We start from the raw sequence: 46,987 nt of genomic DNA on the forward strand, positions 1-46,987 counted from the left end.
GTTCTTCGGCGAGCAGCCGGGTCAGCGGGTCGCCGCCGATGACTTCCGGCGGCACGATCACCAGGGTGGCGCCGGAGGCGAAGCAGGTGAGGAACTGTTCCTGCGAGGCATCGAAACTGGGTGAGAGAGCGTAAGACACGCGCGCGGCCGCATCGACACCGTAGGTGTCGATGCGGTCGGCGATGAGGTTCGCCAGACCGGTATGAGTGACCTGCACGCCTTTCGGGAGCCCGGTGGAACCGGAGGTGTAGGTCAGATAGGCGAGGTCGGCGGGTCGCAGGGGGCGGATCCGGTCGGCGTCGGTGACCGGATCGGTCGCGTGGGACTCGTATTCCCGCTGGGCGCCGGGATCGTCGAGCACGACCCGGCGTACCTGCTGCGGCAACCGTTCCGTGTGGTCGTCGACCGTGATCGCCACGGAGGCGCCGCTGTCGGTGACCATGTGCTCGATCCGGGCGGGCGGATACTCCGGGTCGATCTGTACGATGGCGGCGCCCGTTTTGGCGACCGCCCAGGCCGCGACCACCGATTCCACCGAGCGCCGCAACAGGATCGCCACCGCGGTCTCCGGTCCGGCCCCCAGCGCGATGAGATGGCGGGCCAGCCGAGAGGACCTGGCGTCCAGTTCGTCGTAGGTCACCGTGCGCCCGGGCGTGGCGATCGCGCTGCCGGAACCGTGGCGGCGGGCGGTGTCGGCCAGGATGTCGGGCAGCAGCCGGGTGCCGGTGCCGTGGGGGCCCCGCACGGGCAGCAGCGCGGCCCGTTCCCGCGCTTCGAGCAGCGGTAGCGCGCTGACCCTGTTCTCGGTTCCGCCGGCGAGGAACTCGTGCAGGAACCTGAGGAAACGCCGGTGGTGCCCGGCGAGTTCGGTGGCGCTGTAAACGTTCGGGTTGCCCTGGAAATCGATATGGGTGCTGTCGCGGCCCGCGCCCGGGTAGATGTTGACGAACAGGTCGGCGGTCGGGCCGGAGGTGAGCACGTGGAGACGGCCGGTCGTCTCTCCCAGCACGATCTCGTTGTCCACCATCATGAGGTTCACGGCCGGGCCGAACGAGGCCGCCTCATCCCTGGCGATTCCCATATCGTGGAAGATGTCTTCCTGGCGGTAGCGTTGCCGGCGCAGCGCGCTGGTCAATTCGCCCTGGGTGGCGTCGATCAGTTCCCCGACAGTGCGGGCGGCGACCTGTACACGCAACGGCACCACATTGGCGACCATGCCGCCCGAACGGCGCAGCACCGCCGAATGCCTGCCCGATACCGGCAGACTCAGCAGCACCTCATCGCTTCCGGTCATCCGGGCCAGGTAGGCGGCGAACGCCGCGACGACGATCGGGGTGACGCTGGTGCCGCGCTCGGTGACCACACTGTCCAGCAGGCGCGCGGTGTCCTCCGGCAGGGAGACACTCACGAGTTCGGGGTGGATGGTGGGTTTGCTGACACGTCCACCCAGGCTGACCACGGGCGGTGCGCCCGCGAGGTGTTCGGTCCAGTACTTGCGGTCGTTGTCGAAGCGCTCCGATCCGCGGTAGGCGAGGTCCTGCTCGATGATGTCGCCCAAGTATTTCGCGGTGGCCGGAGGTGCGTCCGCGCCGTGCACCCACGCGTTGTACAGCTCGGTGATGCGGTGCAGCATCGTCACCGCGGCGAACCCGTCCAGGGCGATATGGTGTGCGCGCTGATACCACAGGTAATGGTTGTCGCCCACCTGGTACACGATGCACTTCATGAGGTAGTCGCCGAGCAGGTCCAGCGGCGCCGAATAGTCCTCGACCATGAGACGGTGCGCGGTCGCGACCGGGTCGGTACGGCGACGCAGGTCCACCACCGAGGCCGGTGATCCGACCGTCTCGTCGACGTACTGGCACGGTTCGCCGTCGACTTCGATCAGGCGGAGGTGCCCGGGGCCGAATTCGCGGTCGGCGGCCTGGCATGCCTCCAGGAGCAGGTCCGGTTGCAGTTCGCCGACGATCTCGACGTATTGGGCCACCGAGATCGGCGACGATCCCGCGAGATGCTGGGCGAACCAGATCCCTCGCTGGGCGGCCGACAGCGGGAGGACATCGCGGCGGGGCGGGCCGGTGAATGTGACGGCACCCGGCCGCGCACCCGAACCGTTACCCGACGCCGAGTGGCCTGTTGTCGTGGACGAGCCGATCTCCGAGGAATCCGATCGGCCCCGGCCGTCTGTGTTGCGCTTGGACTGGGTCACCTGTCCTCCATTTTCCCGGCATCGGGGGAAACCGGCCGAAAAAGCCGGCTCACTGCTCCTGAAATGCGCAGGGGATATCATTGGAACAACAATTTATGTCGTCGAATCGAGACTTTTGCTCATCGGCGATGACGGACGGTGGGCTCGCCGGGCAGCGAATTCGATCCCGAAAGGAGATAAAGCGGGTTGATCTATACCCGGCGGTTATAAAAATCCGGGCTCATCCACCGGTCGGCCGTATCTGCCGCAAATACGCTGGAAGGCACCAGGTACTGCGCCGTTCTTCGGCGGGCCGGACGGCTGTGCCACCGCCACCCGGCGGGGCCGCCGTCCTCGGATTCCGCATTACGTGTGCACGCATCGTTACCGTCCCGTAGTTGGGATACATGCAGGTCACAGATGTGGCTCGGAGTCATGTCGGGGTCGCTGATCAGGAAGCGGACATCGTCGGTAGTCATTGGCTGCACCAAATCGCCTTCGGCCGTGGCTAAGCTTTACGCCTGTTGTCCCGGTCAATTCTCCGCGACCCCGACAATCGGGAGAATCTTTGTTGTGCCGATCGGCCCGCAATTCGGGCAATCGGACCGGCAGTCGTCGGAGTGCATTCTCGATAATCTCGACGACCAGCTTCGGAACGCCATAATAAGCGAGGTCGAGCAACGCCGCAAACGCCGGTCCCAGGAACCTCCGGAAGGCCGCCTTGAAAGGGCATGGAAAGCCGAAACGATACTTGGGCGTGCTAAGCGATTCGGTAGGCCGTTCAGAATCCGGCGGACCGTGCGGACTGCGGCATAGTTCGGCCGGAGATGTCCCCGGTCCGCCGGGTGGGTGTGGCGGGATCGACGGGTGCGTGACCGTGGGGCCGGGCGGGAGAGCGCGAGCGGCAGTCCGGCGGGCCGGGAGGACGGCATGCGCGATCGCCGCACGCCGGGTGGATGGCGGCGGCAGGGCTCAAGCGGTGGGCCGGAGGCTGGACAGCACCCGGATGGCGTCCGACAACGGGATCATGCGCTCCGGCTGTTCACTGGACAGGCCCAGTTCGATGTATTGGCGGATCAGCATCGACGGGGTGAGACAGTGCGCCGCGGCGACCTCGCGTATGCGCTCGCGCATATCCTGCGGGAGTTTGAGCGAGGTGGTGACCATCCCGCGTTCGACCTCGTCGGTGGTCGGCGGAAGCGGCGGCACCTGCGCGGTGTCGTCGAAGGCCAGCCCGTCGAGGAACTGTTCGGCTTCGGCGGCGCTGCGCGGGAAACCGGGGTCGTGTTCGTTATTCATCTCGGGTCGCCTCCCATGCGGTGAATTCGGCGAGCTGACGGTCCCCCATGGGCGCGGCCATGAGGATCTGCCACCGGTCGGGGTGCGAACGCGGTCGCAGGACCACCACCAGTGGCCGCCCGTCCTCGGTACGGCCCCATACGGTGAGCACCGCCAGTCCCTGAGCGGTTGTCGCCGGACGCGACCACCGCCGCGGCGAGTACAGCACCTCCACCACTTCCCAGGCCGCGACCTCGAAGTGCCGAAGGAACGGTTCGCTGGACGCGTGCCATTCGTACTCCACGACTGCCACCATAATACCTCGGTATTACCGCGGTGACGGCGCGATCTCTCCGGGCGGGGCGGCGCACTCCACCTCCGGTGGGCGCTGACCCCGCCCGGGCGGGGTCAGCGCCAGTGGGCGGCGTCGGGTATCCCGGTGACGAAGAGGCTGTAGAAGAACTGGCCGGGGGCGAGTTCGTTCATATCGTGCCAGGCGCCGGCGGGGTCGCGCTGGTAGTAGTCCGCGACCCCGGTTCCGTTGTCAAAGCACACGATTCCGGTGCTGCCGAACGGGCTCCAGTAGACCGCGACCCCGGGCCTCGGCGCCTCCAGCGGGGTGCGGAACAGGTGGTCGCAGTGGCTTATCTCGGGGTTGTAGTAAGTGGGTTGCGCGGCCGCTGCCGCCGCCGGGCCGGCGCAGCCGAAGGCGGCCGTACCGATTGCGGCGATAACCCTGCGGCGGACCGTGGAGCGCATATATCCTCCGGGCGGATCGGCGTCGTTCGTGAAGTCAGGGCATCGTATCCCGGATACCTGGACCGACCCGGGCTTACTGTGTGCGCTCGAATCTTGATTCGAACTAATACTTGATTCATTCAAGAAAAACGGTAAGCTCCGAATCGTGACCACGACCGCGGAGTTCGAAAACATGTTGCGCGAGGCCGCGCTCCGTGTGACCGCGCCGCGTCTGGCAGTGCTGCGGGCGGTGCACGAGAGCCCGCACTCCGATACCGACTCGATCATCGGCCGGGTACGTGGATCCCTGGGGGCGGTGTCGCACCAAGCCGTGTACGACGTACTGCGGGCGCTCACATCCGCCGGTCTGCTGCGCCGTATCCAGCCCACCGGTTCGGTGGCCCGGTACGAGACCCGGGTCGCCGACAACCACCACCATCTCGTGTGCCGGAACTGCGGCGCGATCGCCGACGTCGATTGCGCCACCGGCCCCGCCCCATGCCTGACCGCCGCCGACGACCACGGTTTCACCATCGAGGAAGCCGAGGTCATCTACTGGGGCCTGTGCCCCGACTGTTCCGTATCGCCCAGCCCGAAATGACCCCGTTTCACCGGAAGGAACGCAGTGTCCGACAGCACCACAGGCCAGTGCCCGTTCGCGGCCAAACACCCGACCACGGGTGCCGGCAACCGTGACTGGTGGCCGAACCAGCTCAACCTGAAGATCCTGCGCAAGAACGCGCCCGCCTCGGATCCGATGGAGCCCGACTTCGACTACGCGACGGAGTTCGAAACCCTCGACCTGAACGAGGTCCGCCGCGATATCACCGCGATCCTGACCAACTCGCAGGACTGGTGGCCCGCCGACTTCGGTCACTACGGCCCGCTGATGGTCCGGATGGCCTGGCACAGCGCCGGCACCTACCGCACCAGCGACGGCCGCGGCGGCGGTGGCGGCGGCATGCAGCGTTTCGCACCGCTGAACAGCTGGCCCGACAACGGCAACCTGGACAAGGCCCGCCGGCTGCTGTGGCCGGTCAAGAAGAAGTACGGCAAGAAGCTGTCCTGGGCCGACCTGATGATCTTCGCCGGCAACGTCGCGCTGGAATCCATGGGATTCGAAACCTTCGGCTTCGCCGGCGGCCGCGCCGATCTCTGGGAACCGGACGAAGACGTCTACTGGGGCCCCGAGTCGGTGTGGCTCGAAGACGAGCGCTACACCGGTGACCGCGATCTGGAGAGCCCGCTGGGTGCGGTCCAGATGGGTTTGATCTATGTGAACCCCGAAGGACCGAACGGCAATCCGGACCCGCTGGCCTCGGCCGTGGACATCAAGGAAACGTTCGGCCGGATGGCGATGGACCACGAGGAAACCGTCGCGTTGATCGCCGGCGGCCACACCTTCGGCAAGACCCACGGCGCGGGTGACGCCGCACTGGTCGGCGCCGAACCGGAGGGCGGGCTCATCGAGCAGCAGGGGCTCGGCTGGAAGAGCGCGCACGGCACCGGTAAGGCCGGCGACGCGATCACCAGTGGCCTGGAGGTCACCTGGACCACCAGGCCGACCCAGTGGACCAACGATTTCTTCGAGATCCTGTTCGGTTACGAATGGGAACTCACCCAGAGCCCGGCCGGCGCCAACCAGTGGGTCGCCAAGGATGCCGACGCGATCATCCCGGACGCGCATTCGGATGCCCGCAAGAAGCCGACGATGCTGACCACCGACCTCGCCTTGCGCTTCGACCCCGAGTTCGAGGTCATCTCGCGTCGCTTCCTGGAGAACCCGGACCAGTTCGCGGACGCTTTCGCCCGCGCCTGGTACAAGCTGACCCACCGCGATATGGGCCCGATCAAGCGGTACCTCGGCGCGGAGGTGCCCGCCGAGGTGCTGCTCTGGCAGGACCCGATCCCGGCCGTGGATTTCGAGGTGATCGACGAGGCCGATATCGCCGCGCTCAAGGAGCAGGTGCTGGCCACGGGTCTGACCGTGCCGCAGCTGGTGTCCACGGCGTGGGCGTCGGCGTCGACGTTCCGGTCCAGTGACAAGCGCGGCGGCGCCAACGGCGCCCGCATCCGGCTGGAACCGCAGAAGAGCTGGGATATCAACGAACCCGATCAGCTGGCGACCGTACTGAGCGCACTGGAGAAGATCCAGGAATCGTTCAACGGCGCCCGGACCGGCGGCAAGAAGGTATCGCTGGCCGACCTGATCGTGATCGCCGGCGCCGCCGGTGTGGAGGAAGCCGCGAAGGCGGCGGGCGTGCAGGTCACCGTGCCGGTGGCGCCGGGTCGTAACGACGCGCTGCAGGAGCAGACCGATGTCGATTCCTTCGGTGTGCTCGAACCGCGCGCCGACGGGTTCCGCAACTACATCGGCAAGGGCCACCGGCTGCCGTCGGAGCACCTGCTGATCGACCGCGCGAACCTGCTGAACCTGACCGCGCCGGAGATGACCGTGCTGGTCGGTGGTCTGCGAGTGCTGGGCGCGAACTACAAGCAGTCGCAGCAGGGTGTGTTCACCGGCAACGTCGGGACGCTGACCAACGATTTCTTCGTGAACCTGCTCGATATGGGTATCGAGTGGAAGTCCCTCGACGAATCCCAGGAGACCTTCGAGGCCCGCGATACCGCGAACGGCGAGGTCAAGTGGACCGGCACCCGCTACGACCTGCTGTTCGGCTCGAATTCCGAACTGCGCGCGGTGGCCGAGGTCTACGCGGCCGACGACGCGAAGGAGAAGTTCGTGCGTGACTTCGTCTCCGCCTGGAACAAGGTCATGAACGCGGATCGGTTCGATCTGGCCTGATCCGGCCGGTGTGACCGCACCGCGGTAGCGGATCGCCCGGGAATCTTCGGATCCCGGGCGATCCGTCGTTTTCGGGGTCAGCGCCGCCAGAAGAAATGGTGGACGACCCCGCTGGGGCTGGGGATCTGCTCCAGGTGAAATCGGTCGGTGAGTTCTTCGGGCCGCTCCCAGAGGCGTTCACCGTCGCCGAGTTCGTTCGGCGCCACCGCGATGTGCAGGGTGTCGATGAGGTCGGCGGCGAGGAATTCGCGCACCGTGGCCACCCCGCCGCCGATGCGCACATCGTGGCCGTCGGCGGCGGCCAGTGCTTCCTTCAGAACTTCTTCGCAGCTGGCGTCGCGGAAGTGGAAGGTGGTGTCGGCGAGGGTGAAGGAGGGGCGGGGGTGGTGGGTGAGGACGAAGACGGGGGTGTGGAACGGGGGTTCGTCGCCCCACCAGCCCTGCCAGTCGTGGTTCTCCCAGGGGCCGCGCTGCGGCCCGAACTTGTTGCGGCCCATGATTTCGGCGCCGATGTTGTGGGCGAAATCGCGGGTCAGGTAGTCGTCGAGGCCGCGGGTGCCGCCGGGATCGGTGCGGTTGACCCAGCTGGCGGTGGCGCCGGCCCAGGTGAACATGATGCCCGGGTCGGCATGACCGAACGGGCGGTCCAGGCTCTGGCCGAGGCCGGATCCGTAACCGTCGGCGGAAACGCCGAAGCACTGCACACGGACGAGTTGGGCCATCGTGAGTCCTAACTGGTTGTAGTCTGCAATCGGTTGAGAACTTACCTAGACTGATCTCATGACGCAACCAGTTTCGCCGGAAGTGCTGCCCGTGCCGCCCGGAAAATCCGGCTGCCCGATCAATATGACGATGGAACTGCTCGGCGACCGGTGGAGTCTGATAGTGCTGCGCGACATCATGTTCAGCGGCAACACCCACTTCCGCGAACTGCTCGGCGCGTCCATGGAGGGCATCGCGTCGAATATGCTCGCCGCGCGGCTGGCCAAACTCGTCGACGCCGGCCTGCTCACCCGCGACGACGACCCGACCCATCGCCAGAAGATCGAATACCACCTCACCGAGGCCGCGATCGGACTGGTGCCGGTGATCACCGAACTGGGAGCCTGGGGTGCACGCTGGTTACCGACCACACCGGAACTGGCCGTGCGAGCACAGTTGCTCGCCGAGGGGGGGCAGGCACTGCGGGAGGGGTTCATGGACGAACTTCGCGATATCCACCTGCGGCGGCGACCGGCGCCGGATGGTGGCGTGCTCGCCGACTTGACTGCGGCCTATCTGCGGGTCGCCGAGAATTCAGGGGCGCAGGCAGGTGAAGGCGGCGACGAGGGGGAAGTCGGCGTACGCGGGGGCCGGTCCGCCCGGTCCGACTGACCGCCGGATTCGGTCTCGTCGGCGCGGGCGAGGAATTCGGCGAAGCCGAGATCCGCGACCAGCTGGACACCAATTTCTACGGTGCCGTCTGGGTCTGCCAGGCCGCGCTCCCCCACCTGCGGGCCCGGGGCAGCGGTCATATCGTGCAGATATCCACCGTCGAGGCGGTCGGCAGCCTGCCGCTGTTCGGCATGTACACGCCGGGAAATGGGCGCCGGAAGGATTCAGCGCGGCACCGGCCGACGAGCTCCGCCCCTTCGGTGTCGCCGTCACCATCGCGCAACTGGGCGGGTTCGCCACCGACCGGGCCGGCTCCAGTACACGTTTCGCCACCGCGCACCCCGCCTACGCCGAACTGCGCACCACGATCCTGGGCACCCCCGACTATCCCGATCCGCACGCCGCGCCCACCGGCAGCGGCGCCTGGGCTACAGCCGGGATCCCGAATTCCAGTGGCCCGCATGAACACTCGCTTCGGCAGGAGCCGGGCGCAGTAGCGTGGCAGCATGATCACCGAACTCCCCGCCTTCGCGCGGCAGGCCTGGCGCCTGCTCGAACCGCTGCACGCCGTCACCTACTTCTCACCCGAACCGCTGCAGGCACTGAAAGCCGCAGGATATCGCGGGTTCTGGATGGGTTACTTCGCCGGCCGCGCCGCCCCGCTCGGCGCGGCCGGTCCCGAAGTAGTACACGCGCTGTTCTACAACTTCACCTTCGAGCGCGTGCGCGCCGCCCTGCCCGCCGCATGGGAATTCGCCACCCCGCGCGCGGCACTGACCGCCCGGGAGGACGGCGCGACCGCGGCGCTGCGCCGACAGCTCGGAGACCTCGCCGACAGCCCCGAGGTCGCGACGGCAGCCGAACTGGCAGCGCGGGCGGTGGCCGCGGCGCCGGCGGAAGGGCGGACGCTGTTCGCCGCCAACCGGGCGCTACCCGAACCGCGGGACCCGGTGGCGCGGTTGTGGCACGCGGCGACACTGCTGCGGGAGCATCGCGGCGATGGGCATATCGCCGCACTGGTCGCCGCCGGAATCGACGGACGTGAATCGCATGTGCTGCAGACCCTGGCGAACCGGGTGCCACGCGAGGTCTACACGGTGTCCAGGGATTTCGACGACGCGGAATGGGCCGACCGGCTGGACACCCTGCGCGGCAAAGGACTGGCCGACGACGACGGTCCTACCGAGCGCGGAAGGACGGTGAAGGCCGAGATCGAGGCACGGACCGACGCGGCGGCCGCACCGGCGTACGCGGTCCAGACTTCCGATGACCGCGCGGAACTGCTCCGGGCGCTGCGCCCCCTCACCCGCGCGGTCATGGCGTCCGGGGAGATCCCGGCGGTCACTCCGATCGGATTGGATCTGCGGGACGAATCGCACAACTGAACTATCGGTCGCCGTTCGACAAACGACCCCGGCACGCGCGACGATCACGGGCATGGCAGGGAAGACACACCGTTACGAATGCCGCACCGAGTGGACCGGGGCGGGTGACCGAGGGACGGTCGACTACCGGTCCTACGACCGCGACCACCTATCCCAGGCACCAGGGCGCCCGGACCTGCTCGGATCCGCCGACCCGGCCTTCCGTGGCGACGCGAGCCGCTGGAATCCGGAGCTGCTGTTGCTCGCCTCGCTGAGCCAATGCCATCTGCTGTGGTATCTGCACCTCTGCGCGACCGGCGGGGTCACGGTGCTCGATTACCGGGACGACGCGGTGGGAACCATGGCCGAGGACAGTCACGGCGGCGGCCGTTTCACCGGGGTGGAGTTGCGTCCGGTGGTCACCGTGGCGGCCGCGGAGATGGCCGACCGGGCACGGGAACTGCACCGCGCCGCCCATGCGAAATGCTTCATCGCGGCGTCGGCGAACTTCCCGGTCACTCATTCACCGCGTATCGAGGTCGCCGCCGGCTGATCCGGGGCGGAACGCGTCCAAGGCGTGGGCCAGCTCGTCCATGACCTGCTGCCAGTGTGCCCGCTGCTGTTCACGCTGGGGGCGCTCGACATCCGTTCCTGATGGAAACGTACGCGGGTCCGGTACCCGGCCGCGGGTGTGAGCGTGACCTGCACGGTGGTCGAACAGCAGGTGAGGCGGCTGCGGTCACCGGGACGGTAGCCGCGGATTTCGCCGGTCACCCCGGCGTCGGCGCGGTATTGCGCGCCGGGCGCGGAGGTGGGGTCGGCGCCGGGGCCCAGCCAGCAGGCCGGACCCGCCGCGCCGGTGAGGTGATCCCAGACGATATCCGGCGGCTGGGGCAGTGTCCGGGAGACACCGATCTGCCAGCCCGCGTCCGCGGTGAGTCCGGAGCACCCCGGGCGGCCTCGACGAACTGGTGGCCCGTCTCGAACAGCTCGGCGCGACCCGCGCCCGGGAAGTGGATCAGGGCCCCGCCGGACATTGGTGGGTCATGCTGGATCCCGAAGGCAACGAATTCTGTGTTTCCTGACGCCGCCGGCCGCTACCAGACCAGGGTGAAATCCGGGATACGCACCCGGCCGAAGAAGCGCTTGGCGATATCACTGCCGTCGAAGTTGTAACCGTTCATGATGTCGGCCAGTTCGGTCGCCAGCTCCTGCAACTGCGGGCTCACGCATTCGATACTGTCCTCGATCACCCATCCCCAATCCCGGGGCACATTGTCGATGGTGATGTCGATACACCCGTGGTGCGGCAGATCCACGGTGATCACGATCTGCACCGGCGCGTCACCGAGCGGATCCCGGACCGCCGGTTCACCGAACCGGGTCTGCGGCGCGAACATGATGCGACCCAACGCGATATCGGCACGGATCATCTCGGCCACCGACCGCAGATCGGCATGTTTACCAACCCGATGATGGCGATCACCGTAAGTGCGATCACCGGTCGCCGAATAGCCGGAGCGGTCCAGTATCCGGTCCAGCATGCGTTGCGCGGTCGCGCGCTCATCGGCGCCGGTGTTGGGGTGCTCGATGAGAGCCCGCAGGCGCATGATCCGATGGCTCGCAATGATCGCCATACCGGGAAGAGTATCGAAACCGAGGCCCTTCCGGCGTCTCAGTCGCGGGTGCGTCCCCCGGAACCTCCGGCGCTCGCGATCACCGTCGTCAAATGCTCGTCCGGGGTCGGCGAATCCGCTTCCGGACCGCGCACCGCCACCGGCGAACGGACCGCCGTCCACACCTCCAGCACCCCGAAGACGGTGATACAGCACCCCGCGACCAGCGCCAGCGTCGCGATATCGTCGAACGGCGCGATCGCGACCACCAGACCCGCGGTGAGCGTCACCAGGCCGAACACTTCCTGTTTTCCGGCGCCGGTGATCTCCTCGTCATCCCATACCCCCGCCACCGCGTGTGCGATTCCCCGCACCGCCCACGCCAGCCCCAGCCACATGGCCAGCAGCAGCGTCCAATCGCCCGCCCGGAAGCACAGGGTCGCGGTCACCAGCGATGCCAGCGCCGCCACCAGCAGCAGTACCCGCGGAAACCGGCCCAACCGGCTCCCGAATGCCACCGCGGCCAGGGTCACCGCGCTGCACAGCAGCGAGAACATGAACAGGTTGCCGACCGTGCCCAAGGATTTGTCCGGCCAGATCACCGTGGCCACCCCGATCACCACCGAACAGACCCCCATCGCCAGCACCGTCTGGCGGACACCGCGACCGAACACCAGAGCGGCGTCCGCTTCCTCGTAGGGTGGCATAGCAAAATGATATGGGTCCGGACACTGGATCGCCGCACGGTTGCCGGGAGTGTCCGTTCAGCCCCCTGACGTCGCCGCGGCACAGCGCCGTCGGTAACCCACATCCGACCTCCCCGACATCACCTGCACCGGCCCGCCGACACGTCGATCCGAGGCTAGAGTCGCCCCCAGCCCCACCACGCGACGACCCGTCAGGAGGCCGAGGTGACCGTTCCCGCGCTGGCATGGGCGTGCGCACTCGCACTGATCGCGGGCCTGCTGCTGTTCGACTTCTTCTTCCACGTCCGCACCGCACACACACCGTCGCTGACCGAGGCCGCGGTCTGGTCGGCCGCGTACGTGGGTATCGCCGTCCTGTTCGGGTTCGCGGTGTGGGTGTTCGGCGGTCCGACCATGGGCGTCGAATACTTCGCCGGATACATCACCGAAAAAGCCCTGTCGGTGGACAACCTGTTCGTGTTCCTCATCATCTTGACCACCTTCCGGGTGCCCGGCGCGGCGCAGCAGAAAGTGCTGCTGGTCGGCATCGTGTTCTCGCTGGTGGTCCGCACCGGATTCATCTTCGTCGGCGCCACCCTCATCAACCGTTTCGCCTGGGTTTTCTACGTATTCGGCGCCGCGCTGCTGATCACCGCCGGCAACATGCTGAAACCGGAGAGCGAGGACAGCCATTCCGGGGACACTGTCGTGCTGCGCCTGGCCCGCCGGCTCCTGCACACCACCGATAGCTACGACAGCGACAAACTGGTCACCGTCGTCGACGGCCGGCGCCGGCTCACCCCGATGCTGCTGGCCATGATCGCCATCGGCGGCACCGACGTCTTGTTCGCGCTGGACTCGATCCCCGCCATCTTCGGCCTCACCCAAAACGTTTTCCTCGTCTTCACCGCCACCGCGTTCTCCCTGCTCGGGCTGCGCCAACTGTTCTTCCTGCTCGAAGGGCTGCTGGACCGCCTGATCTACCTCGGCTTCGGCCTGGCCGCCATCCTCGCCTTCATCGGAGTCAAACTCGTCCTGCACGCGCTGCACCAGAACTCTGTGCCGTTCCTCAACCACGGTGAACCGGTACCGGTCACCGAGGTATCCACCGCCGCCTCACTGGGGGTGATCGTCGTCGTACTACTGGTGACCGTGGCGGCCTCCCTGCTCAGCCCGGCCGGACGCGCCCAGACCGCAGTCGCCAACGCCCGCCGGCACGCCACCCGCTACCTCGATCTCGGCTATGAAGCCGATCAGACGCTGCGCGAACGCACCTACGCGAAGATGATCGCCGAAGAGAATACGATCGCCTCGCTGCCGCGTAAATACACTCGGCGGATCCGGGAGGGCGAGGCCGAACTCATCGCGCTGCTCGAACGCGCGCATATCGTCCACGCCGATCGGGTGGCGCGCACGGAAGCCGGTTTGCCGCTGCGCATATGAGGGGGCAGGAAATGGAGGCCGACGTGGGCAGAGCGTTCAACGGGCCATCGCCGTCCTGGTGACGCGGTAACGACCTCGCACTCCCGAAGCTGTCATGAAGAGTCGGTAGGCGCTGGCTGCACTACCGTTCCGGCTCGTGCGTCAGGAGTGGTCGCCCGAGGATGTGATCGGGTCGTGGACGCTGGTCGGCGAGGGCTGGCGCCCGGCTGGGTCAACCTCCGGTGGTTGGGGTGCTGGTTCGGGTAGCGCCTGCGATGGCACGCAGATAGCGGTCGGCCAGTGAGCGAAGCAGCTCGACCAACTCCGGCGGGTCACCGACGGTGAAATCGATACCGTGCATGCCCAGCCGGCCGATGTTGATCGCCAGCGCCTGTGGGGTGTCCGCGCCGGTGTGGAGCACACAGGTCGTGTCGTCGACCGCTTCGATGGTGCCGGCGGCCGGGGGGATACGGGCACTGAGGAATGCGGCGGGTGCGTGCACGGTCACCGATGCGCGGAAGCGCCAGGCCGCGGCGGATACGCCGCGGGTCACCCGATCGGTCACGTCTTCCGGTAGTTCACGGGGAGTGAATCGAGACCCGGTCGGGGTTTTGGGCGTGATGCGATCGACGCGGAAGGTGCGCCAGGCGTGCCGGTCGATGTCGAAGGCGACCAGATACCAGCGTCGTCCCCAGTTGACCAGCCGATAAGGCTCGACCACTCGCCTGCTGTCGCCGCCATCGTGATCGCGGTATTCGAATCGGAGTTGCTGGTGATCTCGGCAGGCGGCCGCAATCATGGTCAGTGTCTCGGCGTCGACGCGCGGGCCGGTGTCGTCTCCTCGAACAGAGACGGTATAGGCCTGCAACGCCTCGACCCTGCGCCGCAACCGATTCGGCAGCACCTGCTCGAGCTTGGCGAGGGCCCGCAGGGAGGTCTCCTCGACGCCGGCGATGCCGCCCCCAGCGGCGGTACGCAGGCCGACGGTGACCGCGACGGCCTCCTCGTCGTCGAGTAGCAGCGGCGGGAGGCTGGTGCCCGCGCCGAGTCGGTAGCCGCCCGCCGACCCTCTTGTCCCGTGCACCGGATAGCCGAGGTGGCGCAGCCGTTCGATGTCGTTGCGCACCGTCCGTGTGCTGACTTCCAGTCGTTCGGCCAGATCTGCGCCGCTCCAGTCGCGTGGGATCTGCAAGAGCGAGAGCAGCCGGAGCAGTCGTGCCGAGGTCTCCAACATTTCTTCAGTCTGCCATTTCTTTAGGAACAAAGTCTTCCTAAAGATCTTCTACCGTTCAGGACATGACATTCGAAACCACCGCGATCACGCCCTTCCACATCGATATCCCCCAGGCGGACCTCGACGATCTCCAGGATCGGCTGGCGCGTGCTCGCTGGGCCGGCGAACTGCCTCTGGAGGCCGAGGGGCAGGTCCAGATCGGGCCGGTGCCGCCGGGTTGGGAGTACGGAGTCCCGCTCGACTATGTGCAGCGGCTGACCGCCTACTGGCGCGATGGATACAATTGGCGCGCTTGGGAATCCAAGCTCAATGCTTATCCGCAGTTCACCACCGAGATCGACGGACAGCTCATCCATTTCCTGCATGTCCGCTCGCCGGAGGCTGATGCCACCCCGCTGATCCTGACCCATGGGTGGCCGAATTCGGTGTTCGAGTTCCTCGACCTGATCGAGCCTCTCACCGATCCGCGCACCCACGGCGCAGACCCGGCCAAGGCATTCCACCTGGTGATTCCCTCTCTGCCCGGCTTCGGCTTCTCCGGGCCCACCCGGGAGAAGGGCTGGAACCGCTACCGCACCGCCGCGGCATGGGCAGAGCTGATGAAACGACTGGGCTACCACCGCTACGGCGCCCATGGCAACGACATCGGTTCGCACGTGTCGCCCGAATTGGGTCGAATCGACCCGGGCCACGTGATCGGAGTGCACGTGACCCAGCTGTTCTCCTTCCCGTCCGGCGACCCGGCCGAGCTGGCCGACCTGACCGAGGAGGAGCGAGGGTACGTGCAGCATCTGAAGTATTTCAACGACAACATGTCCGGCTATGCCCGGCTTCAGGAGAGCGCGCCACAGAACCTCGCGCACGCGCTCGCGGACTCACCCACCGGGCAGCTCGCCTGGACGGCGCAACTGCTGGCCTCGCTCGACGACGATCATGTTCTGACCAACGCAACGCTGTACTGGCTGACCAACACCGCTGCTTCGGCCGCCCGCTTCTACTATGAGGACCACCACGCCCAGCACCCGACCCAACCGACCACCGCTCCCACGGGCCTGGCCGGCTTCGCCTACGATTTCACTCCACTGCGCCGTTTCGCCGAGCGCGATCACAGCAACATCGTGTCCTGGAACGAGTTCGACCGGGGCAGTCACTGGGCGACCCAGGACGCACCCGACCTGTTGATCGCCGACATCCGGCGATTCTTCGGCGAACTGAAGTGATCAGCACCCAATGATCGTCCGTGTTGGTGGCGTCGCCCCGGCGCCACCAACCCCACTGTTCTGTCGAAAGGTTCTGCTGATGACACAAGTACTCAACCGTCGGGCGCTCAATCGCGCCACTCTCGATCGGCAGTTGCTGTTGCGCCGCTCCGAGTTGTCCGTCATCGACGCGGTGGAGCAGTTGGTCGGACTGCAGGCCCAGACCCCGCATACCTGGTACGTCGGGTTGTGGTCACGACTGGCGGGTTTCGTCCCGGAACAGGCCGCCCACCTGCTCACAGACCGCAAGTTGATTCGAATTGCTCTGATGCGCTCGACGATTCACCTGGTCACCCCTGACGACGCACGTGCGCTGCGTCCGCTCATCCAACCTGTATTGGATCGCGACCTCTACCGCAATCACACACACGGCAAGCCCATCGATGGTATCGATATGGCGAAACTGATCGCCGACGGCATCGAGTTACTCACCCCGAAACCGTTGACCAACAAGCAGCTCGGCACGCTACTCGGCCAACGCTGGCCCGACCGCGCGCCCGCCTCGCTGGTCTACGCCATCCGCAACCAGGTGCCCCTGGTGCAGGTGCCACCACGCGGCGTCTGGGGCCGCAGCGGGCCGATTGCTCACACCACCGCCGACGCGTGGCTCGGCACAGACCGAACGATCACCGCTTCGCTCGAGCAAATGATCCTGCGCTACTTGGCCGCCTTCGGCCCCGCCGCCGTCAAAGATATGCAGATGTGGTCGGGCCTCACCAGGCTGCGCGAGATTGTCGACCGAATGCGACCAGGCTTGATGACCTTTCACGATCATCACGGCCAGGAGCTTTTCGACCTACCCGACGCTGGACGCCCGGACCCCGACACCCCCGCGCCGCCGAGGTTTCTGTACGACTTCGACAACGTTTTGCTCTCACACGCGGACCGCACCCGCGTGATCACCGACGAGCACGGCACACAGGGCTACCGCACCCAACGCCCCGCTCCGCAGATCCTGCTGGTCGACGGATTCACCGCGGGCGACTGGACGATCAACCGAAACACCGGATCCGCGACAATCACCATCCGCCCCTATGACCGGCCATTCACCATACACGATGCGGCCGCTGTCACCGAAGAAGCTCACACGCTGCTGGCATTCACCGACCCCGAATCCCAGACCCGTAACGTCATCCTCGACAGACCCCGTCAACGAGTGTGATCGGCGATCGCTATGCCGCACCGATGGGCAGTACCGTCGCCCAGGACGCCGCCAAGGCCCGCGGCCGCAGACGCGGCCGCCGCGCCGAACTCCCCACCCACCAGATCGAGCAGGCCCAACGCCTCTACGACGAGAGCAACCATACCGCCCAGCAGATCGCCGGAACTTTCGACGTCAAGCGCGGCACCCTATACGGCCATCTGAACAAGGAGTCCGTCGGTGCGCGCCCCCCGAGCTTCCAAGCCCAGCATCTCACCGGCCTGAAGCTACTTCACGGCGTGGGCCGGCTTCAGGAACGCGGACCTACTTTGCACTTCATGACAGCTTCGGGAGTCGTGGGCCGTAACGGCACTGTCAGCGCAGTTCCGACAGGACCACACTGCACACGGTGCTGCCGTCGGGCGCGGTCCACGGCACCACCACCTGTCCGGAACGTAAGACCGGCTCCGAGCGGCCCAGCACGCGGTGCACCCGCAGCTGCCCGTCGGCGACGCTGATATCGGTGCCCACTGGATTCTCCGCGGCTGATATCAACGCCGAGCCGGCCGCCGGGAGGTCGGCGGCGGCGACCAGAACGCTCAGCTCCGGGGTATCGCTCTCGGTGCCGTGCTGGGCCCGCGCACCGCCGGCCAGTAACGCCACCATCCGATCGACGGACACCGGGTCCCGGGTGCCGTCGTAGATCCAGCGGGTACCCAGCACGCCGTGCTCGGCGGTACCGAGCAGCGCGTCGGGGTCGGCGTCGAACGCCGCATCCCGATAACTCAGGGGCACGAAGTAGGTGATCGGCGCGGCGCCCCCGGTATCGGTCACCACCAGGAACTCGATACCCACCGCCCCGGCCGGGTCGTCGAGCCGGAACCCGCCGACCCGCTGCAGGTCCTCCGCTCTCCCCGGGCTCGAATACCACGGGCGGCTCGGGAGCCAGCGGCCGAGCAACTCCGATTTCGACGGTGCCATGGTCGTGCGGTGGATGAGAGCCATACCGGAGATTGTGCTACGTCAGACGGCGTCGCCGGTGGATACCGGCACGGCCGGCGGCCGGGTGGCGCGGTCGGCGAGGAGATCGTCGAGCTGACGTTCGGCGCGTTCGGCACGAGCCAGGGTCTGGGTGCGGGCGTGCTCCAGCGCCTCCAGCCGCTGTGCGGCCTCCGCACGTGCCTTCTCCAGCCGATCACCTGCTTCGGCGCGGGCGGCCGCGAGATCCGCCGCGGCGCTCCGGCGCACCTCGGCGAGTTCGGCGCGTAGAGCGTCGGTGTCCGCGCGCAGGCGTTGCAGTTCGGACCGCATCTCCTGGGCGGTCTGGGCCCGTTCGGCGGCGGACTGCTCCGCACGTTCGAGGGCGCGCTCGATATCGGCGGCGCGCTGGACGGCCAGATCGCGTTCGGCCGCCGCGGCGGATTCACGCTGGGCGCATTCCCGTCGCATCCGCTCGATTTCGGTGTCGGCGGCGCGCCTGGCCCGTGCCATCTCCTGGTCGCAGTGGTCGCGGAGCTGTTGCTGCTGTTGTTCCGATTCCGCGCGGGCGGTGCGGATCTCGTCTTCGGCCGCGCTGCGCGCCGCGAAGACATCGTCGGCGGCGCGGGCGGTGACCTTCTCGACTTCACGCAGGGCTTCGTCGCGGTCCCTTACGGCCGCGGTGGTGCGGGAATCCGATTCGGCGATGCGCGCTTCCGCGTCCTCGGCCGCCCGCGCGGCGTCTTCGGCGGCTTCTTCGGCCCGCGTTCGGGCGTCGTAGGCGTCGCGTCGCGCCTGTTCGGCTGCGGCAGCAGCCATGTCGGCTTCGGCGATACGGCGGGCCGCATCGGCGTGCACCGCCTGGACCTGCGCCTCGGCGGCGGCCGGGTCGGCGAGGGTGTTCATTTCGGTGACAGCGGCGGAAAGCGTCACACCGAGTTGGTCGGCGAGGGTGCGGAATTGGGTGAGCAGTTCATCAGCGCGGAGTCGCGCGGTGGTCACCGGACCCTTATTTGCTGTCACAGTGACGTTTTCGGTTGATGACTCCCCTTCCTGCTGGAGGCGCTGGCGTTCGCGCCATGCGCGCCAGCGAGTGTGGTCCGGGAGGTCGCAGTATTCCGAGGGTCGACCGGGGCCGGTGGGCTTGGCGAGGGGGCGGGCGCAGCCGGGGTAGTTGCAGACGGTAGGCACCGGAGAATCGTAGCGTTGTTTCGTTGGTTGGCTACGTATATACACGAAACATAATCGGATGAGTCGCCGACGCGGCTTCGGGTGGCTCGAAAGTCCTAACCTCCGATAAGTGAACATTATCGGAGGTTAGGACAGTAGACTGCGGCGAGACCATCCGGCGCGTAATACGTTTCGTTGCGTGACCGCAAACCAAACGGAATACGTCACGAAATTACCCAAGGAATTACAGTGATTGAATACGACACCGATCTCGCGCTACCCGACACTGTCCGCACCGAACTCCGGCGCGGCGTCACCAGCGTCCTCGTCGACACCGCCGCCCTGCGACAGGTCCGGGAACGCTTCGACAGCGAACAAGCCACCGCGCTCGGCCGCTATCTCACAGCCTCCCAATCCCCGAACACGTTGCGCGCCTATCGCACCGACTGGATCGCATGGGCCGCCTGGTGCACCACCGAGAACCGGTGCGCACTCCCCGCCGACCCCCTCGATATCGCCGTATACCTCGCCGCCGCCGCGGACGCTCGAACACCCGACGGACGCCACGCCTACAGTCCGGCAACGCTGGAACGTAAGTCCGCCGCCATCGCCGCCGTACACGCCGCCAACGGACTCGCCGCGCCCACCCGCAGCGACGTCGTCCGCCTCACCCTGCGCGGTATCCGCCGCACCCGCCGCAGCCGGCCCAACCGCAAACGACCGATCCTGCTGCACACCCTCGGCGAACTCCTCGACGGACTCCCCGAACCCGGCTGGCCCGGCGAACCCGCCCGCCGCCGGGACACACTGCTACTGCTCCTCGGCTTCGCCGGGGCCCTGCGCCGCAGCGAACTCGCCGGTCTACGGCTCGCCGATATCCACTTCGGGACCGACCACGGCACCGGGGAACCGCTGCTGCTGATCCACCTGCCCACCACCAAAACCGACCCCACCGGCATCACCGAACAACATGTCGCGCTCCCGCGCGGCCGCCAGGCCCACACCTGTCCCGTCTGCGCGTGCGCCGACTGGATGCGAATGCTGGCCGTACACACCGAAAACCCGGCGAACCTGCGCCCCTGGGTCGAGCAGCTACCCGTCGCGGACCCGCGGATCCACCGCTGCCACGGCTACCACCCTGATCCGCGGCTGCGGCCCGATCAACCCCTGTTCCCCGCCATCAACCGGCACGGCGGGCTCGGCGCCACCGCACTGTCCGGGCGAGCGGTCGCCGAGCTCGTCAAACGCTACGCGGCACGTGCGGGCCTGGATCCCGCCCTGTTCTCCGGGCATTCGCTGCGCGCCGGATTCGCCACCCAGGCCGCGCTCGGTGGCGCCGCCGACCGCGAAATCATGCGGCAGGGCCGATGGAGCAACCCGCGCACCGTGCACCGCTACATCCGCACGGCCGATCCGCTCGCCGACAACGCGGTCACCAAACTCGGGCTCTGACCACCAGCCCGGTGGCGGTTCCGGTGACGGAGAGGTCTCGGTATGGCATCCACCGATGTCGCGGGTGCGCATATCGGTCGGCGTCACGCGGGGGTCGCGTCCGATAACCGCGATATACCGCCCGAACTGGTCTTTCCTGCCAATTTTTCTCCGAACCTGACCTCTGGTCCCGTGCCCGATTGTGCGAGGATATGAGCGCTCCACGAGTCAGTCCGTTTCAAACCCCCCCTTTGGAAGGATGCTCAGATGGCGCAAGAAACCAGCACTGCCACCCGTTCCAGCAACGGAAGCAGTCAGCAGGAAATCCAGAGCCTGGACATGCTGCGCATGGGCCTGGATGAGATCCGGCAGGAATGCCAGAACGCGCGGCAGTACGCGCAGCAGGCACAGAACATCGCCCGGCAGGTGCAGCAGCAGGCCCGCCAGGTCCAGCACCAGTCGCAGATCGCGCAGAGCCAGGCCAATCAGGCCAACAATCAGGCGCAGCAGGCTCGCCAGCAGGCGATGCAGGCGCAGAACCAGGCCCAGCAAGCGCTGAGCGAGGCCGACCGGGCCCAGGCTCAGGCTCAGCAGGCCCAGAACGAGGCCAACCAGGCCGCTCAGCGCTGTCAGTCGGCCCAGGACCAGTCGGACCAGGCCGCCCAGCTCGCGCAGCAGGCCGAGGATCAGTCCAGCCGCTCCCAGGATCGCGCCATGCAGTGGGAGCTGCAGTTCCACCAGGTTCGCCAGCAGATGCGCCAGTTCTAACAGAGCCGGGCCTCCGGCCGGGCGATCACCCGGTAACCGGAGCCGGCCTGGACGGGGTCCGGTGAACTGGCCAGTTCACCGGACCCCGTACTCGTATGTAGATCCCGGCCCGAAGCAGCCAAAAGCGGAGCAGCAGTTATCCCGTCGGCGACGCCGTCCACAAAAAGCAGTGGGCGAGCGGGAAGTACTTCTAGGCCCAGGAATCCTGAAGCTATCATGAGCCGCAAAGCAGGACGCGCGAGTAACCGTTGATCCGCTTTACGGTTTCGTTTCGTGCAGTTGGAGTGGTCGCCCGAGGATCTGATCGGGTCGTGGACGCTGATCGGCAAGAACGACTGGCGGTTGGTGGGCAACAAGTCGGGAGCTACCAGGCTCGGGTTCGTGCTATTGCTGAAGTTCTTCGAGATCGAGGCGAGGTTCCCTCGTGCGGCGGCGGAGGTGCCGCCTGCGGTGGTGAGTTACGTCGCCGAGCAGGTGAAGGTCGATCCGGCGCTGTTCGCCTCGTATCGGTGGTCGGGCCGGACGATCGAGTATCACCGTGCCCAGGTTCGTGCTGCTTTCGGGTTCCGGGAATTCGCTGTCAGCGACGAGGACCAGCTGATCGGCTGGTTGGCTGAGGGGATGTGCCCGGTCGAGTTGCGTGAGGACCGGCTGCGCGAGGCTGTGCTGGTGCGGTGTCGGGCCGAGAAGTTGGAGCCGCCGACACCCTGCCGGATCGATCGACTGGTGGGTTCGGCGCGATCGACGTTCGATCAGCGATTCTGCGCCCGCACGATGTCGCGTCTGAGTGCGGCGTCGGTCCAGGCTCTCAACGAGCTGGTCACCGAGACCGCGGCTGGATGCGCGCCGTGTCGATCACGATCTGATCGGTGGGGCGTGGTCTCGGCTGGTGTACCCGGACAGGCGGCCGGCCGAGACGGTTGATCGTGCCGCGTACACGTTCTGTGTGCTGGAGCAGTTCCACCGTCATCTGAAGCACCGCAACATCTTCCTGGAGTCTTCCTCGAAGTGGCGTGATCCTCGGGCGCACCTGCTGACCCGAGTGAGCTGGGAGACGCGCCGCCGGGCTCAACGCGCTGGGCCTGCCGGGCGAACCCGCGGCGATGCTCGCCGGGCACGCCGAGGCGTTGGATGCCGCGTACCGGGAGGTCGCGGTCCAGCTCGATGGCGATACCCCGGCCACGGTCGACGACGACGGCAGGCTGCACGCGGCCGCGCTGGTCGCGGTTCCGGATCCGCCGAGTTTGACCGATCTGCGGCGGCGGGTGGAGGCGATGTTGCCGCGGATCGATCTGCCGGAGCTGGTGTTGGAGGTGATGTCGTGGCATCCGGGATTCACCGAAGCGTTCACTCACGCTTCCGGCAATCCGGCGCGGGTCGCCGATCTGGGGTTGTCGGTGGCGGCGGTGTTGTGTGCGCACGCGATGAATGTCGGGTTCGGCCTGGTGACGAGCCCTGGTGTGGAGGGGTTGACCCGGGACCGGTTGCACCATGTCGACCAGTCCTATATCCGGTTCGACACTCTCGCCGCCGCGAACGTCGCCCTGGTCGAAGCGCAGGCCCCCGGACCCACATCGGCATCGACGGGCATTACAGCTTCCATCTGCCCGATCTCGGCGGGACACACCGGCCGCTGCGCGATCCCGACGCCCCGGACGAGCCGTGAGTGGTGTTCTCCGGGAGGGTGTTCAGCCTTGGGCGACCACTCGGGTCGGGGTGAGCCGCAGGACGACGCGGTCCTCGCGCGGGGCGGGGAAGGTGTCGGGATCCTGGCCGTAATGACGCACGACCCGGTCGAACCCTGGCGCGGGTTCGCCGGCTACGTCCACGCGGTCTGCGCGATGCAGGCCGCCGACCGTGGTTTCGCTGACGTGCTCACGATGATCTTTCCCGCCGCCAAACCTCTGGAAGCCCGCCGCGCCCAGGCCTACAACGGCCTACTCGAACTCATCAGCCGCGCCCAGGCCAGCGGACATCTGCGCCCCGAGTTCTCCGATCGGGACATGGTGATCCTGCTGATGGCCAACGCCGGCGTCATCGCCGCCCCCGACACCTGGCAACGCCTCGTCGGCTACATGCTGCAATCCTTCGCCACACCGGGCACCGAACTGTCCCCGCTGCCCCGCCACCGGAACCACGGGCTCTCTACCGGGCGATGGTCCGTCTTACCCGTCCCTACCTGGGGTTCCGGTAGTAACCGCGCGAAAAACAACGAATATGGCGAAGGTGCAGGAGGCGGGTCCGGTAGCAATTGCTGAACATGGCCCGCGTCGCGACTTCCCACCGAAGGGCCGGCCCGATGCCAGCCGGGCAGGGGAAGTGGATGCAGTCGGACGTATGACCAGGTCGACCCGTCCCGCCGGCCGTCAGCGTCCCAGTGGCGCCTTCGGGCCTGTGCGTGACCAGGCGCGGAATGCTCGCATCATCGGGGCGGTCTTGGATTCGATCGTCGAGGGCGGGTACGCCGATCTCACGATGGCCGCGGTGGCCGCGCGTGCGGGGGTGGCCAAGGCGACGGTCTACCGTCGCTGGGCTTCGCGCGAGTATTTGGTCGCCGATGCTTTGGAGAGCATCATGCTCCCCGCGGTCCCGGCCGGGGTGACGGACGTCGGGACGCTGCGTGAGGATCTCATCGCCACGCTGATCCTCAGTTCGGCGTGCCTGCAACCCCGGGAGCGGCGCTTTTCGGCGGTGCTGGACGCGGCCACCGCCTCGGACCCGCAGATCGCCGACACCCTGCGGGAGCGCTACATCGCCGTGCAGCGCGAGGCAATCGTGTCCTGCCTGCACCGCGCTCGCCAGCGCGGCGAGATCACCGCGGAGCGGGTCGAGGGGCTGCTGGCGCCGGGCCGGCTGGAGATCGCCGCGGCCGTCGGGGTGCTGGTGCTGCAGGAGGACCTGACCGGTGCCGTGCTCGACATCGAGGGCATAGCCCGCTTGGTGGATCAGGTGCTGCTGCCCCTCGTCGGGGGCACCCCCACCGTCTGAGGCCCTTCGGGTCTGTTTCTCGATTCCGCACCCCGTCTGCTCGCCCGGCTGCCGGTGGGCCTGCGTCGACGCATGCCCAGCAACTAGATACCACCGAGACTCGATACTGTACCGTCTTTAGTCGAGGGCGTTCATGCCTGCAGGCCGATCACTCGTAACCAACGGAAAGCAGGACGTGCTGTGACATCGAACGACAAAGCGAAAGTGCTGGTTACTGGGGCAACGGGGATGCAGGGCGGCGCCGCCGTCCGAGCGCTTCTCCGTGCGGGGCACCCCGTGACCGCGTTCGTCCGCAACCCCTCCTCCGCGCCCGCCCAGGCGCTCGCCGGGCAGGGTGTTGCCCTGGCGACCGGAGACATGGACGACCTCGCATCCCTGGAGGCTGCCGGCGCCGGACACGACGCGGTCTTCTCCATGCAGATGCCGGGCGTCGACCCGGTCGATACCGGCGCCGAGCAGCGCCAGGCCCGCAACATCGCCACCGCAGCCCAGCGCGTCGGCCTCACGCAGATCATCCACACGTCGGTGTCCGCGACCGGATGGCGCAGTCAGCACCCGGACATCAAGGACTTCTCCCCTGCGACGATGGCGTACTGGGACGAGAAGGAGGCCGCGGAGGAAGCGATCCGGCAGGCGGGCCTGGAGCACTGGACCATTTTCAAGCCCGCCTTCTACATGGAGAACTTCCTGTCGCCCAGGCGGGACTTCATGTTCCCCGAGCTGTCTCAGGGCAAGCTGATCACCGCGACGAGCCCGCAGACCGTGCTGGCGCTCATCAACGCGGACGACTTCGGAGCCGCGGTCGCCGCCGCCGTGGCCGAGCCCGAAAAGTTCCACGAGGCCGAGATCGAGTTCGCGAGCGACGCGCTGACGCACCCCGAGATCGCTGCCGTCCTCTCCAAGGCCGCCGGCCGTGAGATCACCGCCGTCTCCATCTCCGGGAGAAGCAGGAGCAGCGCAACGGTGTCATGGTGGACAGTCAGGTCTGGAACGACCTCGTCGGCTACCCGGCACGCCCCCACCACGCCGCCGCCTACGGCCTGACCACGACAACCCTCGAGCAGTGGGCCGCGCGGCAGGACTGGTGATCTCGTCCTCGGTGAGCATCGAAATCGGCCTGCGCAGGACCGCCGGCTTGTCGACCTCGGCGCGCACCGCCGCCGCTGACGCCTCCACCGGCCCGGTCGACAGCCACCTCAACCGAGAGACCCCCAGCGAGGCATCGGTGACCGAGCTCCTCGTCTGCGAACCCCGCGTCGCACGAACTCTCACCCCCCAGCGCACCGATCAACATCATCGGCAAGCCAAACGTTGACCAGTCCGACCCGCACGCCGAACGTGGAACGGCCTACCGGCTGGGCATTACGCCATATCCGTTGTTTTTCGCGCGGTTACTACCGGGACCCCTACCCGCCCGGCGCCGAAAACCGGCCGCGGTACCCGGCGTGACCGGCACCCGGGATCAGCGGCTTGATAGCGGCGCAACCCCTCGTCGGACACCCGCGCGTACTTGGCGAGGCCCGGATCTGCGGCAACAGCCGTGCAGTACCGGTCTGCCATGCGATGACCTCGCATGCCCCGCCTTTCCTGGTCACCACTGCACACCGGTTACCTGTGTCGAGATCAGGAACATCCAGCATAAGCACTTCCTCGGCGCGGGCGGAGGATTCGTAGAGCAGATGCCACAGGAAGGGGCGCATCCGATCCCAGGATCTGCGCGACCCGATCCCGGCTCAACGCCTTGCTGTTGTCCGGCGGCGCGGGCCCGTCCCGCAACCGCACCAACGGATCCCCGACCAGCCAGCCCTGCTCACGCCAGTACCCGAACGCCGAACCCAGCGCGGTCAACCGGATGTTGATCGTCTTGGCCGACTTCGCGCCCCACACGTAGGTGAACCAGCCACTGACCCGATCCGGTTCCGAACCCAGCACCGCACCATCGGTATCGGCGCCGAAATCGGCCACCAGGCGATCCAGCGCCGCCGCGTACGTGGCGCGGGTATTGGACACCGTGATGGTCGCCAGATAGGACTGCACCGCATCGGCCAGACGCACACCCGTCACCGGCCGCGGCAGCATCCGAACCCGACCCATCACGCCTCCCAGCCCACTACGGCACGTAGTTTCGAGAGTCACCCGGCGCGAGAGGTGCTTTGGCCCAGTTCAGCCTGAAGTTATCGCGCATAGAACGCAGCTATCTGCGGTAACTCCTTAGCGTCGCTTTTCTCGTGAACATCACCAGCGCCACGAATCCGGCTGCGAGATCGACCGCAGCGTCGGCGCGGTCAACTGGTGGCCACAGCCAGCAGGATGTCGGCGACCGCTTCGGGTTCGGTGATCATGAGGTCGTGGCCGGTGTCGATATCCCACAACCGTCCCGCCTGCCGGGCGGCGGCGACCAGCTCGGGGTCGCGGGTGGCCAGGGTGGAGGTGCACACGATGTGGTATTGCGGCAGCGCGTACACCGCATCGGGGTCGCGCAGGTCGAGTGGATCCTCGAAGGACCGCCACGGATGCCCGGTCAGCCGGGTGGCCATCCATGCCAGATCCGCCGGATCGGTGACCCCGAAGAACATGCCCGCCTCCGGGCCGGGCAGCAGAACGAGTTCGGTGCCGGCGACGGTTTCGCCGAAGGTGCGGGCCGCCTCGATGATGGGTCCGGCGATATCGCGCAGGGATTGACCATGCAGGGGGTTGGCCGCGTCCAGGTACACTAGGCGCGCGATCCGGTCGATGGCCCGGTCGGCGGCCCCGGTGATGACCATGCCGCCGTAGCTGTGACCGACCAGGACCACGTCGTGCAGGTCCTCGTAGTGCAGCAGCGAAGCGACGTCCTGAACGTGGGTGTCGAGCCCGATCTCCGCCAACGGCAGGTGGGATCGCTCGGCCAGCCCGGACAAGGTCGGGGCGTAGACCTCATGGCCCGCCTCGCGGAGCAGTCGCGTCACCTTCCGGTAACACCAGCCACCGTGCCCACCGCCGTGGACCAGTACATATGTAGCCATCTCACTCCTGAAACATCGTTCTCTCAAGGAGAGAACACACGATAAGTAATCCGATTACTCGGATAATCCGATTACCGTAAAGGCGTGAACGTGGGCGCGGGGCACGAATCAGAAACATCGCGGCGGATCCTGACCGTCGTCGCCGACTCGCTCGAACGCGCCGGCTACGACGGCGTCTACCTCCAGGACGTGGCCCGCGCCGCGCGGGTGTCGCTGTCCACGATCTACAAGATGTTCGGCACCCGAGACCAATTGATCATCGCCGCACTCGAGCAGTGGATGGCCCGCACCAGCTACACCGACCTCGCCGCGAGTGATCCGGACGAAACCCTGGGCGACGGGCTGATGCGACTGTTCCGCCGGGTCTTCGAGCCGTGGGAACGCAGCCCGAAAATGCTGGAGGCCTACCACAAGGCACGCACCGGCCCCGGCGGTGACCGCCTCGAAACACAGGGTATCGCCGCGCTGCTGCCCGCGGCCGGCGCGGTCCTGGCCGGTGCCGACCCCGGCTACCTCGACGACATCGGCCGCGTCCTGACCGGGCTCAGCTACGGGCTCATCAGCCGCTACGCCGCCGGCGCCATCCAGATCACCGACATCCTCCCCACCCTGGAACGAGCCGTGCACCGAATCACCACCGACAACCGGACCGCCGCCGAGCACGCCCACCTCCGTCGCGCACACACACCGAACCCCGCTGGCACCCTGCCCGACCCCGCCAACTGGTAAGAACCCCGGACACGGCGAAAGCGCGTTACGCGGTCACTGCTGTCGTCGACACAGGTGGCAACCAGATCGTTCACCAGCCACAAGACCGGGACACCAGCAATTCCAGCAGTATTCAGTCCGTCCGCTTAGCCTGACTTTTCTCCTGGATGCTCCTCAACCCCCGTTCATCACCGATCTGCGCGCACGGATGACGGCCGGGCTGGAAGGGTTGGACAGGGGCCTGATCGAGGGGAGTACCGGCGGAGTGCGGATCACCAAGCGCCGTGGCGAGCCGTGGATCTCGGTGCCGAAGCTGGACAAACTGGTCGACCCGGAGAACCTGACCGCGATCAAGGACAGGTAGCCCGTCGCCGGGGCACGATCGACCTGCTCGACGTGTTGAAGGAAGCCGACTTCCTGACCGACTTCTCCATGGAGTTCGTGTCGGTGGCCTCGCGTGAGTGGATGGACCGCGACACGCTGCGGCGGCGGTTGCTGCTGTTCGCGTTGGGCACCAACATGGGCATCAAGGCGATCGCGAATACCGGCGAGCACGCAGAGACCGAAGCCACGTTGCGGCATGCGCGGCGGCACTTCGTAACCCGCGACAACATGCGCCGGGCGATCGTCAAGCTGGTCAACGCGACGTTCGCCGACCGGGATCCGCAGTGGTGGGGCCAGGAGACGGCGTGCGCGAGTGATTCGAAGAAGTTCGGGTCGTGGGAGTCGAACTTCATGACCGAGTATCACCAGCGCTACGGCGGGGCCGGGATGGTGATCTACTGGCACGTCGAGCGCAACCGGGTCTGCATCTATTCGCAGCTGAAGTCGTGTTCGTCGGCGGAGGTGGCGTCGATGATCGAGGGCCTGCTGCGGCACTGCACCGATGCCGAGATCGAATCCAACTATGTCGATACCCATGGCGCGAACATCGTCGGGTTCGCGTTCACCGAGCTGCTGGGGTTTCGGCTGTTGCCCAGGTTGAAGAACATCGGCAGCATCCGGCTGTACCGGCCCGACGACAACGCCGCCTACGGGAATCTCGGGCCGGTGCTGAGCCGCCCGATCCGCTGGGAACTGATCGCCCAGCAGTACGACCAGATGGTCAAGTACGCGACCGCGCTGCGGCTGGGCACCGCCGAGTCGGAGTCGATCCTGCGCCGGTTCGCCCGCGGCGGCCTGAAACACCCACCTACCAGGCCCTCGAAGAACTCGGCCGCGCGGTGCGCAACCCCTACGGGCGGTTCCTGCTGGACATGAACCGTCGCCTCGACCTAGCCAGGCAGGCCGCATAGCAGCGGGTTTCAGCGTTTGCGGGTAGTCCCAGACGCGGCCGGTCTGCCTGTACTGCTCGACGGGGATCGGTTCGATGCCGGATCTCATCCGGGCCCGGCAAGACTCGCGCGGTGTACGAGCTGCAACTTAAGTAGGCGCGCTGCGGCATCCGGTGCGCCGCCTGCACGGTGTGACCCGGGCAGATGAGCCCGGCAGGGGTCTACTGCCAGCCCTGCGCGTCGAGCCAGTCCCGCACCGGGCCCGGCGCTTGGCCTGCGTTCGTGTATTCGCGGGTAGAGGCTCTTCCGCCGTGTTGGTGGCCTGGCAGTAGAAGTCGAGGTTGCTTTCTCGTCAGCTGGCTGCAACGGCCTGTTTGCGTGACAGGGTGATTCGGCGGCGTTTCGGGTCGATGTCGATGACCTTCACGTAGAGATCGTCGCCGACCTGGACGACGTCTTCGGGCTTGTCCACGTGTCCTGCGGCCAGTTCGGAGTTGTGCACCAGCCCTTCGAAGCCATCTCGGCGGTCCTCGATACGGACGAACGCGCCGAACGACACGAGCTTGATGACGCGGCCGCGGACGATCTGGCCGACCTGCTGCACGATCTGCGGCATCGGATCCTCTTGCAGTGCCTTGAGCGACAGGGCCACACGTTCGCGCACCATATCGACGTCGAGGACCTGTGCGGTGATCTCCTGGCCGACGGTGAGGATCGCGGAGGGGTGGTCGACAGGCCGCCAGGGCAGTTCCGGAATGTTGATCATCGCGGTGAAGCCGCCGATGTCGACGAACACCCCGAAGTTGGCGATCTTGCTGACGGTGCCGTTGCAGATCTGACCTCGGTGCAGGGTCTTCAAGAACGCCCAGTCGTGGTCGCTTGGGGTCGGTTCGGTCCTCCATCGGGCCCGCAGGACACCGTCGATGTCGGGTAGAACGGCGGTGAACAGGGGGTGGCGTTCGTCGACGTATAGGGCAAGCACAGTTGCGGTCCGTGCGCCGGTGATCTGCGCTGCGAGTTCGGTGAACTGGGTCTCGTCGGCAATGGTGCTGGTGATCTGTCCGTGTTCGTCCTCCCGGACGAGTTCGATCAGGCCTTCATCGGGGAGAGTTGCAAGGATCTCGTCGACGTCGGTGGACAGATCCGGCCAGACGGTGAGTTGAGCACGAGGGGTGAGTTCGGCGCGGACTGCGTCGACCGTGTCGCTGGTGAGGCCGTGGTCGAGGTAGATCCGGTCTTCGGCGACTCCGAGGCCACACAGCGTATGTCGCTGGGCAGTCAGGTCCTGCTCGTCGGTGGAGCAGCGAGCGTAGCCGATGAGGGTTGCGGTAACACGGGAAGCGTACGGTAGACCTTCCCTCAGCGGACAGATCAGCGGACACCCTAAATGAGACGGCATCTCGCCTGGTCGGCACATCAAGGCAAAGGTTCTCCCGTGTGTCCGTTGAAGGTTCGGCTAACGGACAGACATCCAGCCGCTGAAATCGATCCGCCAGGACATGCCCCCCTGGGGGGGCAGCCTCGGGAGTCCTGGGCCGTTACCCGCGCGTCCTACTTTGCGGCTTGTGACAGCTTCAGGAGTTCTGGGCCTTCTACGACGGCACGGCGGCCCGGTGGGCCGTCCTCGCCTACCTCATGGATATCGTCTCGGACATCACCGGCCCGGTGTACATATCTAGTTTGCGGTTCCCCGCGGCAATCAGCCTTGGGCCGAGTAGGCGGTCGGCCACCTGCAACCGGTCCGCCCCGATCGACGCCGCTTCGGACAGCCGTTCCAGGGCGCGACCGGGGTAGCCATGCCGATCGCGGCGATCACGCCACGTAGTGGCAGTTGCCGATCCATTCGTCAACTGCTTACGAATGGCGGATTCCAGAATTGGCAAACGAAAAAACTCACAGTTTCTAATTTGATAATCGTGGCGTGTCGCGACGCGGGTTGTGGGTCAGTCGATGTGAGTCGACCGACGTAAGGGCGCGGCCGGTCCCGGTGCGAGAAGGCCGAAGCGGAGCGGCGGAGAGGATTCAGACCATGACCGCGGGCACTGCGGTGATCAGACCGCCGTCCACCAGCAGATCCTGGCCGTTGATATAGGACGCCTCGTCCGACGCCAGAAAGGCGACCGCGGCGGCGATATCCGCCGGGGAACCCAACCGTGCCGCGGCCACCGACGAGATCGCGGCGGCCTGCGCCTCCGCCGAGACCTCGGCCCGATACGAAGGCGTGTCGATATAGCCCGGGCTGATCGAATTGACCCGGATCCGGCGCGGGGCCAGTTCGGCGGCCAACGTCTGCGCCAGATTCCGGACAGCCGCCTTGGTCGCCGAATACAGTGCCGCCGCCGGGACACCGCGGTGCACCGCCCACGACGAGTTCACCACGATCGCACCATGATCGGGGACCAACGGCAGCGCCTTCTGAACAGTGAAGAAAACACCCTTGAAGTTCGTGGCGACCACACGGTCGAAGTAGTCCTCGGTGATATCGGGCGCCGGACGGAACGCGGCGGTCCCCGCGTTCGCGAACACGACATCGAGCCGGCCGAAGCGGGAACCCGCCGTATCCACGAGCGCGTCGAGGTCGGCCGGATCCGCGACATCGCCCTGCACGGTGACCAGTCGGTCACCGGCGTCCAGTTCCGCCGCGGCGGCGTCGAGGCCCGCCCGGGCCCGGCCGGTGATGATCACCCGCGCGCCCTCGTCGAGCAGTCGGCGCGCGGTCGCCAGACCCATACCGCTGCTACCGCCGGTGACGAGCGCGGTCCTACCATCGAAACGAAAACGAGCACTGGACATCAAAGGACCCTTCCCACGGAGCGAATGGTTCAATGAACATCGAACCAGGTGGGAATGTTCCGGCGCACGCCGCGCCGCTCACGACCCCGCTACGCGAGCCAGCACATGCCGGGTCAGCGCATCCGGCGCCTCCTCGGGAACCCAGTGCCCGACCCCCTCCAGCACCACCAGCCGATACGGACCGGTCACGTACTCGGCGGTCCGGTCCACGCCGGCCCGCGCCACCGCCAGATCCGCATCACTCCACACGAACGTCGTCGGCACCCGGACCGGCGGAACCGACTCCCACGAATCCCCGGCCGCCCGATACCAGTTCAATGCCGCGGTCATCGCACCCGGCTCCCGCAACCGGGCGATATGCCGGTCCGCCAGATCCGCGGGCACCGCGTCACCGAACCCGATCCGCAACCCGGCGCAGTCATCGGCCAGCAACAGTTCCTCGGGCGTGTCCGGCTGCCGGAGGAAATCCAGGTACCCCGACTTCTCCGCCTGCACCGGATCGTGCTCCCGCGCCCACGCGAACGCCGCCGGATGCGGAACCGACACCGCCGTCAACGAAGCGACCCGATCGGGGTGACGAGCAGCCACATCCCACGCCACGATCGCACCCCAGTCGTGACCCACCAGATGGGGGCGTGCCAACCCCAGCGCGTCGCAGATGCCCAGCACATCCGCACGCAGTTCCGGGAGGCCATAGGCATGCACCTCCGCGGGTCGTGCGCCCGGTGAATAACCGCGCTGCTCCACGGCGTACGAACCCACGCCCCGGCGCGCCAGCCGCTCCGACACCGGCCCCCACGATGCCGCGCTCTGCGGGAAACCGTGCAGCAGGAGAACATCCGTGGCCGCGCCCGGCCGCACCCACACCTCGAAATCCAGCTCGCCGACGGGCACCGTGCGTAGTTCAGCCGTGCTCATCGCTGCATGCTAGCCAAAACCCACCCCGGCTGCTAGACACCTGTATGGATGATTGTCCGCGGAGCGGTGTCGGATACCGGCCCCGCGGGACCCGGCACCCGACAGCGACGGAGGAAACACCCATGAGCACAGAGCACGCCGTCGCGGTCGTCATCGGCGGCGCCTCCGGAATCGGCTGGGCCACCGCACAACTGCTGACCGAACGCGGCGACACCGTCGTCATCGCCGACCTCGACGGCGACGCGGCCACCACCCGCGCCACCGAACTCGGCGGCCGGGCCGGCGCCCAGCAGGTACAGGTCACCGACGAGAACAGCATGCGCACCCTCTTCGACACCGTCACCGCACAACACGGCCCCCTCGACACCATCGTCGACTGCGCCGGGATATCCCGGCCCGGCACCCTCGCCGACCTCTCCCTCGACGACTGGAAAGCCACCGTCGACGTCTGCCTCACCGGAGCTTTCCTGACCGTCCGCGAAGCCGCCCACACTCTGCGCGACAACGGATCAGTGGTACTCGTGGCCTCCCTCAACGGCCGCCGACCCGGAGTCGGGATGGGCGCCTACTGCTCCGCCAAAGCCGGCGTACTCATGCTCACCGAAGTCGCCGCCATGGAACTCGCGCCGCGCGGCATCCGCGTCAACGCCGTCAACCCCGGATTCGTGCACACCCCGCTCACTCAGGGCGCCACCCTCGTCCCCGGACTCGTCGAAGAGTACATCGACAACACCCCACTCGGACGCGCCGGAACACCCGGCGATATCGCCCAGACGATCGGGTTCCTCACCTCCGCCGCCGCAGGCTGGATGACCGGCGCGGCCATCGACCTCAACGGCGGCGCCCACACCAAAAGCTATCCGGACATCGTCGCGCGCATCGCGGATATGGCAGGCGGCAACAACGCACCGTGACAGGCGGTGGCTCGGCCCACCGCCTGCATCAGCGACTCCGGAGCACCGTGCAGCCGAGTTCCGCGAGCTCTACCGCACCCGCCGCGGCGGAACTCCCGCCCGCCCGCACCCGCGTCCGGGCCCGCTGATACCCGCACTACGCCGCCTTGACAGCGCCTCGACGGCCCGCCCCGCGTGCAGCAACACCACCGCATCGAACACCCCCAGCTCCAGCTCGCTCGCCGGCACCCCCGCCAGCGACTCCACCCGCTGCCTGCTCGTCGAGGCGGAAGCGAGCGTGTCACCGGCCCACAGCTGCGCCGCCGCGAGCGCGTCCAGCGCCGCGCTCCGCACCAGTCGGTCCCCGGTCCGCGACGCCAGCTCGACCGCACGCTCGGCCGGGCCCAGTGCCGGGGCCCACCCGCGCCCGTATCGGCCGGCACTCCGCACTCGGCCAACCGCCGTGACGTCTCCACCGGCCAGCTCACGTGCCTCTGCGACAACAAGAGCGCGGCGGCGTCTGTCGGCGGCAACTCGGCGAACGTATCCGACATCCGGTAGTGGCCGACCGACTTGCGCTGACGGGACTCACTCCGGCCGACGAGAGCCGGATCCGGCGAACTGCTCGCCAAATCGGTCGGCTGAACTATCCGCGGCCTGCTGTCCCATCATGGCGGCGGGCCATGGACGAGGTGACGGCCCCACCCGAGCGTTGCGCTCGGGTGGGCCCCCTCTTCCCCTTGTTAGTTCTGGGTCGTTTTACGTGGTTCGTGATGAATAGAACTTATATGTTTAGATGCGCATATCTACGTATCCTTCTTTAATTGCTACGAGATGTGCTGCGGGGGTTGGGCTGTGCCGATAGCTCCGCACTCCGGTGGTCAGACCTGCATGGTCGGGAGACACGTCAGGGCACCGACGCGGTTACGCGGCGCTGCTCCCCTACCCCGCCACCTCCCGTGCCCGCTCCGAGCGAGATCCCCGCGGTCGAGAAAGTAGCAGTGCCCCAGTCCCGATACGAAGTGGACCTTTCAGGTAGTCATCCGGCCGGGCCCGGACCTAGACGCTCTTCCGGGCGTCGTACACCCGTCGCGCTTCCTCGACCTTGTCCAGGTTGACCGACCACTCGGCCAGGGTCGCGAACAGTGGCGCCAAGCTCCGGCCCAGTTCGCTGATCTCGTATTCGACCCGCGGTGGGACCCCTGGATAGTAGGTGCGCACGACGAGGCCGTCCCGTTCGAGCTGACGCAGCCGCTGGGTCATCACTTTCGGTGTGATGGTGATGATCCGCCGCTCAAGTTCCACGAATCGTTGCCGGCCGAATTCGTTGAGCGTCCAGAGAATCGGCGTGGTCCACCGGCTGAACACGATATCCACAACGGGGGCTATCGGGCAGGCGAGTTCAGGATCCACCTCGCGTGTGGTCTCGATCACAATCCCCTCACTTTCCCCTAGGTACCTACTAGCAACAGGAAAGTACCGTCGGATCGTCCGAAAGGCCAGTCGAGAACGGGAGTTACGAGATGATCGTGGTTACAGGAGCAACAGGAAATGTCGGCCGGCCCCTGGTGGAGGCCTTGGCCGGAACCGGGGAACAGGTCACCGCCGTCTCACGGAAGAAAGCGGAGGTACCGGCCGGAGTCCACTTCCGGCAGGCCGATCTGATCACCCCCGAGAGTATCGAGGACACGTTGCGTGGCGCGGACTCGCTGTTCCTGCTCACCGCAGCGGATTTCCTGGCCGCCGGCGATATCGACGCCGTCGTCGAGGTGGTACGCCGGGCCGGGGTCCGGCGGCTGGTGCTACTGTCGTCGCAAGGGGTCGGTACCCAGCGTCACTCCCCGCATCTGGAGCATGCCATCCGGCAGTCGGGCCTGGAGTGGACCGTGTTGCGACCGGGGAACTTCGACTCCAATGCGCTGCAGTGGGCACACAGCGTCCATGCCCGCCGGGAAGTGGCCGCCCCCTTCGGCGATATCGGCCTTCCGGCCGTCGATCCGGCCGATATCGCCGCGGTCGCCGCCCTCGCCCTGCGTGAACCGGGACACGGGGGAAACACCTATACGCTCACGGGGCCCGTGGGGATCACACCCCGACAGCAGGCCGGAGTGATCGCGAACCTACTGGGCGAACCGGTGCGGTTCACCGAACTGAGCCGGGCCGAGGCGCGCGACCGGATGGCGGAGTACATGCCCGAGCCGGTGGTCGAAGCGACGCTCGGCGTACTCGGCACGCCCACGGAAGCCGAACAGCGGGTCAGCCCTGATATCGAGCAACTGCTGGGACGGCCACCGCGCGCCTTCGCCGACTGGGCGGAGCGCAATATCGAGGCGTTCAGGTAATACCGTACGAAGCGATGCGACGGGGAAGACGAGCGCACGGTCGCGGAGCCGCCGCGACCGTGCACTTCTCGGAGTCGAGCCCAGGTGTCAGCGCTCACCCCCCAGCTGGGTCAGCCGGGTGAGGGCGGGCAAGGCGGCGGCAAGTGCCCGGCGCCCAGCTCGGAGATCATCGGCGCCAGGTACCGGACCCGGTCGTCATGGCGGGTCCGCCGCACCTGTCGGCCGGCATCGGTGAGATGCACGATCACGGCCCGTCCATCGCCGGGGTCACGGCGGCGCAGCGCCAGCCCGTCGCGCTCCAGGCGCGCGATGAGTTGAGTGATGCCCGGTTGGGTCAGCTGCTCGGTCCGGGTCAGATCGGTCAGCCGCGCCGGGCCGCTGCGCGCCAGGGTGTCGAGCACCGACAGCGTGGTGAAGGGCAGCTTCTCCCGCACCGGGATACGGATGTAGACGCGGTTGAAGTCCTCGATCGCCGCCGCGAAGGCGTCCACGTCGAGAGCGTCGATATCGTCCCGGACAGGCGGGGCGCGCTGATCGAGCTCCGAAACGAGTCGATGACCGCGGTCAACGCTGCGCGGCACCGCGCCCATATCGACGCGACCCGCACCGAGCTACGCCCGCAGTCGACGCAGCGGTCACGCCCGATGGCGTGGATGATCGCATTGCGCTGCTCAGCGGCAGACTTGACCTGCAGGAGCCACGGCCGGAAGCCGCTCGGATGAACCGCCCCGGGTTCGATGCGCACCAGGTTATCTGTCTCCAGCCGTTTGCTGGGGCAGGTTGGCATAGTAGTCGGCTTCGTACTCGGCCGGCGGTATGCGGCCGAGGCGGTGCATGAGCCGGGAGGTGTTGTACCAGTCGACCCAGTTCGCGGTGAGCAGTTCGACATCGGCAAGCCGGGTCAGCGCACCGCACCGGAACGGGGAGTCGTCGCGGATCGCTTCGGTCTTGTAGAGACCGATCGTGGTCTCGGCCAGGGCATTATCGTAGGCGTCGCCGACCGACCCGATCGATGGGCGTAAACCCGAAAGAATCAGTGCCTCACCAAGTTTCACTGAAGTGTATTACTCAGGTTCAACCGGTGGACGCAACACCCGAGGTTATGGAGGGTGTTGTGGGAAGGCCGTCGGATTGGATGCGGGAGGTCACCGGCCGAGCGCCGATGCGGTCACCGGGGGCTCCCGGGCTTCCGCGGTCGGTGGAGCGACTGTTCTGGGGCAAGATCGCCGAAGGCCTGCTGCCAGCGGAAGCTGGTGTCGCAGTGAGGGTATCGCCTGTCAAGGGCAGTCGGTGGTTCCGCGATGCTGGCGGGGTGTCACCGTATTCGTGGAGCCGGCCCGGCGGCCGCTATCTGTCGTTCGCCGAGCGTGAGGAGATCGCGCTGCTGCGGGTGCAGGGCAAGGGCGTGCGGCAGATCGCGCAAGTCCTGGGCCGCAGCCCGTCGACCATTTCCCGTGAGCTGCGGCGTAACGCCGCGACCCGCGGCGGCAAACTCGACTACCGCGCCTCGGTTGCCCAGTGGAAAGCCGAACTGTTCGCCAGACGCCCGAAAACGGCGAAGCTCGCCGAGAACAGGCAACTCCGGGACTACGTCCAGCAGCGCCTGGCGGGGCGGATCACCGATGTGAAGGGCAGGGTCGCCACCGGACCGCCGACGGGAACCTGGACCGGGCGCAACAAACCGCACCGCTCCGACAGGCAATGGGTCCAGGCATGGAGCCCGGAGCAAATCGCGCAGCGACTGAAGATCGACTTCCCCGACGACACGTCGATGCGGATCAGCCACGAGGCCATCTACCAGGCACTGTATATCGAAGGGCGCGGGGCTCTCGATCGGGAACTGATCCTGACTCTGCGCACCGGCCGGTCACTGCGCATGCCCCGGGCCCGCCCCAAGCGCGTCGCCTGGGCCCACATCACTGCCGACGTTCTGATCAGTAACCGGCCCGCCGAAGCCGAGGATCGCGCGAATCCGGGCCACTGGGAAGGCGACCTCATCATCGGCACCGACCGCTCGGCGATCGGCACCCTTGTCGACCGGTCCACCCGGTTCACAGTCCTTGTCCACTTGCCTCGCGAGGAAGGATGAGGAAAGACAGTGCCGGTAAAGAACGGTACCGCGCGCAGCGGTTACGGGGCGTCATCGATGAACAAAGCGCTATCGGCGGCGCTGCGGAAGATCCCCGAGCCGATGCTGAAGTCCCTGACCTGGGACCGGGGAAAGGAGTTGTCGGCCCATGCGGAGCTGGCATCGAAGACCGGTGTCCCGGTCTTCTTCGCCGACCCGCGCAGTCCTTGGCAGCGCGGAACCAACGAGAACACGAACGGCCTTCTGCGCCAATTCTTTCCCAAGGGCACCGACCTGTCACGGTGGACCGCGAAGGATCTTGCCGCCGTCGCCCATACCCTCAACACACGACCGCGGAAGGTTCTCGAATGGCGCACCCCCGCCGAAGCGATGGAACATCACCTACAATCGCTGCAACAGCAAAGTGTTGCGTCGACCAGTTGAATCCGCCTTGCGATCCGGCATCCGAATGATGAATCGTTTCCCCGTCCCACGGGCACCCTTGCCGGGACCGCAACCCCGCGGCTTGCCGTATCGCGGACTCGACGAAGGCGGTTTCCTTGCTCGTCGAGCACTCCCATCTCAGAATCCGCCCGGCGTAGGCGTCGATGACGAAAGCGGTATAGAGGAATGCCCCCGACACCAGCCGCACGTACGTGAAATCAGCCACGACCAGCACGTTCGGTGCCGGAACCCGGAACTGGCGATCCACCAGATCCGGTGCCCGCGACGCCGTCGGATCCGACACCGTGGTGCGGACCTTCTTACGTCGCACGACCCCACCCCAGCCGTTGTTCCGCATCAGCCGCTCCACAGTGCAGCGGGCCACTTCGATGGGGCGATCTTGACACCGTGTGCTCTCAGCACACGGCAGATCGGAACGACCCCGAACCGAGCGCGATGCTCGGCGATGAACTCGCAGATCGACGGTGTCGCGGGTCGCTCTCCCGCGCGAAGAAACTCGCTGCCGCCTTCAGGATCTCGATGGTCTGCTCGAGCTCGGCGTTCTTGCGTTTCAACTCGCGGATCTGCCGCGCCGACTCCGTGGTGACCCCGTCGGCCTCACCGGCGTCGACCGCGGCCTTACGCACCCATTTGCGCAGGGTCTCCGTAGTCATTCCCAACCGCGCGGAGACCGCTTTCATCGCGGCCCACTCACTGTCGTAGTCGTCACGGTGATCGACGACCAGCCGGACAGCCTTGGCCCTGGTCGCTTCGTCGTACTTCGCAGGCATGATTCGCCCATCCTTCCCAAGAAAGAAGGTGAGCACCAGACCCGGGGTGGTTCAACCTCCATGGCGAGGTTATGGAGTCCCGCGTGAAGGGTGGACACCTGTGCTTGGGCCTGAACCGGTCGGCGTCAGGTTCAGAGTTTGCTCTTGCGATGCTATACGCACGCAAATTCAGCAGTGATCGACATATGTCCAGGTGGGGTGTACCCCAGATAGACATCGCCGGTGGGTTGCCAACGGGGTGAGGGACGGTTCGAATGACGTTGCAGGATCGGGTTTTCCGCTACCTTGTGCCTTACACCGCCGGCGTCGAGCGAGGCGGGGTCGATGGAGAGGGGTGGCCGGGTGGGCCCGGAGGTTATGGCGGCGGCGATGGCTGCTGCGTCGGCGGTGTCGGCCGGTTTGGCGGCAGGGGTGAGTGAGACCGCGAAACTGGCGGTGGGCGATGCCTACCAGAAGGTGAAAGACATACTGGGGCGGCGGTATTCATCGGTGGATGTGGAGGTCGTCGAGGCCCGCCCCCAGGCTCCGGCACGTCAAGTGGTGCTGGCCGAGGAGTTGGAGGCGGCGGGCGCGGGCGCGGATGCGGAGTTGGCGGCCGCGGTGCAGGTGCTGCTGGATGTGATCGAGCGGCATTCGTCCGAAGCCGCAGAGCTGGTGGGCGTGCGGCTGGAGCGGGTGGAGGCCGGCCGGGTCGAGGTCCGCGGGATCCGCGCGGCCGGTGCCAGCGGTGTGATCGCGAAGGACGTGAAGGCTGCCGGGGACTTTTCGGTGACCGATGTGCAGGTGGTTTCGGAGCCGCCGGACCCTCGGTAGGCGCGGCGGCAACACCCGGGCCCGCCGCGCATGCCACGTTCTCAGCTCTCGGGGTCGAGGTCGGCGGCGATTTCACCACCCAGTTCACCACCCGGGTGGTGCAGCCTCCGCCGGAGGCGTTCCGGCCCCCGGCCGAGGTTGAGGCGCCGCCGGGAATCGACAATCTGGAAGCGTGGCCGGGTTGGTTCGTGGGCCGCGAGCCTGAGCTGGCCCGATTGGACGCCGCCCTGGCCGGAGAAGGGGTGCCGGTGGTGGTAGCGGCGGTGCACGGACTGGGCGGGGTCGGTAAATCCAGCCTCGCCGCCTACTGGGCTGGCACCCGCGACCATGGGTGCGCGCCGATGGTGTGGATCCACGCGGACTCCAAGCAGGGAGTGGATCGGGGGCTGGCGGGACTGGCGGCCCGGTTGCAGCCCGCACTGGCTGAGGTGCTGACCGTGCAGGATCTGGCCGAGCGGGGATTGCAGTGGCTGTCGACCCACACCGGGTGGCTGCTGATCTTGGACAACGTGGAAGATCCCGCCGATATCGCGCCGGTGCTGGCGCGGGCCCGGACCGGGAAAGTTTTGATCACCGGCCGGTTGTCGGTGCCGTGGCAGGCCGGCGCGGTGATCGTTTCACTGGATGTTCTGGCCGCCGACGAGGCGCAGCGGCTGCTGACCGGGTTGATCACCGCGGGCGGACCGCGGGATCTGGACGGGGTCGCGGAGTTGTGCGAGGCGCTGGGGTATCTGCCGCTGGCGGTCGAGCAGGCCGGGGCGTACCTGGCGCATCAGCGGTTCACTACCCCACGCGCCTACCTACGCCTGCTCACCGACCACCCCGCCCCCACCTTCGACCGGGCCGCAGCAGGTACCGACCCGCAGCGCACAATCGCCCGGGTCTGGCGGGTCACCCTGGACCGCATCGCGGAGCTTGAGCCCGCGGCGGGGGAACTGCTGCGCACCCTGGCCTGGTACGCACCCGACAACATCCCTCTCACCCTCTGCTGGGACCCGGCCGACCAGATCACCGTGGACGCCGCGCTCGGGGTACTGGCGGCCTACAACATGATCACCCCCGACCCCGGTGGTGCCGGGCTTTCGATCCACCGGCTCGTCCAAGCCGTAGCCCGCACACCCGACGCCGACGATCCGCACCGCGACCCAGAAGCGATCCAACAGGCCCGCGCCCGCGCCGCCGCAACCCTGCACGCCGGTCTGCCCGACATACAGAACCCGGCCACCTGGCCCGCCTGGCGAAACTTGCTGCCCCACATCGACGCTCTCACCAGCTACACCCCCACCAGCGGCAGCGAGTCCACCACAGCCACGATCGCGACAATCTGCAACAACACCGGGATATTCCTGAACGATCAGGGCCTGCACGCCAGCGCCCTGGACTACCTCCACCACGCCCGCACCGACTGCGAGCGAGTCCTCGGCGACGAGCACCCCGACACCCTGGCCTCCCGCAACAACCTCGCCCTCGCCCACCAGTCGGCGGGCCGGGTCGGGGAGGCGATCCCGCTGCTGGAGCGTACCCTCGCCGATCGTGAGCGGATCCTGGGTGAGGAGCACCCCAACACCCTGACCTCCCGCAACAACCTCGCCCTCGCCCACCGGACGGCGAACCGGGTCGGGGAGGCGATCCCGCTCTACGAGCGCACTCTCACCGACTGCGAGCGGATCCTGGGTGAGGAGCACCCCAACACCCTGACCTCCCGCAACAACCTCGCCGGCGCCTACCGGGCGGCGGGTCGGGTCGGGGAGGCGATCCCGCTCTACGAGCGCAACCTCACCGACGCCGAGCGGATCCTGGGCCCCGGCCACCCGACCACTGGTGTGGCCCGCTCCAATCTTGCCGTGGTGCGGGAGCGGGCGCGGTGAGTGTGTCTATTAGGGGTAGGCCCCAGCTAGACAGGTCTCGCGTCCGGCGTGGCCTCGCTGCTGGCCGCCGATAAGTGACCCTCACTGGCGGTTTCGCCACCTCGGTACCTGGGCAGACGCCACCTTGCCGCCGTGGTGATGTATGGCCTCTCCCTGGAGGGGCAGATGCGGCGGTTTGTCGGTTCGACGAGCCGCCGCTTATCCAAAGCTCGCATGAGGGCATGCGTTTCTGGCGGGTCCGTACGAAAAACCGACTCTGACCAGGTAAAGCACCTCGTTAGTCAACGATAATACGGGCGGAATGTTACGAAATTCGGTGCGGCGGGGAGCAAGGTAGCACCGTCTGAGCAGTGCTGCGACCAGCGAAGATGTGGTGTTTGACGGAAAGTTGTTTTCTTCGTAGGCTTTCCGTGGTGGCGCAATAGGTGTGTCCACATGTAGCTCCAGTCGTTCGGCTGGAGCTTTTTTCGTCTCTGCAGGCCCTCAGCGACTCGCTGGGGGCCTTTCGTCGTTTGGGAGGATTCTGTGATGGTCGATGTCGTGGCTGCTGTGGCCACGGACTGGGTGCTTTTCTGGCTCAAGCTGCCGGTGCTGCTGATGGTGGGTGGGTTTGTTGTCGTGGTGGTGATCGCGGCCCGCCGTGTCGCTCCGGATGACCTACCGGATCTCGTCCATGCGGTCACCGCCGCAGTTGTCGCTGTGATGAGCTTCCGCGGGCGTTGGACGCCGCCAGCCCCTCGCACACGTCGGCGTCGTAGTCGGAAGGGGGCCGGCGATGAGTAGCCGTAAGGGCAAGCGCCGGCCACGGCGACGAGACGGCCTCGGCGCTCACGTGACGAATCGGATCACGCGGAGCGGGAGAGAGCAACACATAGTCGACCTATCTGGGGATGTGCGCAGTTACGCCGAGGCGGTCCTTGACCTTCTGGCATCGGAGGCTGGTGTGCCTGTCGCGGGGCAGCAAAGGGGCGAAGATGTTATACGGCAGGTGCTGCAGACGCCGGAGTTCTACGAGTTGCTGACCGGCCTGCCGGTGCATGAACGCGGAGGTGCCTGTCTGGAATGCGGAGCCGCGTTCACGGTGGCACGACGGGGGCGGCCACGGAGGTACTGCAGCCGAGCTCACCGGCAGCGCGCGTACCGGCGCCGAGCGGGCCTGCAGGCGCCGGCGCGAGAGAACCTGAGCCGCCCCAAAAAAGCAGCAGTAAACCAGTGGGTGCAGGAGGTGATAGAACACCGTTACCCAGGACGTTTGGATGAAATAGAGCAAAAACGAGGAATTCGCCTGGCGGAGTTGGTACGCCGGGCGTTCGACCTTTGACACAGGAGAGGCGGCACTGATGCCTCGATCTATTGGATCCGGGCGTTCCCGTCCGTCGCAGCAGCGGCGGTGCTCAACTTGCCGTTAGTTCAGGAACGTACTTGTACAGCGTGGTCCGCGATACCCCCAGCAGCCGCGCGATCGAGGATACCGACTCATCCGGCCGGGTCAGCAGCGCGCGGGCCTGCCGGACCTGTTCCTCGCTCATCGCCGGTGGCCGGCCGAGGCGCTGCCCGCGGGCCCGGGCAGCGGCGAGGCCTTCGTGGGTGCCGTCGACGATGAGCTCGCGGATGAATTCGGCCAGCGCGGCGAAGACATGGAACACCAGGCGCCCGCCGGGGGTGGTGGTGTCGAGTGCTTCGTGCAGGGACCGGAAGCCGATCCCGCGGCGGCGTAGGTCGGCCACGATCGAGATCAGGTCCTGCAGGCTGCGGCCGAGCCGGTCCAGGGAGGCGACCACGAGGGTGTCGCCGGCGCGCATGTAGTCCAGGCACGCCGACAGCTGTTCGCGCTCGACGTCTTTGCCGGACTTCTTGTCGGCGAACACCTTCTTGCACCCGGCCGCCTTCAAGGCGCGGGTCTGCCGGTCCAGGTTCTGGTCTCGGGTGGAGACGCGGGCGTACCCGATCAGTGCTCCTCCCCCACCGACCGGGTCCAGGGCATCGCCGTCGAGGGAGAGTGGTTCGAGCGCACCGGTCTTCGTCACCCGGAAACAGTACAACAAAGGGTTACCCGATGTTATTGAACAATCTGACTTTGCGACATGTTTTTTGAACAGTCGCCGATTTCGATCGACCTCAGCGTTCCCGCGCCGGAGACCGTTTCGGCCGAGTTGTTCAAGAAACGATCATTTAATGAACATCTCTCTGAGGTGTGCGGGTTCCGTACTTCAGTCCCCGACAGTGCGAAGCGATAGTTATCAACCCACCACGCCCGGCCATTACTCGGCCGCAGCTTGATTCTGGACGTCGAAGGTTCGGAACAGCGGGAGCATTTCACCGTCCTGGTCATAGTTCGCCACAACTGCGGGACGCGGCACCGTTTCGCCCGGGAGCCCTACCGTGGCACTTTTGTCTGTCGGAGCAATCACCGTCCCCGAGAAAGACCCTGACTTGCCCAAGGTGGACGCGAACGACTCGGCAGCACCGCCGACGACGCCCGTGTCGCACGAGTCGAGGTACAACTCCGACCCGCCTGCTCCTGCGCCGAGCAGACCGCGTGACTCAGCGACCTTCGCGGCTGTCGAACCATCGACGATGAGCACCGATCGCTCGGCCCCAGCGCCGAGGTCGGCGTTCAGCAATATGCCTCGGCCATCGAAGACGCCGTGTGAACGAAGAATCTTCGGTTCCCCGGACCACGGCGGGGTGAACGGGCCGCGCATCCACGACTCCGCCATATCGGCCGGGTGCTCGAGCATCTCCACAACGCCGGACATGTCCAGGTTGGGGCTGGTAAACCTGGAGGTATCGACATCTCCCTGCGCGGCGGGCATCTCATATCCGAGGCGACTTCCGTCTGCCCGCTCCAACGGCTCCACCCACACGTCGTCAGGGGAAAATGAGGCCCATCGGTCATAGTCCTGCCCGAGCCTGCCGTACAACACGGTATCGGTCGTCTGGCTGACCGTCTTCTCCCCCTGCGCGCCGGCCTGTGCCAGGGAACCCGCCGCTCCCTTCGCTTCCCCGGCAACACTGACGACGTGTCCGCTGACGCCGGTGACCTCATCCCTCGTGACCTGCGTCAATCTCTCCACCGTCGTGCAGAACATCCCAGAAAGCGAAGACGGCACTCACCCAGTATATCTGGACGGCTCCTTCCTCTTGTGCGGCGTGGTCCGCGAAACCCTCGGCGGGCCGCCGAAGCCCCTGTCGCGAGGCGCATGAGCTCGGCTCGGGCGTTTCACCCCCGCAAACGCTCGGGCCCGAGCGACTGACTCCTGTTCATCAAAAAGCTTTTCTGGACACCCACAGGGCTCTGAATATCGTTGAACAGCGATTATTCGGCGCGAAGTGTCCAACAATACATCCTTTTACGACATTTGAACGTGAGCGCTGCCGGGCGCAGCGGTTCGGTCTGACCCATACGCGCCAGTCAGAACGGACGCTGCTCGGTACGCCGCTATTTCGGCAGCAGCGGGAACGGGAAGTCGGTCGCTCGGACTTCGACGACGGCAAGTGGCTGAAGTGGCGCGAATGCCCTTAGTTCAGGCGGGCGCGTTGTCAGAGGACCCGGGTACCCCTGGGGCAGCGGGAGCTCGACCTCGGAAAAATCGGATCGTCGCAGGATGTGGACATAGCCCACAGTGGCATCCAGGTCCACTTCGCCGGTATCGAGTCCTTTGACCCGGTAGACCATGCCGCCCTCGGTTCGAGGCTCGTATGCGATCTCGTGGTGCTTGAACATGCTCATGAACAGCGGGATGTCGAAGGTTTTGTCGGCACAGACCGCTGGGTCGCCGTCTGGGTACAGGCCACGTTTCCAGCTGGGCTGGCGCGGTTCGATCCTTGTCAAAAGTAACGGTGAACCGTGGAAAACGATCGAATCGCCGTAGCGTGCTGCGATCTGTTGCAGAACGTCGACGCCTTTGAGCATCAGCGGCCGATCGACTGTCGGTGCTGTTGCTGCGGCTCCGCTGTCGCCGAAGTCTCGCCGGATCCGTTCGGCCAACGCGAAATCGCCATCCTCGGCTGTCCGCGTGCGCAGCCCTACTTTTGCGGCCGTGTCTCGGTACTCCCTGTGCGTTGCGCGCGAGAACTGGCTGAGGGCGCCGCGCAGACGCGCGAGGGCGCGGTGGGCGACGAGCTTGGCGGAGGACATCTCGAAAGAGCACCTAGTGGGAGCGAGCCGGGAGATGAGTTTTCATCTGGCGTTGAACCTCTTGACATTCGCTCCTGAGCAGACCTTGCGCCTGCGATCATAGCCGCTGACACCCTGGGTGCCGTGCTTCGACTGGCGCGAAGCAGCCCTCTCCCCTGTGTTCGACACCTTCGTCGTGCTGACCGGCCCGGCAACACGGCCGGCAGAAAGAGGCGGCAAGGACCGGCCGCGCACGCGTTCACAAAACGGGTCATTATGGACGCGATGGCCTATGAAGCATCGTTGAGCAGCGATAATGTCGACTTCACTGTCCAACAAAACATCGAATTATGGACAACTCGTCTGAGGTGGGGTTCCGGTAGTAACCGCCCTACGGAACAGTCGATATCAGGAGGAGAGTGTCAGAATTTTTGTGGGCGGAACAGTGACCGTTCCGTTTAATTCCCAGTTATCCGCTCACCATAAAACAGCGCGAGCGTGTTGAGTAT

The 46,987-nt window shown here is 66.7% G+C and carries 46 protein-coding genes and 4 pseudogenes (1 of these 50 running past the window's edge); 26 read left to right on the forward strand and 24 right to left on the reverse strand.

Annotation, left to right across the window (positions count from 1 at the left end; translation table 11 throughout):
• From AB0H42_RS19230 to AB0H42_RS19245, 4 genes are all read right to left on the reverse strand, one after another.
• Positions 1-2,209 carry the start of an amino acid adenylation domain-containing protein gene (locus tag AB0H42_RS19230; protein WP_357057482.1) on the reverse strand. It extends 15,983 nt beyond the left edge of the window, so only the first 2,209 of its 18,192 coding nucleotides appear in the window; the start codon lies at positions 2,207-2,209; its stop codon lies off the left edge, out of view.
• Positions 2,210-3,160: 951 nt separating this feature from the next.
• Entirely contained in the window at positions 3,161-3,487 is a 327-nt protein-coding gene (locus AB0H42_RS19235; protein WP_063057832.1) for a hypothetical protein, read from the reverse strand.
• Complete coding sequence (locus AB0H42_RS19240; RefSeq protein WP_063045219.1) at positions 3,480-3,782, reverse strand: hypothetical protein; 303 nt, start codon at positions 3,780-3,782, stop codon at positions 3,480-3,482. Before AB0H42_RS19240 ends, AB0H42_RS19235 begins: the two co-directional genes overlap by 8 nt.
• 92 nt (positions 3,783-3,874) lie before the next feature.
• Positions 3,875-4,225 carry a hypothetical protein gene (locus AB0H42_RS19245; RefSeq protein WP_357057484.1) on the reverse strand — a complete coding sequence of 117 codons (351 nt, stop codon included), beginning with the start codon at positions 4,223-4,225 and terminating at the stop codon, positions 3,875-3,877.
• A gap of 145 nt (positions 4,226-4,370) precedes the next feature.
• On the opposite strand from AB0H42_RS19245, the gene AB0H42_RS19250 reads away from it, so the two are divergent.
• Positions 4,371-4,805 (forward strand): Fur family transcriptional regulator, encoded by a 435-nt coding sequence (locus tag AB0H42_RS19250; protein ID WP_357057486.1) that lies wholly within the window; start codon positions 4,371-4,373, stop codon positions 4,803-4,805.
• A 24-nt stretch (positions 4,806-4,829) separates the two neighbouring features.
• A complete protein-coding gene (katG, locus tag AB0H42_RS19255) occupies positions 4,830-7,010 on the forward strand; it encodes a catalase/peroxidase HPI (RefSeq protein ID WP_357057488.1) in 2,181 nt (726 codons plus the stop codon).
• 77 nt (positions 7,011-7,087) lie between these two features.
• On the opposite strand, the gene AB0H42_RS19260 is transcribed toward katG, so the two are convergent.
• Positions 7,088-7,732, reverse strand: coding sequence for a dihydrofolate reductase family protein (locus AB0H42_RS19260; RefSeq protein WP_357057489.1), 645 nt, complete (start codon positions 7,730-7,732; stop codon positions 7,088-7,090).
• 58 nt (positions 7,733-7,790) lie between these two features.
• Here AB0H42_RS19260 and AB0H42_RS19265 point away from each other — a divergent pair, with 58 nt between their 5' ends.
• The 5 genes from AB0H42_RS19265 to AB0H42_RS19285 all read left to right on the forward strand — a co-directional run bounded on the left by AB0H42_RS19265 (position 7,791) and on the right by AB0H42_RS19285 (position 10,833).
• Entirely contained in the window at positions 7,791-8,384 is a 594-nt protein-coding gene (locus AB0H42_RS19265; protein ID WP_357057491.1) for a helix-turn-helix domain-containing protein, read from the forward strand.
• A 62-nt stretch (positions 8,385-8,446) separates the two neighbouring features.
• A complete protein-coding gene (locus AB0H42_RS19270; protein WP_357057572.1) occupies positions 8,447-8,881 on the forward strand; it encodes an SDR family NAD(P)-dependent oxidoreductase in 435 nt (144 codons plus the stop codon).
• 9 nt (positions 8,882-8,890) lie between these two features.
• Positions 8,891-9,769 (forward strand): hypothetical protein, encoded by an 879-nt coding sequence (locus AB0H42_RS19275; RefSeq protein WP_357057493.1) that lies wholly within the window; start codon positions 8,891-8,893, stop codon positions 9,767-9,769.
• A 52-nt stretch (positions 9,770-9,821) separates the two neighbouring features.
• Positions 9,822-10,301, forward strand: a complete 480-nt coding sequence (locus AB0H42_RS19280; protein WP_357057495.1) for an OsmC family protein — start codon at positions 9,822-9,824, stop codon at positions 10,299-10,301.
• A 418-nt stretch (positions 10,302-10,719) separates the two neighbouring features.
• On the forward strand, positions 10,720-10,833 hold the full coding sequence (locus tag AB0H42_RS19285) for a VOC family protein (RefSeq protein WP_357057497.1): 114 nt from the start codon (positions 10,720-10,722) through the stop codon (positions 10,831-10,833).
• A 12-nt stretch (positions 10,834-10,845) separates the two neighbouring features.
• Here AB0H42_RS19285 and AB0H42_RS19290 read toward each other — a convergent pair whose 3' ends face one another.
• Together AB0H42_RS19290 and AB0H42_RS19295 are read right to left on the reverse strand one after the other, a co-directional pair.
• Positions 10,846-11,385, reverse strand: coding sequence for a hypothetical protein (locus AB0H42_RS19290; RefSeq protein WP_357057499.1), 540 nt, complete (start codon positions 11,383-11,385; stop codon positions 10,846-10,848).
• Between the two features lie 38 nt (positions 11,386-11,423).
• Positions 11,424-12,071, reverse strand: coding sequence for a DUF308 domain-containing protein (locus AB0H42_RS19295; RefSeq protein WP_357057501.1), 648 nt, complete (start codon positions 12,069-12,071; stop codon positions 11,424-11,426).
• A 204-nt stretch (positions 12,072-12,275) separates the two neighbouring features.
• Here AB0H42_RS19295 and AB0H42_RS19300 point away from each other — a divergent pair, with 204 nt between their 5' ends.
• Positions 12,276-13,493, forward strand: coding sequence for a TerC/Alx family metal homeostasis membrane protein (locus tag AB0H42_RS19300; protein ID WP_357057503.1), 1,218 nt, complete (start codon positions 12,276-12,278; stop codon positions 13,491-13,493).
• A 211-nt stretch (positions 13,494-13,704) separates the two neighbouring features.
• Here AB0H42_RS19300 and AB0H42_RS19305 read toward each other — a convergent pair whose 3' ends face one another.
• Positions 13,705-14,706 carry a YafY family protein gene (locus tag AB0H42_RS19305; RefSeq protein WP_357057505.1) on the reverse strand — a complete coding sequence of 334 codons (1,002 nt, stop codon included), beginning with the start codon at positions 14,704-14,706 and terminating at the stop codon, positions 13,705-13,707.
• A 62-nt stretch (positions 14,707-14,768) separates the two neighbouring features.
• On the opposite strand from AB0H42_RS19305, the gene AB0H42_RS19310 reads away from it, so the two are divergent.
• The gene (locus AB0H42_RS19310) at positions 14,769-15,926 is read left to right on the forward strand and encodes an epoxide hydrolase family protein (protein WP_357057507.1); all 1,158 of its coding nucleotides are present in this window, start codon (positions 14,769-14,771) and stop codon (positions 15,924-15,926) included.
• A 10-nt stretch (positions 15,927-15,936) separates the two neighbouring features.
• Positions 15,937-17,127: a winged helix DNA-binding domain-containing protein gene (locus AB0H42_RS19315; protein WP_357057509.1), complete on the forward strand. Its 1,191-nt coding sequence runs from the start codon at positions 15,937-15,939 to the stop codon at positions 17,125-17,127.
• Here the strand turns inward: AB0H42_RS19315 and AB0H42_RS19320 are convergent.
• From AB0H42_RS19320 to AB0H42_RS19330, 3 genes are all read right to left on the reverse strand, one after another.
• Positions 17,115-17,270, reverse strand: a complete 156-nt coding sequence (locus AB0H42_RS19320) for a hypothetical protein (protein ID WP_357057511.1) — start codon at positions 17,268-17,270, stop codon at positions 17,115-17,117. The genes AB0H42_RS19315 and AB0H42_RS19320 overlap by 13 nt on opposite strands.
• Before the next feature lie 211 nt (positions 17,271-17,481).
• Positions 17,482-18,111, reverse strand: coding sequence for a 1,4-alpha-glucan branching protein (locus tag AB0H42_RS19325; protein WP_357057513.1), 630 nt, complete (start codon positions 18,109-18,111; stop codon positions 17,482-17,484).
• A gap of 18 nt (positions 18,112-18,129) precedes the next feature.
• The gene (locus AB0H42_RS19330; protein WP_357057515.1) at positions 18,130-19,107 is read right to left on the reverse strand and encodes a hypothetical protein; all 978 of its coding nucleotides are present in this window, start codon (positions 19,105-19,107) and stop codon (positions 18,130-18,132) included.
• Between the two features lie 396 nt (positions 19,108-19,503).
• Here AB0H42_RS19330 and AB0H42_RS19335 point away from each other — a divergent pair, with 396 nt between their 5' ends.
• The 7 genes from AB0H42_RS19335 to AB0H42_RS19365 all read left to right on the forward strand — a co-directional run bounded on the left by AB0H42_RS19335 (position 19,504) and on the right by AB0H42_RS19365 (position 25,756).
• Positions 19,504-20,706: an integrase gene (locus tag AB0H42_RS19335; protein ID WP_357057517.1), complete on the forward strand. Its 1,203-nt coding sequence runs from the start codon at positions 19,504-19,506 to the stop codon at positions 20,704-20,706.
• Positions 20,707-20,952: 246 nt separating this feature from the next.
• Positions 20,953-21,453 (forward strand): hypothetical protein, encoded by a 501-nt coding sequence (locus AB0H42_RS19340; RefSeq protein ID WP_357057519.1) that lies wholly within the window; start codon positions 20,953-20,955, stop codon positions 21,451-21,453.
• A 273-nt stretch (positions 21,454-21,726) separates the two neighbouring features.
• Positions 21,727-22,377 (forward strand): DUF4158 domain-containing protein, encoded by a 651-nt coding sequence (locus tag AB0H42_RS19345; protein ID WP_357057521.1) that lies wholly within the window; start codon positions 21,727-21,729, stop codon positions 22,375-22,377.
• A 179-nt stretch (positions 22,378-22,556) separates the two neighbouring features.
• Entirely contained in the window at positions 22,557-23,711 is a 1,155-nt protein-coding gene (locus tag AB0H42_RS19350) for a Tn3 family transposase (RefSeq protein ID WP_357057523.1), read from the forward strand.
• A 79-nt stretch (positions 23,712-23,790) separates the two neighbouring features.
• Entirely contained in the window at positions 23,791-24,441 is a 651-nt protein-coding gene (locus AB0H42_RS19355) for a TetR-like C-terminal domain-containing protein (protein ID WP_357057524.1), read from the forward strand.
• Between the two features lie 204 nt (positions 24,442-24,645).
• Positions 24,646-25,485, forward strand: coding sequence for an NmrA/HSCARG family protein (locus AB0H42_RS19360; RefSeq protein ID WP_357057574.1), 840 nt, complete (start codon positions 24,646-24,648; stop codon positions 25,483-25,485).
• Positions 25,486-25,504: 19 nt separating this feature from the next.
• Positions 25,505-25,756, forward strand: coding sequence for a hypothetical protein (locus AB0H42_RS19365; RefSeq protein ID WP_357057576.1), 252 nt, complete (start codon positions 25,505-25,507; stop codon positions 25,754-25,756).
• 308 nt (positions 25,757-26,064) lie between these two features.
• Here AB0H42_RS19365 and AB0H42_RS19370 read toward each other — a convergent pair whose 3' ends face one another.
• Positions 26,065-26,535, reverse strand: a complete 471-nt coding sequence (locus AB0H42_RS19370) for a hypothetical protein (RefSeq protein ID WP_357057526.1) — start codon at positions 26,533-26,535, stop codon at positions 26,065-26,067.
• A 191-nt stretch (positions 26,536-26,726) separates the two neighbouring features.
• Positions 26,727-27,446, reverse strand: coding sequence for an alpha/beta hydrolase (locus AB0H42_RS19375; RefSeq protein ID WP_357057528.1), 720 nt, complete (start codon positions 27,444-27,446; stop codon positions 26,727-26,729).
• Between the two features lie 84 nt (positions 27,447-27,530).
• Here AB0H42_RS19375 and AB0H42_RS19380 point away from each other — a divergent pair, with 84 nt between their 5' ends.
• From AB0H42_RS19380 to AB0H42_RS19390, 3 genes are all read left to right on the forward strand, one after another.
• Complete coding sequence (locus AB0H42_RS19380; RefSeq protein WP_357057530.1) at positions 27,531-28,175, forward strand: TetR family transcriptional regulator; 645 nt, start codon at positions 27,531-27,533, stop codon at positions 28,173-28,175.
• Positions 28,176-28,362: 187 nt separating this feature from the next.
• Entirely contained in the window at positions 28,363-28,518 is a 156-nt protein-coding gene (locus AB0H42_RS19385) for a hypothetical protein (RefSeq protein WP_357057532.1), read from the forward strand.
• 32 nt (positions 28,519-28,550) lie between these two features.
• Complete coding sequence (locus AB0H42_RS19390; protein WP_357057534.1) at positions 28,551-29,414, forward strand: Tn3 family transposase; 864 nt, start codon at positions 28,551-28,553, stop codon at positions 29,412-29,414.
• A gap of 381 nt (positions 29,415-29,795) precedes the next feature.
• Here the strand turns inward: AB0H42_RS19390 and AB0H42_RS19395 are convergent.
• From AB0H42_RS19395 to AB0H42_RS19405, 3 genes and pseudogenes are all read right to left on the reverse strand, one after another.
• Positions 29,796-30,290, reverse strand: a pseudogene (locus AB0H42_RS19395) (S1 RNA-binding domain-containing protein); the annotation flags it as partial.
• A gap of 1,160 nt (positions 30,291-31,450) precedes the next feature.
• Positions 31,451-32,221 (reverse strand): glucose 1-dehydrogenase, encoded by a 771-nt coding sequence (locus tag AB0H42_RS19400; RefSeq protein ID WP_357057536.1) that lies wholly within the window; start codon positions 32,219-32,221, stop codon positions 31,451-31,453.
• Positions 32,222-32,299: 78 nt separating this feature from the next.
• A complete protein-coding gene (locus tag AB0H42_RS19405) occupies positions 32,300-33,139 on the reverse strand; it encodes an alpha/beta hydrolase (RefSeq protein ID WP_357057538.1) in 840 nt (279 codons plus the stop codon).
• Between the two features lie 122 nt (positions 33,140-33,261).
• Here AB0H42_RS19405 and AB0H42_RS19410 point away from each other — a divergent pair, with 122 nt between their 5' ends.
• Positions 33,262-34,053, forward strand: coding sequence for an SDR family NAD(P)-dependent oxidoreductase (locus AB0H42_RS19410; RefSeq protein WP_357057540.1), 792 nt, complete (start codon positions 33,262-33,264; stop codon positions 34,051-34,053).
• Positions 34,054-34,122: 69 nt separating this feature from the next.
• On the opposite strand, the gene AB0H42_RS19415 is transcribed toward AB0H42_RS19410, so the two are convergent.
• Positions 34,123-34,482 (reverse strand): hypothetical protein, encoded by a 360-nt coding sequence (locus AB0H42_RS19415; RefSeq protein ID WP_357057542.1) that lies wholly within the window; start codon positions 34,480-34,482, stop codon positions 34,123-34,125.
• Between the two features lie 609 nt (positions 34,483-35,091).
• Positions 35,092-35,466, reverse strand: coding sequence for a helix-turn-helix domain-containing protein (locus tag AB0H42_RS19420; RefSeq protein ID WP_357057544.1), 375 nt, complete (start codon positions 35,464-35,466; stop codon positions 35,092-35,094).
• Between the two features lie 89 nt (positions 35,467-35,555).
• On the opposite strand from AB0H42_RS19420, the gene AB0H42_RS19425 reads away from it, so the two are divergent.
• Positions 35,556-36,374, forward strand: coding sequence for an NAD(P)H-binding protein (locus tag AB0H42_RS19425; protein ID WP_357057546.1), 819 nt, complete (start codon positions 35,556-35,558; stop codon positions 36,372-36,374).
• Between the two features lie 110 nt (positions 36,375-36,484).
• Here AB0H42_RS19425 and AB0H42_RS19430 read toward each other — a convergent pair whose 3' ends face one another.
• Together AB0H42_RS19430 and AB0H42_RS19435 are read right to left on the reverse strand one after the other, a co-directional pair.
• Positions 36,485-36,955 (reverse strand): MarR family transcriptional regulator, encoded by a 471-nt coding sequence (locus tag AB0H42_RS19430; RefSeq protein ID WP_357057548.1) that lies wholly within the window; start codon positions 36,953-36,955, stop codon positions 36,485-36,487.
• A gap of 168 nt (positions 36,956-37,123) precedes the next feature.
• Positions 37,124-37,438 (reverse strand): annotated as a pseudogene (locus tag AB0H42_RS19435) (integrase core domain-containing protein); the annotation flags it as partial.
• A gap of 71 nt (positions 37,439-37,509) precedes the next feature.
• Between AB0H42_RS19435 and AB0H42_RS19440 the strand changes: the two are divergent.
• Positions 37,510-38,886, forward strand: a pseudogene (locus AB0H42_RS19440) (IS30 family transposase).
• A gap of 7 nt (positions 38,887-38,893) precedes the next feature.
• On the opposite strand, the pseudogene AB0H42_RS19445 reads toward AB0H42_RS19440, so the two are convergent.
• Positions 38,894-39,677 (reverse strand): annotated as a pseudogene (locus tag AB0H42_RS19445) (DDE-type integrase/transposase/recombinase); the annotation flags it as partial.
• A gap of 369 nt (positions 39,678-40,046) precedes the next feature.
• Between AB0H42_RS19445 and AB0H42_RS19450 the strand changes: the two are divergent.
• The 3 genes from AB0H42_RS19450 (at position 40,047) to AB0H42_RS19460 (ending at position 43,141) form a co-directional block, all read left to right on the forward strand.
• Positions 40,047-40,490 (forward strand): hypothetical protein, encoded by a 444-nt coding sequence (locus AB0H42_RS19450; protein ID WP_357057550.1) that lies wholly within the window; start codon positions 40,047-40,049, stop codon positions 40,488-40,490.
• 98 nt (positions 40,491-40,588) lie between these two features.
• Positions 40,589-42,358: a tetratricopeptide repeat protein gene (locus AB0H42_RS19455; RefSeq protein WP_357057552.1), complete on the forward strand. Its 1,770-nt coding sequence runs from the start codon at positions 40,589-40,591 to the stop codon at positions 42,356-42,358.
• A gap of 528 nt (positions 42,359-42,886) precedes the next feature.
• A complete protein-coding gene (locus AB0H42_RS19460; RefSeq protein WP_357057554.1) occupies positions 42,887-43,141 on the forward strand; it encodes a hypothetical protein in 255 nt (84 codons plus the stop codon).
• Positions 43,142-43,752: 611 nt separating this feature from the next.
• On the opposite strand, the gene AB0H42_RS19465 is transcribed toward AB0H42_RS19460, so the two are convergent.
• From AB0H42_RS19465 to AB0H42_RS19475, 3 genes are all read right to left on the reverse strand, one after another.
• Positions 43,753-44,385 (reverse strand): recombinase family protein, encoded by a 633-nt coding sequence (locus AB0H42_RS19465; protein WP_357057556.1) that lies wholly within the window; start codon positions 44,383-44,385, stop codon positions 43,753-43,755.
• A 234-nt stretch (positions 44,386-44,619) separates the two neighbouring features.
• Entirely contained in the window at positions 44,620-45,471 is an 852-nt protein-coding gene (locus tag AB0H42_RS19470) for a hypothetical protein (protein ID WP_357057558.1), read from the reverse strand.
• 329 nt (positions 45,472-45,800) lie between these two features.
• The gene (locus AB0H42_RS19475) at positions 45,801-46,499 is read right to left on the reverse strand and encodes a hypothetical protein (RefSeq protein ID WP_357057560.1); all 699 of its coding nucleotides are present in this window, start codon (positions 46,497-46,499) and stop codon (positions 45,801-45,803) included.
• Between the last annotated feature and the right edge of the window lie 488 nt (positions 46,500-46,987).

The sequence above is a fragment of the Nocardia sp. NPDC050799 genome, assembly GCF_040654015.1.
GTDB lineage: Bacteria > Actinomycetota > Actinomycetes > Mycobacteriales > Mycobacteriaceae > Nocardia.

What these genes read in the sequence shown, in the direction of transcription:
- AB0H42_RS19235 (WP_063057832.1), bottom strand. Translation starts at nt 3,487, where the DNA reads ATGAATAACGAACACGACCCCGGTTTCCCGCGCAGCGCCGCCGAAGCC.
- AB0H42_RS19240 (WP_063045219.1), bottom strand. Translation starts at nt 3,782, where the DNA reads ATGGTGGCAGTCGTGGAGTACGAATGGCACGCGTCCAGCGAACCGTTC.
- AB0H42_RS19245 (WP_357057484.1), bottom strand. Translation starts at nt 4,225, where the DNA reads ATGCGCTCCACGGTCCGCCGCAGGGTTATCGCCGCAATCGGTACGGCC.
- AB0H42_RS19260 (WP_357057489.1), bottom strand. Translation starts at nt 7,732, where the DNA reads ATGGCCCAACTCGTCCGTGTGCAGTGCTTCGGCGTTTCCGCCGACGGT.
- AB0H42_RS19265 (WP_357057491.1), top strand. Translation starts at nt 7,791, where the DNA reads ATGACGCAACCAGTTTCGCCGGAAGTGCTGCCCGTGCCGCCCGGAAAA.
- AB0H42_RS19275 (WP_357057493.1), top strand. Translation starts at nt 8,891, where the DNA reads ATGATCACCGAACTCCCCGCCTTCGCGCGGCAGGCCTGGCGCCTGCTC.
- AB0H42_RS19280 (WP_357057495.1), top strand. Translation starts at nt 9,822, where the DNA reads ATGGCAGGGAAGACACACCGTTACGAATGCCGCACCGAGTGGACCGGG.
- AB0H42_RS19290 (WP_357057499.1), bottom strand. Translation starts at nt 11,385, where the DNA reads ATGGCGATCATTGCGAGCCATCGGATCATGCGCCTGCGGGCTCTCATC.
- AB0H42_RS19295 (WP_357057501.1), bottom strand. Translation starts at nt 12,071, where the DNA reads ATGCCACCCTACGAGGAAGCGGACGCCGCTCTGGTGTTCGGTCGCGGT.
- AB0H42_RS19305 (WP_357057505.1), bottom strand. Translation starts at nt 14,706, where the DNA reads ATGTTGGAGACCTCGGCACGACTGCTCCGGCTGCTCTCGCTCTTGCAG.
- AB0H42_RS19310 (WP_357057507.1), top strand. Translation starts at nt 14,769, where the DNA reads ATGACATTCGAAACCACCGCGATCACGCCCTTCCACATCGATATCCCC.
- AB0H42_RS19315 (WP_357057509.1), top strand. Translation starts at nt 15,937, where the DNA reads ATGATCGTCCGTGTTGGTGGCGTCGCCCCGGCGCCACCAACCCCACTG.
- AB0H42_RS19320 (WP_357057511.1), bottom strand. Translation starts at nt 17,270, where the DNA reads ATGGTTGCTCTCGTCGTAGAGGCGTTGGGCCTGCTCGATCTGGTGGGT.
- AB0H42_RS19325 (WP_357057513.1), bottom strand. Translation starts at nt 18,111, where the DNA reads ATGGCTCTCATCCACCGCACGACCATGGCACCGTCGAAATCGGAGTTG.
- AB0H42_RS19340 (WP_357057519.1), top strand. Translation starts at nt 20,953, where the DNA reads ATGGCGCAAGAAACCAGCACTGCCACCCGTTCCAGCAACGGAAGCAGT.
- AB0H42_RS19350 (WP_357057523.1), top strand. Translation starts at nt 22,557, where the DNA reads ATGCTCGCCGGGCACGCCGAGGCGTTGGATGCCGCGTACCGGGAGGTC.
- AB0H42_RS19355 (WP_357057524.1), top strand. Translation starts at nt 23,791, where the DNA reads ATGACCAGGTCGACCCGTCCCGCCGGCCGTCAGCGTCCCAGTGGCGCC.
- AB0H42_RS19370 (WP_357057526.1), bottom strand. Translation starts at nt 26,535, where the DNA reads ATGGGTCGGGTTCGGATGCTGCCGCGGCCGGTGACGGGTGTGCGTCTG.
- AB0H42_RS19375 (WP_357057528.1), bottom strand. Translation starts at nt 27,446, where the DNA reads ATGGCTACATATGTACTGGTCCACGGCGGTGGGCACGGTGGCTGGTGT.
- AB0H42_RS19385 (WP_357057532.1), top strand. Translation starts at nt 28,363, where the DNA reads ATGACGGCCGGGCTGGAAGGGTTGGACAGGGGCCTGATCGAGGGGAGT.
- AB0H42_RS19400 (WP_357057536.1), bottom strand. Translation starts at nt 32,221, where the DNA reads ATGTCCAGTGCTCGTTTTCGTTTCGATGGTAGGACCGCGCTCGTCACC.
- AB0H42_RS19405 (WP_357057538.1), bottom strand. Translation starts at nt 33,139, where the DNA reads ATGAGCACGGCTGAACTACGCACGGTGCCCGTCGGCGAGCTGGATTTC.
- AB0H42_RS19410 (WP_357057540.1), top strand. Translation starts at nt 33,262, where the DNA reads ATGAGCACAGAGCACGCCGTCGCGGTCGTCATCGGCGGCGCCTCCGGA.
- AB0H42_RS19425 (WP_357057546.1), top strand. Translation starts at nt 35,556, where the DNA reads ATGATCGTGGTTACAGGAGCAACAGGAAATGTCGGCCGGCCCCTGGTG.
- AB0H42_RS19450 (WP_357057550.1), top strand. Translation starts at nt 40,047, where the DNA reads ATGGCTGCTGCGTCGGCGGTGTCGGCCGGTTTGGCGGCAGGGGTGAGT.
- AB0H42_RS19460 (WP_357057554.1), top strand. Translation starts at nt 42,887, where the DNA reads ATGGTCGATGTCGTGGCTGCTGTGGCCACGGACTGGGTGCTTTTCTGG.
- AB0H42_RS19475 (WP_357057560.1), bottom strand. Translation starts at nt 46,499, where the DNA reads ATGTCCTCCGCCAAGCTCGTCGCCCACCGCGCCCTCGCGCGTCTGCGC.